Annotated in this window: 50 protein-coding genes and 2 tRNA genes; 22 read left to right on the top strand and 30 right to left on the bottom strand. The window is 71.4% G+C overall.

Going from position 1 to position 52,705, the window contains the following annotated elements; translation table 11 throughout:
* Window positions 1-43 precede the first annotated feature (43 nt).
* The 4 genes from ACF06X_RS32440 (at window position 44) to ACF06X_RS32455 (ending at window position 5,094) form a co-directional block, all read left to right on the top strand.
* Complete coding sequence (locus ACF06X_RS32440; RefSeq protein WP_392290892.1) at window positions 44-721, top strand: PadR family transcriptional regulator; 678 nt, start codon at window positions 44-46, stop codon at window positions 719-721.
* A 122-nt stretch (window positions 722-843) separates the two neighbouring features.
* Window positions 844-1,578: an ABC transporter ATP-binding protein gene (locus ACF06X_RS32445; protein WP_392290893.1), complete on the top strand. Its 735-nt coding sequence runs from the start codon at window positions 844-846 to the stop codon at window positions 1,576-1,578.
* A complete protein-coding gene (locus tag ACF06X_RS32450; protein WP_392290894.1) occupies window positions 1,575-4,436 on the top strand; it encodes an FtsX-like permease family protein in 2,862 nt (953 codons plus the stop codon). The genes ACF06X_RS32445 and ACF06X_RS32450 overlap by 4 nt, the downstream gene beginning before the upstream one ends.
* A 112-nt stretch (window positions 4,437-4,548) precedes the next feature.
* Window positions 4,549-5,094, top strand: coding sequence for a bacterial proteasome activator family protein (locus tag ACF06X_RS32455; protein WP_392290895.1), 546 nt, complete (start codon window positions 4,549-4,551; stop codon window positions 5,092-5,094).
* Between the two features lie 85 nt (window positions 5,095-5,179).
* On the opposite strand, the gene ACF06X_RS32460 is transcribed toward ACF06X_RS32455, so the two are convergent.
* The 7 genes from ACF06X_RS32460 to pdhA all read right to left on the bottom strand — a co-directional run bounded on the left by ACF06X_RS32460 (window position 5,180) and on the right by pdhA (window position 13,598).
* Window positions 5,180-6,166: an NAD(P)H-quinone oxidoreductase gene (locus tag ACF06X_RS32460; RefSeq protein WP_392290896.1), complete on the bottom strand. Its 987-nt coding sequence runs from the start codon at window positions 6,164-6,166 to the stop codon at window positions 5,180-5,182.
* Between the two features lie 10 nt (window positions 6,167-6,176).
* Window positions 6,177-7,268 carry a potassium channel family protein gene (locus ACF06X_RS32465; protein ID WP_392290897.1) on the bottom strand — a complete coding sequence of 364 codons (1,092 nt, stop codon included), beginning with the start codon at window positions 7,266-7,268 and terminating at the stop codon, window positions 6,177-6,179.
* A complete protein-coding gene (locus tag ACF06X_RS32470; RefSeq protein ID WP_392290898.1) occupies window positions 7,256-8,962 on the bottom strand; it encodes a molybdopterin-binding protein in 1,707 nt (568 codons plus the stop codon). Before ACF06X_RS32470 ends, ACF06X_RS32465 begins: the two co-directional genes overlap by 13 nt.
* Window positions 8,959-9,828 (bottom strand): NTP transferase domain-containing protein, encoded by an 870-nt coding sequence (locus ACF06X_RS32475; RefSeq protein ID WP_392290899.1) that lies wholly within the window; start codon window positions 9,826-9,828, stop codon window positions 8,959-8,961. The genes ACF06X_RS32470 and ACF06X_RS32475 overlap by 4 nt, the downstream gene beginning before the upstream one ends.
* Before the next feature lie 127 nt (window positions 9,829-9,955).
* A complete protein-coding gene (locus tag ACF06X_RS32480) occupies window positions 9,956-11,413 on the bottom strand; it encodes a dihydrolipoamide acetyltransferase family protein (protein ID WP_392290900.1) in 1,458 nt (485 codons plus the stop codon).
* A complete protein-coding gene (locus ACF06X_RS32485) occupies window positions 11,413-12,438 on the bottom strand; it encodes an alpha-ketoacid dehydrogenase subunit beta (protein WP_392290901.1) in 1,026 nt (341 codons plus the stop codon). Before ACF06X_RS32485 ends, ACF06X_RS32480 begins: the two co-directional genes overlap by 1 nt.
* On the bottom strand, window positions 12,438-13,598 hold the full coding sequence (pdhA, locus tag ACF06X_RS32490) for a pyruvate dehydrogenase (acetyl-transferring) E1 component subunit alpha (protein WP_392290902.1): 1,161 nt from the start codon (window positions 13,596-13,598) through the stop codon (window positions 12,438-12,440). The genes ACF06X_RS32485 and pdhA overlap by 1 nt, the downstream gene beginning before the upstream one ends.
* A gap of 179 nt (window positions 13,599-13,777) precedes the next feature.
* Here pdhA and ACF06X_RS32495 point away from each other — a divergent pair, with 179 nt between their 5' ends.
* Window positions 13,778-14,326 (top strand): Lrp/AsnC family transcriptional regulator, encoded by a 549-nt coding sequence (locus tag ACF06X_RS32495; protein ID WP_392290903.1) that lies wholly within the window; start codon window positions 13,778-13,780, stop codon window positions 14,324-14,326.
* A gap of 37 nt (window positions 14,327-14,363) precedes the next feature.
* Here ACF06X_RS32495 and ACF06X_RS32500 read toward each other — a convergent pair whose 3' ends face one another.
* Window positions 14,364-14,957, bottom strand: coding sequence for a TetR/AcrR family transcriptional regulator (locus tag ACF06X_RS32500; RefSeq protein WP_392290904.1), 594 nt, complete (start codon window positions 14,955-14,957; stop codon window positions 14,364-14,366).
* On the bottom strand, window positions 14,954-16,522 hold the full coding sequence (locus tag ACF06X_RS32505; protein ID WP_392290905.1) for a 3-hydroxyacyl-CoA dehydrogenase: 1,569 nt from the start codon (window positions 16,520-16,522) through the stop codon (window positions 14,954-14,956). Before ACF06X_RS32505 ends, ACF06X_RS32500 begins: the two co-directional genes overlap by 4 nt.
* A gap of 124 nt (window positions 16,523-16,646) precedes the next feature.
* On the opposite strand from ACF06X_RS32505, the gene paaN reads away from it, so the two are divergent.
* Window positions 16,647-18,341, top strand: coding sequence for a phenylacetic acid degradation protein PaaN (gene paaN, locus ACF06X_RS32510; RefSeq protein ID WP_392290906.1), 1,695 nt, complete (start codon window positions 16,647-16,649; stop codon window positions 18,339-18,341).
* Between the two features lie 98 nt (window positions 18,342-18,439).
* Here the strand turns inward: paaN and ACF06X_RS32515 are convergent, their stop codons facing one another.
* From ACF06X_RS32515 to ACF06X_RS32525, 3 genes are read right to left on the bottom strand one after another with little or no spacing between them, the layout of a single operon-like run.
* The gene (locus ACF06X_RS32515; protein WP_392290907.1) at window positions 18,440-19,129 is read right to left on the bottom strand and encodes a TrmH family RNA methyltransferase; all 690 of its coding nucleotides are present in this window, start codon (window positions 19,127-19,129) and stop codon (window positions 18,440-18,442) included.
* Window positions 19,126-20,406, bottom strand: a complete 1,281-nt coding sequence (locus ACF06X_RS32520; RefSeq protein ID WP_392290945.1) for an HTTM domain-containing protein — start codon at window positions 20,404-20,406, stop codon at window positions 19,126-19,128. Before ACF06X_RS32520 ends, ACF06X_RS32515 begins: the two co-directional genes overlap by 4 nt.
* A gap of 44 nt (window positions 20,407-20,450) precedes the next feature.
* A complete protein-coding gene (locus ACF06X_RS32525) occupies window positions 20,451-21,179 on the bottom strand; it encodes a DUF5819 family protein (protein WP_392290908.1) in 729 nt (242 codons plus the stop codon).
* A 112-nt stretch (window positions 21,180-21,291) separates the two neighbouring features.
* On the opposite strand from ACF06X_RS32525, the gene paaA reads away from it, so the two are divergent.
* The 6 genes from paaA to ACF06X_RS32555 all read left to right on the top strand — a co-directional run bounded on the left by paaA (window position 21,292) and on the right by ACF06X_RS32555 (window position 26,203).
* Window positions 21,292-22,380, top strand: coding sequence for a 1,2-phenylacetyl-CoA epoxidase subunit PaaA (gene paaA / locus ACF06X_RS32530; protein ID WP_392290909.1), 1,089 nt, complete (start codon window positions 21,292-21,294; stop codon window positions 22,378-22,380).
* The gene (gene paaB, locus ACF06X_RS32535; RefSeq protein ID WP_392290910.1) at window positions 22,377-22,664 is read left to right on the top strand and encodes a 1,2-phenylacetyl-CoA epoxidase subunit PaaB; all 288 of its coding nucleotides are present in this window, start codon (window positions 22,377-22,379) and stop codon (window positions 22,662-22,664) included. The genes paaA and paaB overlap by 4 nt, the downstream gene beginning before the upstream one ends.
* A complete protein-coding gene (gene paaC, locus ACF06X_RS32540) occupies window positions 22,661-23,386 on the top strand; it encodes a 1,2-phenylacetyl-CoA epoxidase subunit PaaC (RefSeq protein ID WP_392290911.1) in 726 nt (241 codons plus the stop codon). The genes paaB and paaC overlap by 4 nt, the downstream gene beginning before the upstream one ends.
* Complete coding sequence (gene paaD, locus ACF06X_RS32545; protein ID WP_392290912.1) at window positions 23,380-23,877, top strand: 1,2-phenylacetyl-CoA epoxidase subunit PaaD; 498 nt, start codon at window positions 23,380-23,382, stop codon at window positions 23,875-23,877. The genes paaC and paaD overlap by 7 nt, the downstream gene beginning before the upstream one ends.
* The gene (locus ACF06X_RS32550; protein ID WP_392290913.1) at window positions 23,878-24,939 is read left to right on the top strand and encodes a 2Fe-2S iron-sulfur cluster-binding protein; all 1,062 of its coding nucleotides are present in this window, start codon (window positions 23,878-23,880) and stop codon (window positions 24,937-24,939) included. It begins immediately after the preceding gene.
* A gap of 112 nt (window positions 24,940-25,051) precedes the next feature.
* The gene (locus ACF06X_RS32555) at window positions 25,052-26,203 is read left to right on the top strand and encodes an acyl-CoA dehydrogenase family protein (protein WP_392290914.1); all 1,152 of its coding nucleotides are present in this window, start codon (window positions 25,052-25,054) and stop codon (window positions 26,201-26,203) included.
* A gap of 10 nt (window positions 26,204-26,213) precedes the next feature.
* Here ACF06X_RS32555 and ACF06X_RS32560 read toward each other — a convergent pair whose 3' ends face one another.
* The 6 genes from ACF06X_RS32560 to ACF06X_RS32585 all read right to left on the bottom strand — a co-directional run bounded on the left by ACF06X_RS32560 (window position 26,214) and on the right by ACF06X_RS32585 (window position 31,940).
* The gene (locus ACF06X_RS32560) at window positions 26,214-26,558 is read right to left on the bottom strand and encodes a rhodanese-like domain-containing protein (RefSeq protein WP_392290915.1); all 345 of its coding nucleotides are present in this window, start codon (window positions 26,556-26,558) and stop codon (window positions 26,214-26,216) included.
* A gap of 42 nt (window positions 26,559-26,600) precedes the next feature.
* Window positions 26,601-27,503 carry a J domain-containing protein gene (locus ACF06X_RS32565; RefSeq protein ID WP_392290916.1) on the bottom strand — a complete coding sequence of 301 codons (903 nt, stop codon included), beginning with the start codon at window positions 27,501-27,503 and terminating at the stop codon, window positions 26,601-26,603.
* 118 nt (window positions 27,504-27,621) lie between these two features.
* Window positions 27,622-29,070: a DUF2252 domain-containing protein gene (locus ACF06X_RS32570; RefSeq protein ID WP_392290917.1), complete on the bottom strand. Its 1,449-nt coding sequence runs from the start codon at window positions 29,068-29,070 to the stop codon at window positions 27,622-27,624.
* A gap of 175 nt (window positions 29,071-29,245) precedes the next feature.
* Window positions 29,246-29,905: a response regulator gene (locus tag ACF06X_RS32575; RefSeq protein WP_392290918.1), complete on the bottom strand. Its 660-nt coding sequence runs from the start codon at window positions 29,903-29,905 to the stop codon at window positions 29,246-29,248.
* 38 nt (window positions 29,906-29,943) lie between these two features.
* Entirely contained in the window at window positions 29,944-31,623 is a 1,680-nt protein-coding gene (locus tag ACF06X_RS32580; protein ID WP_392290946.1) for a sensor histidine kinase, read from the bottom strand.
* 230 nt (window positions 31,624-31,853) lie between these two features.
* Window positions 31,854-31,940, bottom strand: a tRNA-Leu gene (locus ACF06X_RS32585).
* Between the two features lie 456 nt (window positions 31,941-32,396).
* On the opposite strand from ACF06X_RS32585, the gene ACF06X_RS32590 reads away from it, so the two are divergent.
* The 6 genes from ACF06X_RS32590 to pknB all read left to right on the top strand — a co-directional run bounded on the left by ACF06X_RS32590 (window position 32,397) and on the right by pknB (window position 40,526).
* The gene (locus tag ACF06X_RS32590; protein ID WP_392290919.1) at window positions 32,397-33,251 is read left to right on the top strand and encodes an FhaA domain-containing protein; all 855 of its coding nucleotides are present in this window, start codon (window positions 32,397-32,399) and stop codon (window positions 33,249-33,251) included.
* A 10-nt stretch (window positions 33,252-33,261) separates the two neighbouring features.
* Complete coding sequence (locus tag ACF06X_RS32595) at window positions 33,262-33,783, top strand: FHA domain-containing protein (protein ID WP_392290920.1); 522 nt, start codon at window positions 33,262-33,264, stop codon at window positions 33,781-33,783.
* A gap of 168 nt (window positions 33,784-33,951) precedes the next feature.
* Entirely contained in the window at window positions 33,952-35,451 is a 1,500-nt protein-coding gene (locus ACF06X_RS32600) for a Stp1/IreP family PP2C-type Ser/Thr phosphatase (RefSeq protein ID WP_392290921.1), read from the top strand.
* Window positions 35,452-35,477: 26 nt separating this feature from the next.
* The gene (locus ACF06X_RS32605) at window positions 35,478-36,899 is read left to right on the top strand and encodes an FtsW/RodA/SpoVE family cell cycle protein (protein ID WP_392290922.1); all 1,422 of its coding nucleotides are present in this window, start codon (window positions 35,478-35,480) and stop codon (window positions 36,897-36,899) included.
* Window positions 36,896-38,362, top strand: coding sequence for a peptidoglycan D,D-transpeptidase FtsI family protein (locus tag ACF06X_RS32610; RefSeq protein WP_392290923.1), 1,467 nt, complete (start codon window positions 36,896-36,898; stop codon window positions 38,360-38,362). The genes ACF06X_RS32605 and ACF06X_RS32610 overlap by 4 nt, the downstream gene beginning before the upstream one ends.
* Window positions 38,363-38,516: 154 nt before the next feature.
* A complete protein-coding gene (pknB, locus tag ACF06X_RS32615) occupies window positions 38,517-40,526 on the top strand; it encodes a Stk1 family PASTA domain-containing Ser/Thr kinase (protein WP_392290924.1) in 2,010 nt (669 codons plus the stop codon).
* Window positions 40,527-40,589: 63 nt separating this feature from the next.
* Here the strand turns inward: pknB and ACF06X_RS32620 are convergent, their stop codons facing one another.
* From ACF06X_RS32620 to ACF06X_RS32645, 6 genes are all read right to left on the bottom strand, one after another.
* Window positions 40,590-41,264 carry a class E sortase gene (locus tag ACF06X_RS32620; RefSeq protein ID WP_392290925.1) on the bottom strand — a complete coding sequence of 225 codons (675 nt, stop codon included), beginning with the start codon at window positions 41,262-41,264 and terminating at the stop codon, window positions 40,590-40,592.
* A gap of 29 nt (window positions 41,265-41,293) precedes the next feature.
* On the bottom strand, window positions 41,294-42,445 hold the full coding sequence (locus tag ACF06X_RS32625) for a class E sortase (RefSeq protein WP_392290926.1): 1,152 nt from the start codon (window positions 42,443-42,445) through the stop codon (window positions 41,294-41,296).
* Complete coding sequence (locus ACF06X_RS32630) at window positions 42,442-43,080, bottom strand: aminodeoxychorismate/anthranilate synthase component II (protein WP_392290927.1); 639 nt, start codon at window positions 43,078-43,080, stop codon at window positions 42,442-42,444. Before ACF06X_RS32630 ends, ACF06X_RS32625 begins: the two co-directional genes overlap by 4 nt.
* The gene (locus tag ACF06X_RS32635) at window positions 43,080-43,238 is read right to left on the bottom strand and encodes a hypothetical protein (RefSeq protein ID WP_392290928.1); all 159 of its coding nucleotides are present in this window, start codon (window positions 43,236-43,238) and stop codon (window positions 43,080-43,082) included. Before ACF06X_RS32635 ends, ACF06X_RS32630 begins: the two co-directional genes overlap by 1 nt.
* A gap of 65 nt (window positions 43,239-43,303) precedes the next feature.
* Window positions 43,304-44,020, bottom strand: a complete 717-nt coding sequence (locus ACF06X_RS32640) for a class E sortase (RefSeq protein WP_392290947.1) — start codon at window positions 44,018-44,020, stop codon at window positions 43,304-43,306.
* A 22-nt stretch (window positions 44,021-44,042) separates the two neighbouring features.
* A complete protein-coding gene (locus ACF06X_RS32645) occupies window positions 44,043-44,810 on the bottom strand; it encodes a DUF881 domain-containing protein (RefSeq protein WP_392290929.1) in 768 nt (255 codons plus the stop codon).
* Between the two features lie 140 nt (window positions 44,811-44,950).
* Between ACF06X_RS32645 and crgA the strand changes: the two genes are divergently transcribed.
* The gene (gene crgA, locus ACF06X_RS32650) at window positions 44,951-45,205 is read left to right on the top strand and encodes a cell division protein CrgA (RefSeq protein ID WP_362005428.1); all 255 of its coding nucleotides are present in this window, start codon (window positions 44,951-44,953) and stop codon (window positions 45,203-45,205) included.
* A gap of 235 nt (window positions 45,206-45,440) precedes the next feature.
* Here the strand turns inward: crgA and ACF06X_RS32655 are convergent, their stop codons facing one another.
* Together ACF06X_RS32655 and ACF06X_RS32660 are read right to left on the bottom strand one after the other, a co-directional pair.
* Window positions 45,441-46,307 (bottom strand): rhomboid family intramembrane serine protease, encoded by an 867-nt coding sequence (locus ACF06X_RS32655; protein WP_392290930.1) that lies wholly within the window; start codon window positions 46,305-46,307, stop codon window positions 45,441-45,443.
* A 111-nt stretch (window positions 46,308-46,418) separates the two neighbouring features.
* On the bottom strand, window positions 46,419-46,952 hold the full coding sequence (locus ACF06X_RS32660; protein WP_392290931.1) for a peptidylprolyl isomerase: 534 nt from the start codon (window positions 46,950-46,952) through the stop codon (window positions 46,419-46,421).
* Window positions 46,953-47,145: 193 nt separating this feature from the next.
* On the opposite strand from ACF06X_RS32660, the gene ACF06X_RS32665 reads away from it, so the two are divergent.
* Window positions 47,146-47,919 (top strand): DUF5324 family protein, encoded by a 774-nt coding sequence (locus tag ACF06X_RS32665; protein WP_392290932.1) that lies wholly within the window; start codon window positions 47,146-47,148, stop codon window positions 47,917-47,919.
* A gap of 56 nt (window positions 47,920-47,975) precedes the next feature.
* Here the strand turns inward: ACF06X_RS32665 and ACF06X_RS32670 are convergent, their stop codons facing one another.
* Window positions 47,976-48,347, bottom strand: coding sequence for a DUF6344 domain-containing protein (locus ACF06X_RS32670; protein ID WP_392290933.1), 372 nt, complete (start codon window positions 48,345-48,347; stop codon window positions 47,976-47,978).
* A gap of 236 nt (window positions 48,348-48,583) precedes the next feature.
* A tRNA-Ala gene (locus ACF06X_RS32675) sits at window positions 48,584-48,656 on the bottom strand.
* Window positions 48,657-48,785: 129 nt separating this feature from the next.
* Here ACF06X_RS32675 and ACF06X_RS32680 point away from each other — a divergent pair.
* Together ACF06X_RS32680 and ACF06X_RS32685 are read left to right on the top strand one after the other, a co-directional pair.
* Window positions 48,786-49,334 (top strand): helix-turn-helix domain-containing protein, encoded by a 549-nt coding sequence (locus tag ACF06X_RS32680; RefSeq protein WP_392290934.1) that lies wholly within the window; start codon window positions 48,786-48,788, stop codon window positions 49,332-49,334.
* A gap of 81 nt (window positions 49,335-49,415) precedes the next feature.
* Window positions 49,416-50,699: a serine/threonine-protein kinase gene (locus tag ACF06X_RS32685; RefSeq protein ID WP_392290935.1), complete on the top strand. Its 1,284-nt coding sequence runs from the start codon at window positions 49,416-49,418 to the stop codon at window positions 50,697-50,699.
* A 74-nt stretch (window positions 50,700-50,773) separates the two neighbouring features.
* Here the strand turns inward: ACF06X_RS32685 and ACF06X_RS32690 are convergent, their stop codons facing one another.
* Complete coding sequence (locus ACF06X_RS32690) at window positions 50,774-52,087, bottom strand: hypothetical protein (RefSeq protein WP_392290936.1); 1,314 nt, start codon at window positions 52,085-52,087, stop codon at window positions 50,774-50,776.
* 243 nt (window positions 52,088-52,330) lie between these two features.
* Window positions 52,331-52,465, bottom strand: a complete 135-nt coding sequence (locus ACF06X_RS32695) for a DLW-39 family protein (RefSeq protein ID WP_003958712.1) — start codon at window positions 52,463-52,465, stop codon at window positions 52,331-52,333.
* Window positions 52,466-52,705: the final 240 nt, after the last annotated feature.

Below are 52,705 nucleotides of genomic sequence, written 5' to 3' on the forward strand. Positions count from 1 at the left end.
AGGTCGCTTGTCGGCGTCGGCATACTCGGTATACATACTGAGTATGTCAATCCGCCACGGGCTTCTCGCCCTCCTCGAACGCGGGCCGCGTTACGGCTCGCAGCTCCGTACGGAGTTCGAGTCCCGCACCGGCTCCACCTGGCCCCTCAACGTCGGCCAGGTCTACACGACCCTCAACCGTCTCGAACGGGACGGCATGGTCGCGCAGGACGGCGAGGACGAGGCGGGCCACGCGCTCTACTCGATCACCGACAGCGGCCGGGACGAACTGAGGAACTGGTTCGAGAAGCCCGTCGACCGCACCAGCCCGGCCCGTGACGAGCTGGCCATCAAGCTCGCCATGGCCGTCGGGGCGCCCGGCGTCGACATCCGCGCCGTCATCCAGTCGCAGCGCCACCACACCGTGCGGGCGATGCAGGACTACACCCGGCTCAAGGCACAGGCGCTGGCCGCCCTGGAGAACGGCCCGTCCCGGGAACGCGACGACGTGGCCTGGCTCCTCGTCCTGGAGCAGCTGATCTTCCAGACCGAGGCCGAGGCCCGCTGGCTCGACCACTGCGAAGCCCGTCTGATCCGGCTCTCGTCGACGGCCGGCGAGAACCGGCCGGCCCCGACCGCGACCGCCGCGCCCGCCGCGCCCGCCGCGCCCGCCGCGACGGCCGCCACCGCCGAGACTGCCGAGACTGCCGTCCGGGCCGCGGGCCCGCCACCGCAGCGCTGACCCCGCGGCCGAGGCCCGCGCCTCGCCCCACCCATGTCCCGTACCACCTCACAACCGCTCCGTACGCAACGGACGTCCGGCACCCGGACGTCGGTCGGCGTACGCCTTAGGGGGACCTCTCCATGTCCACACAGCAGCCCGTGCTGCGACTGCAGAACCTGACCCGCGTCCACGGCTCCGGCGCCACCGAGGTGCACGCCCTGCGCGGCATAGACCTCGACGTGTTCCCCGGGGAACTCGTCGCCGTCATGGGCCCCTCCGGCTCCGGCAAGTCCACCCTGCTCACCATCGCGGGCGGCCTGGACACCCCCACCTCCGGCCGGGTGATCGTCGAGAACACCGACATCACCACCGCCGACCGCAAGGCGCTCGCCGCCCTGCGCCGCCGCAGCATCGGTTACGTCTTCCAGGACTACAACCTCATCCCCGCCCTGACCGCCGCCGAGAACGTCGCCCTCCCCCGGGAGCTGGACGGCACCTCCGCACGCAAGGCGCGCGGCGAGGCCCTCGCCGCCCTGCGGGAGATGGACCTCGGCCACCTCGCCGACCGCTTCCCGGACGAGATGTCGGGCGGCCAGCAGCAGCGGGTGGCCATCGCCCGCGCCCTCGTCGGCGACCGGCGCCTCGTCCTGGCCGACGAGCCCACCGGCGCCCTGGACTCCGAGACCGGCGAGTCCGTCCTCGCCCTGCTGCGCAGCCGTTGCGACGCGGGCGCGGCGGGCGTCCTGGTCACCCACGAGCCGCGGTTCGCCGCCTGGGCCGACCGTGTCGTCTTCCTCCGGGACGGTGCCGTCGTCGACCAGACCGTACGCAGCGACGCCGACTCGCTCCTGTCCGGCCAGGCGGCCGAACGGTGAACAACTGGTTCCATTCCTGGCGCGCCGCGATCCGCATCGCCCGCCGCGACGCCTGGCGCTACAAGGGCCGCAGCTTCCTGGTCCTCGCCATGATCGCCCTCCCCATCCTGGGCGTCAGCGCCGCCGACCTGACCCTGCGCAGCTCGGAGCTCTCCACCACGGAGAAGCTCGACCGGATGATCGGCGCCGCCGACGCCCGCTTCAACGACGCCGCCGTCGCCGGAGTCCCGATCCTCCAGGCGCCCGACGGCGAGATGCACACCCCGGCCAAGGACTACGAGGACAAGGCCTGGCCCAGCGGTCCGACCGATGTCACCAAGACCTTTCCGGCCGGCGCGGTCGTCCTGACCGACAGCTCGGGAAGCGCCAAGCTCACCACCGCCCATGGGCTGCTCCAGACGGAGGTACGTGAGCTCAAGGCCGCCGACCCGGTCGCCCGGGGCATCATGACGCTCCTGGACGGCCGCTTCCCGGAGAAGGCCGACGAGGTCGCCGCCACCTCCCACTTCCTGGAGACCAGCGGTCTGAAGGTGGGCTCGGCCCTCTCCGCGCGCGGCTCCACCGACACGTACCGGATCGTCGGCTCCTACGAGCTTCCCAACGATCTGAAGGCCGATCAGGTCAACGCGCTGCCGGGCGCCTTCCTCGCCCCGTACGCGAAGGCCGTCGAGAAGGCCGGGCTGACCCCGCCCGGCGTCTCCACCACCTATCTGGTGAAGACACCCGGTGGTTTCACGTGGAACATGGTCCAGAAGATCAACACCAAGGGTGTGGCGGTCACCTCGCGTGCCGTCCTCCTGAACCCGCCCGCCGACTCCGAGGTCCCGCTCTACCAGAAGGAGGGCTGGGGAAACTTCGAGTCCAGTCCGGGCGCCGAGGCGGCTGAACTGGCCGCTCTCGGCACCGTCGTCGGCCTCGCCATGCTGGAGATCTGTCTGCTGGCCGGGCCCGCGTTCGCCGTCGGCGCCCGCCGCTCGCGCCGCCAGCTGGGGCTCGTCGGCGCCAACGGTGGCGACCGGAGCCACATCCGCGCCATCGTGCTCAGCGGCGGACTCGTCATCGGCGTCGCCGCGGCCGTCACCGGCACGGTCCTCGCGCTCATCCTGACCTTCGCCCTCCAGCCGCTCCTCGAGGACGCCCTGGGGCAGCGGTTCGGCGACTTCGACGTCCGCCCCCTGGAGCTGCTCGGCATCGCGCTGATCGCCGTGCTGACCGGCCTGATGGCCGCGGTCGTCCCGGCCATCACGTCCTCCCGGCAGACCGTCCTGGCCTCGCTCACCGGCCGTCGCGGCGTCCGTCGCAGCAGCCGCGTGCTGCCGCTGATCGGCCTGGGCGCCCTGCTCCTGGGCGGCGCGATCGCGCTCTACGGGTCGCTGGTCTCCGACCAGTTCGTCATCGTCGCGGGTGGCAGCGCCCTCGCGGAGCTCGGTGTGGTCGCCATGACCCCCGCGCTCGTCGGCCTCTTCGGCCGCACCGGCCGCTGGCTGCCGCTCTCCCCGCGGCTCGCGCTGCGCGACGCGGTGCGCAACCGGGGCCGTACCGCACCCGCCGTCGCCGCGGTGCTCGCCGCCGTCGCCGGAACCGTCGCCGTCTCCACGTACGCGGCGAGCGACGACGCCCAGCAGGCGGCCGAGTACGAGGCACGGCTCCCGCACGGCGCGGTCTCCGCCCTCGTCGTCGAGGAGGGCGGCCGGGACGTTCCCGCGGTCCGTGACGCCGTCCAGCGCCTGCTGCCCGTCGACATCCGCGCGGACGTGAACCGCGTGTCGGTCGGCAAGCCCGGCTGCTCGCCCTACGGCGACGGCGCCGGCTGCGGCGGCTACGAGATCGTCATCCCCCCGGCCAACGAGTGCCCGCTGTGGTCACGCTCCTACGTCGGCGAGGACCCCTCGGAGAAGTTCTCCAAGGAGGAGCGGCGCAAGCTTGCCCAGGACTGGCGCTGCAAGGAGAACGGCGACCGTGGCGTCTACGGCGACGGCGGACTGCTCGTCGGTGACGCGAAGCTCCTGAAGGTCCTCGGAATCGAGGACGCGGGCGCGGAGAAGGCCCTGGCCGAGGGCAAGGTCCTCGCCTTCTCCAAGGCTCAGATCGACCGGAACGGCAAGGTCACCGTCAAGGTGATCGCCGACATGGACAAGGCACTGAAGGCCGAGGCGGAGGGCAAGCCGGCCCCGGGGACCACCCTCACCGTCCTCCCGTCCTACCAGGTGTCCGGCGACGAGGAGTCGTACGGCATACAGGCGCTGATCACCCCGGCCGCGGCCAAGGCCGCCGGTCTCTCCACGGTGCCGCTCGGCTCGTTCTACTCGACCGACCGGATGCCGACCGCCGAGCAGCGGCAGAGGCTGGACGGCGAGATCGCCAAACTCGGCAGTGACGTCGACCTCCACCTGGAGGAGGGGTTCGTCGGGGAGAGCAGCATCGTCCTCCTCGCCCTGACCGTCTTCGCCGGTCTGGTCACCATCGGCGCCGCCGGCATCGCCACCGGCCTCGCGCAGGCCGATGCCGAGGCCGACCTCAAGACGCTCTCCGCCGTCGGGGCGCCGCCGCGGGTGCGCCGCACGCTCAGCGGCTTCCAGTGCGGGGTGGTGGCCGCGATGGGTGTGGTCCTCGGGTCGGCGGCCGGTGTGCTGCCGGCGATCGGGCTGCGGCTCACCGAGGAACGCCAGCAGCTGCGCTTCTACGAGAAGAGCCTGGACGAGGGCTGGGGAGCATTGTCGTCCCCGCCGTACGTGCCGGTCGTCGTCCCCTGGGAGACGCTGGCGGCGCTCCTGGTGCTCGTACCGCTGGGTGCCGCGCTGCTTGCCGCCCTGGTGACCCGCTCGCGGGGCGCCGTGGCCCGCCGCGCCGCGATCTGACCGGTCGGCTTCTGACCGGATTCGTTGCCTTGTCGTGCCCCTGGAGGAGGGTGGATCACCCTCCTCCAGGGGCACACCGTGGGGTGACGCACGTGTGCGAGAGAATGGCGGCATGGAGATGCCGAGGAATGAACGGTCGCAGGAGAGCCCCCAGGTCCTCATCGTGGGACAGGACGGAATGGCGCTCGGCGGCACTCAGGGTGACGACGAATCCCGCGAGGTCCCGGTGACGGAAATGGTCGAGCAGCCTGCGAAGGTCATGCGCATCGGCAGCATGATCAAGCAGCTCCTGGAAGAAGTACGGGCGGCACCTCTCGACGAGGCGAGCCGGGTCAGGCTCAAGGACATCCACGCCAGCTCCGTGAAGGAGCTGGAGGACGGGCTCGCACCCGAGCTGGTCGAGGAACTGGAGCGTCTCTCCCTGCCGTTCACGGACGAGGCGATCCCCTCCGAGGCGGAACTGCGCATCGCCCAGGCACAGTTGGTCGGCTGGCTGGAGGGCCTCTTCCACGGCATCCAGACGGCGCTGTTCGCCCAGCAGATGGCGGCCCGCGCCCAGTTGGAGCAGATGCGCCGGGCGCTCCCGCCGGGAGCGCCCCACGATGATGACGACGACCAGGGCCGCGGACAGGCGGTCCGCTCGGGCCCGTACCTGTAGGTCCGTCGCCGTACGCCGGCTGTGCGTGAGGGGGCCCGGCACACCGTGTGTGCCGGGCCCTCGCGCGTACGGAGCAGGTGGCCGGTCAGTCCTGGGGAGCGAGCAGGAGGACCTTGCCGACGTGGTCGCCGGAGTCCAGCGCCCGGTGCGCCTCGGCGGCGTCCGGCATCGGCACCGTACGGTCGACGACCGGGCGGACCGTGCCCGCGCCGACCAGCGGCCAGACGTGCTCGCGTACGGCCGCGACGATGGCCGTCTTCTCGTGCAGCGGGCGGGCCCGCAGGGTGGTCGCCGTGATCGCGCCGCGCTTCGCGAACAGCGCGCCGATGTTCAACTCGCCCTTCACGCCGCCCTGTATGCCGATGATCGCCAGCCGCCCGTTGACCGCGAGGGCCTTCACGTTGCGGTCCAGGTACTTCGCGCCGACGATGTCGAGGATGACGTCCGCACCGGCGCCGTCCGTCGCCTTGCGCAGCTCCTCGACGAAGTCCTGTTCGCGGTAGTCGATCAGGATGTCCGCGCCGAGCTCGGCGCAGCGCGCGAGCTTCTCGGGGCTTCCGGCGGTGACCGCGACGCGGGCGCCGACCGCCTTGGCGAGCTGGATCGCCATCGTGCCGATGCCGCTCGCGCCGCCGTGCACCAGCAGCGTCTCACCCGGACGCAGATGGGCGATCATGAACACGTTCGACCAGACCGTGCTGGCGGCCTCGGGCAGCGCCGCGGCGGTGACGAGGTCCACGCCTTCCGGCACCGGAAGCAGCTGCCCGACGGGAACGGCGACCTTCTCCGCGTAACCGCCGCCCACCAGCAGCGCGCACACCTCGTCGCCGACGGACCAGCCCGACACCCCCGGGCCGAGCGCGGCGATCCGCCCCGAACACTCCAGACCGGGGTACGGGGAGGTGCCGGGCGGCGGATCGTAGAAGCCCTGCCGCTGGAGCAGGTCGGCGCGGTTGACGGCACTGGCCACCACCTCGACGAGGACCTCGCCCTCGGCGGGCACGGGATCGGGCACCTCGGCCCAGACGAGGGCCTCGGGTCCACCGGGTTCCGGAATCGTGATCGCATGCATGGCGGCGAGGCTACTCGGGTGGAGTCGTCAGCGGCGTGACGGGCGCCGCGCGCACGATCGTGATCACACGGTCCGTCAACTGCAGCGGACTCGCGGCCGGATCGTCGTAACTGAGCAGCCGGTGCCCGCGCAGGACGCTCACCACCAGGTCCTCGGTCTCCCGTACGTTCTTGCCCACCTCGGCCTTTATCACCGGCCGTTCCACCAGGTCGAGGCCCGAGCCCTGCTGGATCAGGTCCTCCATCACCGTGCCGGCGCTGGGGCTGAGCACGGAGAGACCCAGCAGCCGTCCGGCGGCGCTGGCGCTGGTGATGACGGCGTCCGCGCCGGACTGGCGCAGCAGCGGCGCGTTCTCCTCCTCGCGGACCGCTGCGACGATCTTCGCGCCCCGGTTGAGCTGGCGGGCGGTCAGGGTGACCAGGACGGCCGTGTCGTCGCGCTGGGTCGCGATGACGATCTGACGGGCCTTCTGCACCTCGGCGCGGAGCAGGACATCACTGCGCGTCGCGTCACCGATCACGCCGACGAACCCGTCGGCGTTCGCCGTCTCGATCACCTTGCTGGAGGGATCGACGATCACGATCTGCTCCTTGCGCAGCCCCGTCGCGCAGAGGGTCTGGATCGCGGAACGGCCCTTGGTGCCGAAGCCGACGATGACGGTGTGGTCGCGCAAGGTGGACCTCCAGCGGTTCAGCCGCCACTCCTCCCGGGTCCTTTCGGTGAGGACCTCGAGAGTGGTGCCGACCAGGATGATCAGGAACAGCACGCGCAACGGCGTGACCAGCAGGATGTTGACGAGCCGCGCCGAGTCGCTGTGCGGGACGATGTCGCCGTACCCCGTGGTGGAGAGGGTCACCGTCGCGTAGTAGGCGCAGTCGAGGAAGTCGAGGGTCTCATCGGCGTTGTCGTGGTAGCCCGAGCGGTCCAGGTAGACGATGACGGTCGTGAGGGCCAGGACCCCCAGGGCCATCAACAGCCGTTTGCCGACCTGCCACAGCGGCTGCTCGACCACCTGGCGGGGAAGCCGCACCCGGGACGGGGAGACCTTCTCGTCCGCGTGACGGGCCATGACGTCACGACTGGGAAGTTTCACGTGAAACATGCTCCTTGTGCCGCGCCCGGGGCCGGGGACGCCGGCCAGGGCAGATCGAGGATCTCCAGCACGTCACCGGGGCGCGCGCCGCCGGGTGGGACCACGGCCATGCCGTCGGCCGCGGCGATACCGCGGAGCATCGCCGGACCGTTGTAGTGCAGGGGGACGACCTGATCGCCCCGGTGGACGACGGGGACGAGCCGGGTGTCGTACGGATGACCGTGCACCTCGTCCCGTACGGGCACGCGGTACGGCGTGGCGGCCGGGGCTCCCGCCAGGGCGCGCAGCAGCGGCTCGGCGAGGGTGAGCAGCCCGGAGATCGCGGCGAGGGGGTTGCCGGGCAGCCCGACCAGGTGCCGGCCTCCTTCGAGGCGGGCGAGGAGCATCGGGTGGCCGGGGCGGACCTTCACCCCGTCGACCAGGAGTACGGCTCCCGTCCGGGCGAGCACGGGGTGGACGTGGTCGACGGGTCCGGCCGCCGTGCCACCGGTGGTGATCACCAGATCCGCCGGGGACCCGGTGACGGCGGCCTGGAGGGCGTCGGCGTCGTCACCGATCCGGCGGGTGGCGAGGACGTCGGCGCCGAGCGTGTTCAGCCAGGGGCCGAGCATGGGGCCGAGGGCGTCTCGGATCAGGCCGTCGTGGGGGAGTCCGGCCGTCAGGAGCTCGTCACCGAGGACCAGGATCTCCACCCGGGGGCGGGGGAGGGTGGGCAGTTCGTCGTAGCCGGCGGCCGCGGCGAGGCCGAGGACGGCCGGTGTCACCGGGGTTCCGGCGGGCAGCAGTTGGTCTCCGGATCGGCATTCCTGGCCCCGGGGGCGGATGTCCTGGCCGGGCACGACCGCGCGCCGGGCGTGGAGATGCCCGCTGTCGTCGGTGCGGGAGTGCTCGCTGCGGATGACCGCGGTGGTCTCGGGCGGTACGCGTGCGCCGGTGGCGATCCGGACGGCCGTGCCGTCCTCCAGCGCGGTGGCGGGTGCGTGCCCGGCGAGCACGGCTCCTTCGTCGCGGATCTCCCAGGGACCGGGGCCCGCGACCGCCCAGCCGTCCATGGCCGAGGTGTCGAAGGACGGGAGGTCGGTGAGCGCGCGGAGCGGCTCGGCGAGAACGTGACCGAGGGCCTGCCCGAGGGGGGTCGCGTGAGGGCGGGGACGATCGGGGGTGGGGGCGGGGTGGTCAGGGGTGGGAGCGGACTGGCCGGGGCCGGGGGCGGGCTGGCCGGCTGTGGGCCGGGCCCGGCCCGGGTGGGCGGCGCCGGTGCCCGCTCCGGCGCGGGTGGCGACGGCCCGGGCGTCGGGCCAGGGCGTGGCGCGGTGGTGTTCTCCCTCGACGCGGGGCGTCCCGGCGGAGGGCTCCTGCGAGCGGGGCGCCCCGGCGGGAGACTCCTGCGAGCGGGGCGCTCCGGCGGGGGACTCCTCGGTACGGGGCTCCTCGGCGGCGGGACCTTCGGCGCGGGCGGAGGCGGTCCCGGGTGGCGCGGGGCGCGGCGAGGCGCTCCGGTGCGCGGCGGCGCGCGGCGGCGCGACGAGGGCGAGCGCCTCCTCGACGCCGTCGCTCTCGGCCTGCGCTCCGACCTCGGCGCCGGTCCTGACGCCGTGGTCGGCGCCGAGGTTGGCGCCGTGGTTGGCGCCGGCGACCGGACCGGGTCCGGCGCCGAGGTCCTGGCCCGGGCCGGTCTCCGCGGCGCGCTCCTGAGGGGTCATCCGGCGTCGTCCCGCTTGCCCTGGTCCGTCTCGGCGGCCCAGCGGTTGGCGAGCGCGGCGGCCTTGCGGGCCGCCTCGCGGACCGCCTCCGGGCCTCCGTCGGCACCGGCCTTGGCCGCCGCGTAGCCGACCAGGAACGTGGTCAGCGGTGCGGCGGGGCGGGCGACCCCGTGGGCGGCGTCCCGGGCCAGATCGAGCAGCACGCCGGTGTCGACGTCGATCTCGATGCCCAGTTCGTCCTTGACTGCGGTGATCCATTCGTCCAGCACGTTCCCATGCTCCCTGATCCGGGTCCGGGCCGCGGCGATGTCCTCCCAGGTGTCGCAGTCGAAGGAGGCCAGGGGCACCGCGGTGACCCGGGTGACGCGGAGCTCCTGGGTGAGCAGACGCAGCGGCAGACCGGAAAGGGTGCCGTGCGCGGTGGTGATGAGAGCCAGCTCACGCCGGAGCGCCTCGGTGCGGTAGGCGGCGACCAGTGGCTGGTCCCGGCCGTCGGCGTCGACCAGGAGCGCGGCCTCGGCGTCGGGGTCCGCGCCCAGCGCGTCGAGGAGCTGTCGGACGGTCCCCTCGTCGAGGAACGGCAGATCGGCGGAGAGGGCGAGCACGGTGCCGGCCTCGACCTGGCGCAGCCCGGCGTCGAGCGCCGCCAGAGGCCCCTGCCCGGGCGGCTCCTCCCTGGCCCAGACCACGGGCCGTACGGTCGCCCGTCGCCCGCCGACGACCACGGTGCGCCCGGCCCCTCGGCAGGCGGCGAGCACCCGGTCGAGCAGGGCCCGGCCCCCGACCCGCACGGCGGGCTTGTCCACCCCGCCGAGCCGGCCGGCGGCGCCTCCGGCCAGCACGATGGCGTCATACGCGGTCGTCATCCCAGCAGTATGGTCCGCCTCCGCCCGCTCCGGGCCCGGGGACCGGCGACTGTCTCAAGGACGGAGACGGGCGCCGGGCGCCGGGCCCGCACGGCAGGCCGGGGCCGCCCTGCCCCCGGCCTCGCTGTCAGAGCGTGCGGAGCAGGACCGCGGGGTGCTCGACGCAGTCCGCGACGTAGCGGAGGAAGCCGCCCGCGGTGCCGCCGTCGCAGACCCGGTGGTCGAAGGTCAGCGACAGCTGGACGACCTGGCGGACGGCCAGTTCGCCCTGGTGGACCCACGGCTTGGGGATGATCCGGCCCACCCCGAGCATCGCGGCCTCCGGGTGGTTGATGATCGGCGTGGAGCCGTCGACCCCGAACACCCCGTAGTTGTTCAGCGTGAACGTCCCGCCCGTCAGGTCCGCCGGTGTGAGCGTCCCCTGCCGGGCCGACTCGGTCAGCCGCGCGAACTCCTCGGTCAGCGACTCCGCCGTCCGCGTCCCCGCGTCCCGGACCACCGGGACGACGAGACCACGCTCGGTCTGGGCCGCGAACCCGAGGTGCACGGACGGCAGCCGGACGATCTCCCGGGCCGCCGTGTCCACCGTGGAGTTGAGCTCCGGGTGGCGGGCGAGCGCATGGACGCAGATCCGGGCGAGCAGCGCGAGCAGCGAGATCTTCGGTCCGCCCGCCGCGTTCATCGCGGCCCGTGCCGCCATGAGCTCGGTCGCGTCGGCGTCGACCCAGCAGGTCGCGTCCGGGATCTCCGTACGGCTGCGCGACAGCTTGTCGGCCACGGCGCCACGGACTCCCCGCAGAGGAATCCGCTCACCGGCACCCGCGGCCACGGCCACCGGCGCGGGCGCCGACACGCGCCCGGGCGCCGACCCGTTCGCGGACGTCGGCACGGGCGTGGGCGTCGGCATGGGAGCAGGTGCCGACACAGGCGTGGGTGCGGCAGCCGTACCGGCGGCGGCCACGGCCCGTTCCACGTCGGCCCGCAGGATCAGCCCGTCCGGACCCGACCCCCGCACCTCCCGCAGATTCAGCCCCTTCTCACGGGCCAGTCTCCGCACGAGCGGCGAGATGACCGGCACGGGCCCCTGGTGGTCGGCAGTGTGCGGGGTGCCGCTCGGGGCGGTGACAACCGCCTGCGCCGATCCGCCCGCGGTGCCCGACGGCGTACCCGACAACGGCTGGTTGTCGCGGCGCACCCGGCGACGTCGCGCCGCCGGTCCGGCCGTGCCGTAGCCGACGAGCACATTGCCGGAGTACTCCGACGACTGGGCCGACTCCGCCGACCCTGCCGACTCCGCGGCCGAGCCGCCCGGTGCGGCCGTCCCCGACGTCTCCGCGCCGCCGCCCACCGCGACCGTCAGCAGCGGCGCCCCGACGGGAAGTTCGGTCCCCTCGTCGCCGAAGCGGGCGGTCACCACTCCCCCGTAGGGGCAGGGCACCTCCACCATCGCCTTGGCGGTCTCGACCTCGACGACCGGCTGGTCGATGGCGACGACGTCGCCGACGTTCACCAGCCACCGCACGATCTCCGCCTCGGTCAGCCCCTCGCCGAGGTCGGGCAGCTTGAACTCGAGCACCTGGGCCATCAGCTCCCCGCCTCCCACTGCAGCCGCGCCACCGCGTCGAGGATCCGGTCCACGCCCGGCAGATGGTGCCGCTCCAGCATCGGCGGCGGGTACGGGATGTCGAATCCGGCGACGCGCAGCACCGGCGCCTCAAGGTGGTGGAAGCAGCGCTCGGTCACCCTGGCGGCGATCTCCCCGCCCGGGCCGCCGAAGCCGGCCGACTCGTGCACGACGACCGCCCGCCCGGTGCGCCGCACCGACGCGCAGACCGTCTCGTCGTCGAACGGCACCAGCGACCGCAGATCGACCACCTCCAGGTCCCAGCCCTCCGCCCGGGCGGCCTCGGCCGCCTCCAGACAGACCGGCAGGGAGGGACCGTACGTGATCAGCGTGGCGCTGCTTCCGCTCCGCCGCACCACGGCCCTGCCGATCGGCTCCACCGGCGCGGGCGCCTCGGGCGACCAGTCGGCCTTCGACCAGTACAGCCGCTTGGGTTCCAGGAAGACGACCGGGTCGTCGGAGGCGATCGCCGCCCGCAGCAGCCCGTAGGCGTCCTCGACCGTGGCGGGGGTGACGACATGGAGCCCCGGCGTCGCCATGTAGTACGCCTCGGAGGAGTCGCTGTGGTGCTCGACGCCGCCGATCCCGCCGCCGTACGGCACGCGGACCACCAGCGGCATCGGCATCGCGCCGCGGGTGCGGTTCCGCATCCGGGACACATGGCTGATCAGCTGCTCGAACGCCGGGTAGGCGAACGCGTCGAACTGCATCTCGACGACCGGCCGCAGCCCGTACATCGCCATGCCGACGGCCGTGCCGAGGATGCCGGCCTCGGCCAGCGGCGTGTCCGTGCAGCGGTCCTCGCCGAACTCCTTGGCGAGGCCGTCCGTCACCCGGAAGACACCGCCGAGCGTGCCGACGTCCTCGCCCATCACATGGACGGTCGGATCCTCGGCCATCGCGTCGCGCATGGCCCGCTGCAGGGCCTGAGCCATGGTGGCGGGCTTGGCCGAGGCCTTGTCCGCCGTCTTCTGCGCGGTCGTCATCACGCCTCGCTCTCGGCGTCGAGCTCGGCGCGCAGCTGGGCCGCCTGCTCGCGCAGCTGGGTGGTCTGCTCGGCGTAGACGTGCGCGAACAGATCCATCGGATCGAGGACGGGGTCGGCGTTCATCCGCTCGCGCAGCGCCGCCGCCATCGTCTCCGCGGCCTCGGCCGCCGCCCGCTTCCCGTCCTCGTCGAGGATTCCGCGCTCGGTCATCTCCCGCTCCAGGAGGAGGATCGGGTCGTGTGCCCGCCAGGCCTCGACCTCGCTGTCGCCGCGGTAGCGCGTGGCGTCGTCGGCGTTGGTGTGGGCGTCGATGCGGTACGTGACGGCCTCGACCAGCGTCGGTCCGCCGCCCCGGCGCGCGCGTGCCACGGCCTCGGTCAGCACCTGGTGGACGGCGACGGCGTCGTTCCCGTCGACGAGCCGGCCTGGCATGCCGTATCCGACGGCCTTGTGGGCCAGGGAGGGGGCCGCGGTCTGCTTGGCGAGCGGTACGGAGATCGCGAAGCCGTTGTTCTGCACCAGGAAGACCACGGGGGCCTGCCAGACGGCGGCGAAGTTGAGCGCCTCGTGGAAGTCGCCCTCGCTGGTGCCGCCGTCGCCGACCATGGCGAGCGCGACCACGTCGTCGCCCTTGAGCCGGGCGGCGTGGGCCAGCCCCACCGCGTGCGGCAGCTGGGTGGCGAGCGGGGTGGACAGCGGCGCCACACGGTGCTCACGCGGGTCGTACCCGGTGTGCCAGTCCCCGCGCAGCAGCGTCAGGGCCTGGACGGGGTCGAGGCCACGGGCGACGGCGGCGAGCGTGTCGCGGTACGAGGGGAACAGCCAGTCCCGGTCCTCCAGGGCCAGCGCGGCCGCCACCTCGCTCGCCTCCTGGCCAGTGGTGGACGGGTACACGGCGAGGCGGCCCTGCTTGGTCAGGGCGGTGGCCTGCGCGTTGTACCGACGGCCGCGCACCAGCTCCGCGTAGAGCCGCCGCAGCAGCTCGGGGTCGGCGGAGGCCGCGGCGCCGGTACCGAGGACCCGGAACGGCTCGGCGTCGGGCAGCAGCGGACCCGGGTCGGTGCGGGGCTTCCACGCCGGAGGCGGGGTGGGCCGGTAGGCAGGGGCGGCAGCGGGCGGCTCTTGGACTGTCGAACTGCGCTGTTGCAACGAGTCCACCTCCTCGTGGGAGCGGGCATAAGACCCGAGGGCGGGTGGCGCGAGTGTGTGGCGCGCCTCACCTACCGATTGTTCGGTCGTGGAGGCATTTTGGCTACAGGCGCCCTCAGCCTGTGGACAATCGGTTCTCCACAGCCTGGGATAGGAGCATGTCGTCCATGGGAGAGAGGCGGGGGGACATGGCGGATGAACAAATGGCCGAGGGCCGGGAGCGGGGTCTGCCCCCGGTTCCGGGCCCGCCGCAGGGTCCCGCGCCCGGTGGTGCGCCCCAGCCGCCGGTGGTGCGCCCGCTGGATGCCATAGACCGCGACATCCTCCGCATCCTGCAGACGGACGGCCGCGCCTCGATACGCGCCGTCGCCGAGCGGGTCCACGTGTCGCGGGCGAACGCCTACGCGCGGATCAACCGGCTCATCGACGACGGGGTGATCCGGGGCTTCAGCGCGCGCGTCAACCACGAGCGCGCCGGGCAGGGCGCCTCGGCGTACATCACGCTGAAGATCGTGCAGAACTCCTGGCGCACCGTCCGCGAGCAGCTCCAGGCCCTCCCCGGAGCCGCGCACATCGCACTCGTCAGCGGCGACTTCGACGTCCTGCTCCTGGTCCACACCCCGGACAACCGGACGCTGCGCGAGCTGGTGCTCACCAAGCTCCAGTCGATCCCCGAGGTGCTCTCCACCCGCACGCTGCTGGTCTTCGAGGAGACGGACCTGGATCCGGACCACTGACCCGGCCGGCCCGCCGCACGGGCCCCGGGGCGGCTCGTCAGCGGGCGGTGCGCAGCCCGTCGAAGGCGAGGTGGACGACGGTGTCGGCGAGCTGCTCGCGGTCCGCGCTCGCGCCCGGGTGCGGCCGGTACCACTCCACCAGCGAGTTGATCATGCCGAAGAGCAGCCGGGTGGCCAGCTTGATGTCCACGTCGGCCCGCAGGTCCCCGTCGGCCACGGCCGCCTTCAGCAGCTCGGCGACCTTCTGGTCGAACTCCCGGCGGCGGTCCAGCGCCCACCGCTCGGTGCCGGTGTTGCCCCGGACCCTCAGCAGCAGCGTCACGTACGGCAGTTCCGCCGTCAGCACCTCGACGGTGCGCCGGGTCACGTACTCGACCCGCTCGATGGCCCGCCCCTGCCCGGCGCCCGGCTCGTCGAGGATCGCGAAGAGCCCGTCGAGGGCGCGACTGACGGCGCGGCGCAGCAGCTCCTCCTTGCCCGCGACGTGGTGGTAGATCGAGGACTTGGAGATCCCGGCCGCCTTGGAGAGGTGCTCCATGGAGGTGCCGTCGTAGCCGCGCTCGTTGAAGACCCGCACGGCGACGGAGAGCAGCGTCTCGGGGGTGTACGTGTCGCGCTTCGCGGTGGTCATCGGCCGCCCTCCCGCTCCCCGTCGGCGTACGAGTGGCGGAAGAGCGCCAGGGAGGGCGCGTACCGTCCGCTCGGGTCGCGCTGGTGCAGCTCCTCGAGGAGGCTGAAGGCCCAGTTCTTCCCGAGCCTCCGGCTCCATTCGAGGGGGCCGACCGGGTAGTTGACGCCCAGCCGCATCGCCGTGTCGATGTCCTCCTCGGTGGCCACGCCCTTGGCGACGGCGTCGTGCGCGAGGTCGATCAGCCGTGCCACGGTCCGGGCCACGATCATGCCGGGAACGTCGCCGATGACGCTGACCTTCTTGCCGAGCGCCTGGAAGAGCCCGGTCGCCTGGGCGAGCGTTTCGGGCTGCGTGTCGGGCCCGGCGGAGAGGGCGATCCTGGTCGCTTCGCGGTAGTCGAGCGCCAGGTCGAAGTAGACGACGTCGCGGAACTCGACGGATGTCTGTCCGTCGGCCGGCACGAGCTGGCCCCCGCTGGGCAGCACCAGCCGGCTGCCCTTGTCCTCGTCCTCCTCGCGCACCGTGATCCCGGCCTCGCGGATCATGCCGAGCAGCGGGGCGCCGACCGGTCCGAGGTCACCCTCGGCGATGACGTGGGCCGGCGGTTCGGCCGGACCGGCGGTGTGCGGTTCGGGCCGGTGGGCGCCTTCCTCGTACGTGTACCAGCCGCGGCCCGTCTTGCGGCCGAGCATCCCGGACTCGACGAGGCGCCGCTGGGCGAGCGAGGGCCGGAACTTGGGGTCCCGGAAGAAGGCCTCCCACACGGAGTGGGTGACGGCCTCGTTGACGTCGTGGCCGATCAGGTCGGTCAGCTCGAAGGCGCCCATGCGGAAGCCGCCCGACTCGCGCAGGACGGCGTCGATGGTGGCGGGGTCGGCGCCCCGGTCCTCATGGACCGCGAAGGCCTCCGCGTAGAAGGGCCTGGCTATGCGATTCACGATGAAGCCGGGGGTGTCCGCGCAGCGCACCGGCGTCTTGCCCCAGCTCTTCGCCGTCTCGTACGCGCGCGTGGCGGCGGACGGGTCGGTGGCGAAGCCGCTGACGACCTCGACGAGCGGGAGCAGCGGGGCCGGGTTGAAGAAGTGCAGTCCCACGAACCGGCCGGGCAGCCGCAGGGCGCCCGCGACGGCGGTGACGGAGAGGGAGGAGGTGTTGGTCGCGAGGAGGGTGTCGTCGCCGACGATCTTCTCGAGCTCGGCGAAGAGCCGCTGCTTGACGGTGAGTTCCTCGACGACCGCCTCGACGACGAGGGCGGCGTCGGCCAGCTCCGTCAGCTCGGCCGCGGCGTGCAGGCGGGCCACGGCGCCGTCGCGCTCCGACCTGTCCATCCGGCCCTTCTCGACCAGGCGGTCCAGGCGTGCGGCGAGGGCGGTCACGGCCGCCTCGGCCCGGCCGGGGGCGCTGTCGTAGAGGCGTACGGGATGTCCGGCGACCAGGGCGACCTGGGCGATTCCCTGGCCCATGGTCCCCGTGCCGACGACGGCGACGGTACGGCTCCGGTCGACGGGCTCGGCTCCGGTCCCCGGGGCGGTGTCCGGTACGGCGTCGCTCACATTGGCGGTCATACGACTGATCCTCCCCGATGGGTTGTCCACAGCTTCGACAGACCCCCTTGTCCCGACCGATCGTTCGGTTACTCTAACTCTGTCCGCCCATCCCTGCCCAGCTCGACGAGGAGTTGGTCCCGCAATGGCCGCCGCTCAGCTGACCACCGACGCCCTGGCCGAGAAGCACCGGTCCACACTCGACCAGGCTCTCGACACCATCCGCACCCGTGCCTACTGGTCGCCTCACCCCGAGCACCCCAAGGCCTACGGCGAGAACGGCTCGCTGGACGCCGCCGCGGGCCTCGACGCGTACAAGTCGCTGCTCGACCGGCGCTTCGAACTGGACCAGCCCGGCACGGACGGCTGGACCGGTGGCGAGATCTCGCCCTACGGCCCCGCCCTCGGCGTGGAGTACCCGCACGCCGACATCGACGTCCTGCTGCCCGCGATGCGTGCCGGCATGGCCGCCTGGCGCGACGCCGGCGCCGAGGCGCGCGCCCTGGTCTGCCTGGAGATCCTCGCCCGGATCTCCGCCCGTACGCACGAGTTCGCGCACGCGGTCATGCACACCAGCGGCCAGGCCTTCATGATGGCGTTCCAGGCCGGCGGCCCGCACGCCCAGGACCGCGGCCTGGAAGCGGTGGCGTACGCGTACGCCGAGCAGACCCGCACCCCCGGCAGCGCCGACTGGTCCAAGCCCCAGGGCAAGCGCGACCCGCTGGAGCTGGCCAAGTCCTTCACGCCGGTCGCCCGCGGCATCGCGCTGATGATCGGCTGCAACACCTTCCCGACGTGGAACGGCTACCCGGGCCTGTTCGCCTCCCTGGCCACCGGCAACCCCGTCCTGGTCAAGCCGCACCCGCGCGCGGTCCTCCCGCTGGCGCTCACGGTCCGCGTCGCCCGCGAGGTCCTCGCCGAGGCCGGCTTCGACCCCAACCTGGTCGCGCTCGCCGTCGAGCGGCCCGGCGAAGGCATCGCCAAGACCCTGGCCGTCCGCCCCGAGATCCGGATCATCGACTACACCGGATCGACGGAATTCGGCGACTGGCTGGAGACCCACGCCCGCCAGGCGCAGGTCTACACGGAGAAGGCCGGCGTCAACACGGTGGTCGTCGACTCCACCGACGACTACAAGGGAATGCTGTCCAACCTGGCGTTCTCCCTCTCGCTCTACAGCGGCCAGATGTGCACCACCCCGCAGAACCTGCTGATCCCCCGGGACGGCATCACGACGGACGCCGGACCCAAGTCGTACGACGAGGTGGTCACCGATCTCGCCGCCGCGGTCGGCGGTCTCCTCGGCGACGACGTCCGGGCGAACGCCCTGCTCGGCGCCCTCGTGAACCCCGATGTGAAGGCGCGCCTGGAGGCCGCGGCAGGCCTCGGCGAGGTGGCGCTCGCCTCCCGCGAGGTGGCCAACCCGGACTTCCCGGACGCCGTGGTCCGTACGCCCGTCATCGTCAAGCTGGACGGCTCCAAGCCGGACGACGAGGCCGCGTTCTTCTCCGAGTGCTTCGGCCCGGTCTCCTTCGCCGTCTCGGTCGACTCGACCGCCGACGCGCTGGAGCTGCTGCGCCGCACGGTCCGGGAGAAGGGCGCGATGACGGTCGGCGCGTACACGACCTCGCCCGACACCGAGCGCGCCGTCGAGGAGGTCTGCCTGGAGGAGTCGGCCCAGCTCTCGCTGAACCTGACGGGCGGGGTCTACGTCAACCAGACGGCCGCGTTCTCCGACTTCCACGGCTCCGGCGGCAACCCGGCCGCGAACGCGGCGCTGTGCGACAGCGCGTTCGTCGCCAACCGCTTCCGGGTGGTGGAGGTCCGCCGCCAGGCGTGAGCCATGGCGCTCGCGGGGACCCTGAGGGTCCCCGCGAGCACACCGCGGCCTCAGCCCCGGATCAGCCCACGCCCCGGGTTAGCCCCGGCCGCCCCGGGTCATCCCTGGCCGGGGCCCTGCGGGGCCCCGGCCCCGTCGACGATCTCGGCGTACCGCTGCACCCACGCGTGCATCGCGATCGCGGCCGCGGCGCCCGCGTTGATCGACCGGGTCGAACCGAACTGGGCGATCGAGCACACCATCGCCGCGTGCTCGCGCGCCTCCTCGGTGAGCCCCGGCCCCTCCTGCCCGAACAGCAGCACACAGCGCCGCGGCAGCACGGTCCGCTCCAGCGGCACCGCGCCCGGCAGATTGTCGATCCCGATGATCGGCAGGTCCTCGTCGGCCGCCCACGCCGTCAGCGACGCGGTGTCGGAGTGGTGGCGCACATGCTGGTAGCGGTCGGTGACCATCGCACCGCGCCGGTTCCAGCGCCGTCGCCCGACGATGTGGATCTCCTTGGCCAGGAAGGCGTTGGCGGTACGGACCACCGACCCGATGTTGAAGTCGTGGCCCCAGTTCTCCACCGCGACGTGGAAGTCGTGCCGCTGGGTGTCCAGGTCGGCGACGATCGCCTCCCGCGTCCAGTAGCGGTAGCGGTCGACGACATTGCGCCGGTCGCCGCCCGCCAGCAGCTCGGGGTCGTAGCGCTCACCGTCCGGCCAGGGCCGGGGATGCGGCCCCACCCCGACCTCGGGGGCGTACCCCTCGTCGTACTGGATCGGCTCGGACTCTTCTGCGGTGCTCACCCCACGAGGGTACGGGGGGTGTTCTCACCGCCCGTACGGCGCTGCTCCGGCACCGTCTCCCCGGACCGGCGGGGCAGCAGCCGGGACAGCAGCCGGTCCCGGCCGCGCCCGACGCGCGTGCCGAGCCAGACGAGGAACGCCGTCGGCAGGAACACCGCGTCCGCGGAGATCATGGCGAGCGAGAACAGCGGCAGCCCGAGGAGCACGGCGATCCCGGCGTGCTCCAGCATCATCGCGACCAGCAGGACGTTCTTCACCCTGCGGTTGAAGAGGGCGAAGGGGAAGGCGACCTGGACCAGCACGGTGCCGTAGGTCAGCACCATCACCATCACGCCGCTGGACGCGAGCAGCTCGGAGAGGGCCGGCCAGGGCGTGAAGTAGTCCAGGTGGAGCGGGTAGTACAGCGCCGTGCCGTCCTGCCAGCGCGAACCCTGGATCTTGTACCAGCCGGCCGTGGCGTAGATCAGACAGACCTCGGCCATGATCACGACGAGCGCGCCGTTGTGGGCGAGGTTGGCGAGGACGTCGAGGAGGGTGCGCGGCTCACCCGGCGCGAAGCGGCACACCAGCCACCACAGCGCCTGCGCCAGCCACAACACCCACAGCAGCACCACCAGCCACACAGAGCCGGTGACGTCGGCGAAGGCGGTGGCGGCGAGCAGGAAGCCCCCGAGCACCGTCCACAGCAGCGGACCGACGACGTCGCGGCGGGGCGCCGGGCCTGGCCGGTCTGCGCTCACCTTGTCGCGGGCGTCCTCGCGTGCCTGCCGGGCGGCCCGGCGGGCGTCCAGTGACCAGACCTGGCCGCAGCGGGTCAGGACCAGGTAGATCGCGAGGAGGTGAAGGACGTTGTCGCCGCCGTCGCCGACGAAGACGGAGCGATTCTGCAGCGAGAGGACCCCGACCATGAAGACCACCGACACGGCACGCGTACGCCAGCCTACGAGCAGCAGTGCGGCGGAGAGCACGGCGAGCGCGTAGACGGTCTCGAACCAGAGCCGGCCGTCCGACCACATCAGGACCGTGAACGCGTCGTTGTCGGCGATCAGCTGCCGGCCCATCTCCCACGACCACGGGCCGTCGGGGCCGTACAGCTCATGGCGGTGGGGCAGCTCACGCAGCAGGAAGAGCAGCCAGGTGAGCGAGACGCCGATCCGTACGATCGCGGTCTGGTACGGGCCGAGTGCCGAGGCGGTGACCCGCTGCACGGCCCGTCCGAGCCGCCGGTCGAGCGGGTCGCGCCCGCCCGCCCGCCGGTCGTGCTGAGCGCGCCGGATGGGCTGGACGTGCCGACCGGGGTCCGGGCTCGCCGACGGTGCGTTCACCGGGCCTCCTCCGTACGGTTGTCCCGCGCCGCGCCGGGCAGGTCGTCGGGGCCGATCCGCCACCAGGGCAGCTCCCGGTGGACGGCGGCCGTGTCCGTCCGCTCGGTGCTCCACGGCGGGCCGGGGACGGCCCGGACGGCCTGGCGGAGCTGGATCCGCTCCACCGTGCCGCCAAGACGCTGTCCGTCCAGACGCAGCATGACGATCCGGCGTACGTAGCTCTCGGAGAGCCGCCCGCGCAGGCCGTTGGGCCGATGGTCGTCAGTGTGGGAGTTCAGATAGAAGTCCCACGCCCGGCGGAGCTCGTTCTGCTCGGTGTGGCTGGGCACCAGGCTGCCGCGAATCGCCGCGGCGTCCTGGGCGGAGAGATCGATCCAGTCCGTGGTGCGCCGGGGGCCGTCGGCGGACGCGACCTCGGCGCGGACCTGGACGGCGACGTTCTGCTGGAGCGGATTGGGGGCGAAGAGCTTCCAGTTCTGCTCGAACTCCGGATAGACCCAGTCGTCGACGGCCTCGCCGTGCCGCTTGGTCAGCGTGTTGGAGGGCGCGACGTGCAGGAAGACCATCGCGAGGTGCGTGCAGGCGAGGACGGCGACGACGGCGAGCGCGACGGCCGCCACGACCTGGTACGGGAGCGAGAGCGAGGCGATCCCGGCACCGGAGGGGGCTTCCGGTTCGGGGGCCGGATGCTCCGCGATTCCGCCCGCGTCGTCGTACGCGTCCATCCTGCCCCGATCCCGTTCGGCCCACCCCGGTTATCCACAGGGTTGACACCATACGGGCCGTCGACCGACCATTGAAGTCATTCAACCGAACGATCGGTCGGTAGGGGGTCTGATGACCGCAGGGACGGCAGCGACAGACGTGACAGCAGTGACCGCGGACGCACCGGGCGTGCGAGCCGAGCAGGACACCGCCGCGGCGGCCGGCCAGGCCGCCCACGAGGCGGTGTTCGATGCCGCCGTCGCCGCCGACGAGCGCATCGAACCGCGCGACTGGATGCCGGACGCCTATCGGGCGTCCCTCGTCCGCCAGATCGCGCAGCACGCCCACTCCGAGATCATCGGCATGCAGCCGGAGGCGAACTGGATCACCCGCGCCCCCACACTGCGGCGCAAGGCGATCCTCATGGCCAAGGTCCAGGACGAGGCCGGCCACGGCCTGTATCTCTACAGCGCGGCGGAAACCCTCGGCACCAGCCGCGACGAACTCCTCGACAAGCTCCACTCCGGCCGCCAGAAGTACTCCTCGATCTTCAACTACCCCACCCTGACCTGGGCCGACGTCGGCGCCATCGGCTGGCTCGTGGACGGCGCCGCCATCACCAACCAGGTCCCCCTCTGCCGCTGCTCGTACGGCCCGTACGCCCGCGCCGTGATCCGGGTCTGCAAGGAGGAGTCCTTCCACCAGCGGCAGGGGTACGAAGCCCTCCTCGCTCTCTCCAAGGGCACCGAGGCACAGCACGCGATGGCCCAGGACGCGGTGAACCGCTGGTGGTGGCCCTCCCTGATGATGTTCGGCCCGCCGGACGACGAGTCGGCCCACTCCGCCCAGTCCATGGCCTGGAAGATCAAGCGCCACTCCAACGACGAACTGCGCCAGCGCTTCGTCGACATCGCCGTCCCCCAGGCCGAAGCCCTCGGACTCACCCTCCCCGACCCGGACCTGCGGTGGAACGAGGAGCGCGGACACTACGACTTCGGACCCATCGACTGGACCGAGTTCTGGGACGTCCTCAAGGGCAACGGCCCCTGCAACGAACAGCGGCTCAGCAAGCGCCGCCAGGCACACGAGGACGGCGCCTGGGTCAGGGAAGCCGCCGCCGCGTACGCCGACAAGCACGCACCGAAGCACCCAGAGCACCACGCACAGCAGCACACAGAGCAGCACACACAGCAGCAGGAGAACGGGGAGGCACGGGCATGACCACCGACGGATGGCCCCTGTGGGAGGTGTTCGTCCGCTCCCGCCGCGGACTGTCCCACACCCACGCGGGCAGCCTGCACGCCCCGGACGCCGAAATGGCCCTGCGCAACGCCCGGGACCTGTACACCCGCCGAGGCGAAGGCGTCTCCCTCTGGGTCGTCCCCTCCGCCGCGATCACCGCCTCCTCCCCCGACGAGAAGGACCCCTTCTTCGAACCGTCGGCGGACAAGCCCTACCGCCACCCCACGTTCTACGAGATCCCGGAGGGGGTGAAGCACCTGTGACCGCGCAGACCACCGCGATCGAGGCCGCCGCCCTCGCCCTCGGAGACGACGCCCTCGTGCTCTCCCACCGCCTGGGGGAGTGGGCGGGCAACGCCCCCGTCCTGGAGGAGGACGTCGCCCTCGCCAACATCGCGCTCGACCTCCTCGGCCAGGCACGCGTCCTGCTCTCCCTCGTCGGCGACGAGGACGAACTCGCCTACCTCCGAGAAGAACGCGCCTTCCGCAACACCCAGCTCGTCGAGCAGCCGAACGGCGACTTCGCCCACACCATCGCCCGCCAGCTCTACTTCTCCACCTACCAGAAGCTGCTCTACGGACAGCTGGCTTCCGGCGAAGGCCCGTTCAGCGGCCTCGCGGCCAAGGCCGTCAAGGAAGTCGCCTACCACCAGGACCACGCCGAGCACTGGACCCTGCGCCTCGGCGACGGCACCCCCGAGAGCCACACCCGCATGCAGCGGGCCTGCGACGCCCTCTGGCGCTACACCGGCGAACTGTTCCAGCCCGTCGACGGGCTCGACGTGGACGTCACCGCCATGGAGAACAGCTGGCAGGCATCGGTCACCGCAGTCCTCGAACAGGCCACCCTCACCGTGCCGGACGGGCCCCGCACCGGCGCCTGGACCGCCGGCGCCGGCCGACAGGGGATCCACACCGAGCCGTTCGGCCGCATGCTCGCCGAGATGCAGCACCTGCACCGCAGCCACCCGGGGGCGACATGGTGACCATGACAGCCCTGGAAGAGGAACTGAGCCGGATCGCCGGCGCCGTCCCCGACCCCGAGCTGCCCGTCCTCACCCTGGCGGAACTGGGCGTCCTGCGCGGCGTCCAGGTACTCGGCCCCGGCCGCGTCGAGGTCGAACTGACCCCGACCTACACCGGCTGCCCCGCGATCGAGGCCATGGCCTCGGACATCGAACGCGCCCTGCACGACCACGGCGTCCCCGAAGTCTCCGTCGTCACCGTCCTCGCCCCCGCCTGGTCCACCGACGACATCAGCGACGAAGGACGCCGCAAACTCGCCGAGTACGGCATCGCCCCGCCCCGCCCGCAGGGCCCGGCCGGCGGACCCGTCCCGCTCACCCTGGCGATCCGCTGCCCCCACTGCGGCTCCACCGACACCGAACTGCTGAGCCGGTTCTCCTCCACGGCCTGCAAGGCACTGCGCCGCTGCACGACCTGCCGCGAACCGTTCGACCACTTCAAGGAGTTGTAGATGTTCCACCCGCTCAAGGTGAGCGAGGTCGAGCAGCTCACGGACGACTCGGTGGCCGTCACCTTCGCGGTCCCGCCCGAGCTGCGCGAGACCTACCGCCACCTCCCCGGCCAGCACCTCGCCCTGCGACGCACCACGCCGAACGGCGAGGAGATCCGCCGCACGTACTCGATCTGCGCCCCCGCCTCCCCGGACGGCCAGGACCCCGTCCTGCGCGTCGGCATCCGCCTGGTCGACGGCGGCGAGTTCTCCACGTACGCCCTGAAGGAACTGGCCGTCGGCGACACCGTCGAGGTCATGGAGCCCACCGGCCGCTTCGTCCTCGCTCCCCGACCCGGGCACTTCGCCGCCGCCGTCGGCGGCAGCGGCATCACCCCGGTCCTCTCGATGGCGGCGACGCTCCTCGCCCAGGAACCCGAAGCGCGGTTCTGCCTCATCCGCAGCGACCGCACCGCCTCCTCCACGATGTTCCTCGACGACGTGGCCGACCTCAAAGACCGCTACCCCGACCGCTTCCAGCTCGTCACCGTGCTCTCCCGGGAGGAACAGCAGTCCGGCCTCCCCTCCGGACGCCTCGACGAAGAACGGCTCACCGGCCTGCTGCCCGCGCTCCTCCCCGTCGGCGCCATCGACGGCTGGTACCTGTGCGGCCCCTTCGGCCTCGTGCAGAGCGCCGAACGCGCCCTGCGCGGACTCGGCGTCGAACGCGGCCGGATCCACCAGGAGATCTTCCACGTCGACGACGGATCGGCCCCCGCCCCGCCGCCCACCACCGGCACACCCGTCCACGCCACCCTGACAGCCACCCTGCACGGCCGCTCCGGCAACTGGCCCGTGCAGGAAGGGGAGAGCCTGCTCGACACCGTGCTCCGGGCCCGCGCCGACGCCCCCTACGCCTGCAAGGGCGGCGTGTGCGGCACCTGCCGCGCCTTCCTGGTCGGCGGCGAGGTCCGGATGGACCGCAACTTCGCCCTGGAACCCGAGGAGACCGAAGCAGGCTACGTCCTGGCCTGCCAGTCCCACCCCGCCACGGCGGAAGTGGAGCTCGACTTCGACCGCTGACCCTCCCGCGCCCCGCGCGCCCATTCCCTTCCCCTAGAACCTGTTCTATCTTGACGATCCGTCAGGTTGCGGAACGTCAGGGCGGCACGGGCACCAACGGGAGGGCACAGCTGTGGACTTCACCTTCACCGAGGAACAGCAGGCGGCCGTCGAGGCGGCCCGAGCGGTCTTCTCCGACGTCCCACCCGACGGCGTACCGAGCCCCGCGCTCACCCCCGGCGCCGTCGCCGACGACTTCGACCGACCTCTCTGGTCCCGCCTCGCCGCCGCCGACCTCCTCGGCCTCGTCCTCGCCCCCGAACACGGCGGCGCAGGCCTCGACACCATCGCGCTCTGCCTCGTCCTGCGCGAATCCGCCCGTGTCCTCGCCCGCGTACCCCTCCTGGAAACCAGCGCGGTCGCCATGACCGTCCAGCGGTACGCCGACGAGCGCACCGCCGCCGCCCTGCTCCCCCGCGTCGGCCGCGGCGAACTCGTCCTCACCGCCGCCTCCAACGGCCGCAGCGGACACGACCCCGCCGAACTCGCCGTCACCGCCCACCGCGACGGCACTCACGGCACCGACGGCACCGACTGGGTCCTCGACGGGCTCCAGAGCGCCGTCCCCTGGGCCCACGGCGCCGACCGCATCGCCGTCCCCGCCCACACCCCCGAAGGACACACCGTCCTCGCCCTGGTCCCCCGCACCCACCCCGGCCTCACCCTGGCCGAGCAGTACTCCACCAGTGGGGAACTCCTCGCCGAACTCCACCTCGACGCCGTACGCCTCACCGAAGCCGACGTCATCACCGCCGACGGCGCCTGGGACTGGCTCCGCGACATCCTCACCACCGGAACCTGCGCACTCGCCCTCGGCCTCGGCGAGCAGGTCCTCACCATGACCAGCCAGTACACCGGCAAACGCGAACAGTTCGGCCACCCCGTGGCCACCTTCCAGGCCGTCGCCGTCCAGGCCGCCGACCGCTACATCGACCTGCGCGCCATGGAAGTCACGCTCTGGCAGGCGGCTTGGCGCATCAGCACCGGAGCCGGCGGACCACTACCCCCCGCCGCGGACATCGCCGTCGCCAAGATCTGGGCATCGGAAGGCGTACGCCGCGTGGTGCAGACCGCCCAGCACCTCCACGGCGGCTTCGGCGCCGACACCGACTACCCCCTGCACCGCTACCACGCCTGGGCCAAGCAGCTGGAACTCGCCCTCGGCCCTGCCGCGGCCCACGAAGAGGCGCTGGGCGACCTGCTGGCCGCCCACCCGCTCGCCTAGAAGGACCCGCTCAGAGGACGAAGGCCGGGCTGCCGTCGTCCGTCACCATCGGACGCCCGGCGCCGTCCCAGGCCAGCATGCCGCCGTCGACGTTCACCGCGTCGATCCCCTGCTGCACCAGGTACTGCGTGACCTGCGCCGAACGGCCACCGACCCGGCACATCACAAAGGCGCGACGGCCCTCGGCCACCGCCTCCGTCACCTCACCGAAGCGCGCCACGAAGTCGCTCATCGGCACATGCAGCGCGCCCTCGACATGACCGGCCGCCCACTCGTCGTCCTCCCGGACATCCAGCACCAGGGCATCGGCAGGCACGGAGGCCGCGTCCACCGAGGGCAGCGGGGCGAAATTCATGGGACAGGCCTTCTCTCGTCGTAACCGCTCTTCGAAAAAAACCTACTGCACCAGCGCGGACAGCTCCGCTTCCCGCTCGGAGACCTGTGCGAGGAGCTGCTCGGCGATCTCCTCCAGAAGCCTGTCCGGGTCGTCCGGCGCCATCCGCAGCATCGCGCCGATCGCGCTCTCCTCCAGCTCCCGCGCCACCACGGTCAGCAGCTCCTTGCGGTGCGAGAGCCACTCGAGCCGCGCGTACAGCTCCTCGCTCTCGCTGAGCGGCTCCTTCTCCGGCACCGGACCGGCCGCCCACTCCGCCGACAGCTCCCGCAGCAGCCCGGCGTCACCGCGCGCGTACGCCGCGTTCACCCGCGTGATGAACTCCTCACGCCGCTGCCGCTCGTCCTCGTCCCGCGCCAGGTCCGGGTGCGCCTGACGGGCCAGCTCGCGGTACAGCTTGCGGGCCTCCTCGCCCGGCCGGACCCGCTTGGGCGGCTGCACCGACTGCCCGGTCAGCATCGCGGCGGCCTCGGGCGAGAGGCCTTCGGAGTCGATCCAGTCGTGGAACAGCTCCTCGACACCGGGCATCGGCATGACGACCGCCCGCGCCTCCTCCGCCCGCCGCAGATCCTCCGGATCCCCGCTCCGGGCGGCCCGAGCCTCGGCGATCTGCGCGTCCAGCTCGTCGAGCCGCGCGTACATGGGGCCGAGCTTCTGGTGGTGCAGCCGGGAGAAGTTGTCCACCTCCACGCGGAAGGTCTCCAACGCGATCTCGAACTCGATCAGCGCCTGCTCGGCCACCCGCACGGCCTTCTCCAGCCGCGCCTCGGGCCGCTCCGCCCCGGGCTCCCCACCCAAGGCGGCACCCTCCGCGGCGTCACTGCGGCCCGCGCCCCGGTCCGTGTCCCGGTTCGCACCCTGATCCGCGCCCTGGTCCACGTCCACGTCCTCGCTCCGGCTCGTCACCCCACCAGCCTACGATCCCCCGGGGGGCCCTCCCCCCTCCCTCCCCCCGCCCCACCCCACCCCCCGTTTTCGCCGACGGGTCGTGGGGGCAGGCGGCAGCGTCAGCTGCCGTCGGCCGTCACACGCCCCGCTCGGCCGCTGTCCGGCCGTGTTTCACCGCCGTCACCAGGTCGGCGTGGTCCGCCGTGGTGCGGTCCGCGTACGCCACGGCGAAGGCGGCTATCGCCTCGTCCAGTTCCTCGTTCTTGCCGCAGTAGCCGGCTATGAGCCGCGGGTCCGCGCTGTGGGCGTGTGCGCGGGCCAGCAGGGCGCCGGTCATGCGCCCGTAGTCGTCGACCTGGTCGGGTGCGAGGGCGGCGGGATCGACGCTGCCCTTGCGGTTGCGGAACTGACGCACCTGGAAGGGGCGACCGTCCACCGTCGTCCAACCCAGAAGGATGTCGCTCACGACCTGCATCCGTTTCTGGCCCAGGACCACACGCCGCCCCTCGTGGTCCGGGGCGGGGACGGGGAAGCCCACGGCCGGCAGGTGGGGGAGCAGGGCCGAAGGCCGTGCCTCCTTCACCTGGAGGACCAGCGGCTCGCCCCGGTGGTCGAGCAGCAGGACGACGTAGGACCGCGTGCCGACGCTGCCGGTGCCGACGACGCGGAAGGCGACGTCGTGGACGGCGTACCGCGCGAGCAGCGGCAGCCGGTCCTCCGACACGGTCTTCAGGTAGGCGCCGAGGGAGGCGGTGACCGCCGCCGCTTCACCGTCCGGGACCCGGCGCAGGACCGGGGGTGCGTCCACGAACCGGCGGCCTCCGCCCTCGGTGTCGGTGACGGACTCGGTCGACCTGGCGGCGAACCGGGCGCTGGTGTTGTTCCGGGCCTTCTCCGAGACGCGTTCGAGGGTGCCGAGCAGGTCGCGGGCGTCGGTGTGGGAGACCAGCTCCTCGTCGGCGATGGCGTTCCAGGCGTCGAGGGCGGGGAGCCGGGCGAGCAGCCGCATGGTGCGCCGGTAGGCGCCCACGGCGTCGAAGGCGGCGGCCCGGCAGGTGTCCTCGCTCGCGCCGGTTTCGCGTCCGGCGAGGACGAGGGAGGTGGCCAGGCGTTTGAGGTCCCATTCCCAGGGCCCGACGACGGTCTCGTCGAAGTCGTTGAGGTCGATGACGAGCCGGCCGCGGGCGTCGCCGTAGAGGCCGAAGTTGGCCGCGTGGGCGTCGCCGCATATCTGGGCGGCGATGCCGGTGACCGGGGAGCCGACGAGGTCGTGGGCCATGAGTCCGGCGGAGCCGCGCAGGAACGCGAAGGGGCTCGCGGCCATTCTTCCGACGCGTAGAGGTGCCAGTTCCGGCACCCGGTCGCGGCTGGACTCCTCGACGGCCCGCACGGCGTCGGGCCGGTCGGCGGCGAGTGTCAGGGTGTCGTGCGTGGAACGGGGGACCTTTGCGCGCAGGGCCTTGCCGCGTTCCTTGGGGGAGTCCGTGGCCCCGGCGGGGGTTCGCATCGCGAACCCGGGCACGTGCGGAATGCGCACGTTTCCGGTACTCCGCTGTCCTGGTACCGCTGCCGCGATCTCGCCCATGGGACGTCCTCCCCCGACTTGTACGACGCTGTCCAACATCAACTGGGCCTGACCGTACAGCCGGGTTCGGTGGCCCGTCTGCCCCTGTGGACAACCCACGGTCTGGGGATAACTCCGCCACCCGTCCAGACGCGACGGCTACGGCTAGAGCTACGGTGCGCTATCCCTCCACGCTCTACAGCCCCGCGTCCCGCGCCAGCAGCGCCGCCTGCACCCGGTTCTCGCAGTCCAGCTTCGCCAGGATCCGGCTCACGTACGTCTTCACGGTGGCCTCGCTCATGTGCAGCCGCCGCCCCGCCTCCGCGTTGGACAGCCCCTCCCCGAGCAGGGCGAGAACCGCTCGCTCCCGTTCGCTGAGCGCCGCCACCCGCCGTCTGGCCTCCTCTGCACGTGCCACCTCCCGGCCCGAGGCCAGCTGCTCCACCACGTGCCGGGTGGCCGCGGGCGAGAGATAGGCGTCCCCCGCCGCCGCTGCCCGCACCGCCCGGATCAGCTCGGCCGGCGCCGTGTCCTTCAGCAGGAACCCGGCGCCCCCGTGCTCCAGGGCCCTCAGGACGTTCTCCCGCTCCCCGAAGGTGGTCAGCACGATCACCCGGGCCGCCGGCGCGGCCCTGCGCAGCTCCGGCAGCGCGGAGAGCCCGTCGAGGAGCGGCATCTGGATGTCGAGCAGCACGACGTCGGCGGCGTGCGTCCGCGCCTGCTCGACGGCCTCCCGGCCGTTCGCCGCCTCCGCCACCACCTCGATCTCCTGGTCGGAGGTGAGGATCATCCGGATGCCGGCCCTGATCAGCGGCTCGTCGTCGGCGATCACGACCCTGATGCGCTGCCCTGCCACTGCTTCTCCCCCACGGCTCCGGTACGGCGGGGTCAGCGCTACCGCTTGACCTCGTACGACTTCTTCTCGATCAGCTTGCCGTCCTTGAAGCAGAACCGGAAAACCGGCTCCGTCTCGAAGGACTCGCCTATCTCCGAGGACATCAGCACCAGGCACTTCGATCCGGCGGGCTCCGCGGGCCCCTTGCCGTGCAGCCCGGCGGTGGTGACCGTGTCGCCGGAGGGCAGCTTGTCGCGGACCTCCCGCTCGGCGGCGCCGACCTTCACCGCGTCGTACTGGGCGGGGTCGATCATCCCGTCCTTCAGCGAGCCGACCATGAAGTAGATGCCGAAGCCGGCCGCCACCATCAGCAGCACCAGGGCGGCGAACGCGATGCCGCATCCCAGCGCGACCCCGCCGCTCCTGCTTCTGCCGCCTCCGCGCAACGCCATCGCCAACTCCCGCTCCGTGAACGTCCAGTCGGCCGGTCCGACTGCGACCGCTCCACCGTGGCGCACCACGGGCGCCGTCGACTGCTGCCGGAAGTCGTCGGCCGCATCGACCAAAGGCGCTGCTTCGACGACCCCGTACGGCAGCACGCCGGCGACCCGGAAGCCGCCGTCGTCGGTCGGGCCGGTGTGCACCATGCCGCCCACCAGCCGGGCCCGCTCGTGGAGCCCGGTCAGTCCCTGGCCTCCGCTGACCACGTCCTGCGGCGCCGCGCCGGCGGCCTCGTTGACGATCTCGACGACGAAGGAGTCCGGTTCGTACCGCAGCTCCACGTCGATCAGCGCGCCCGGCGCGTGCTTGTAGGCGTTGGTGAGCGCCTCCTGGACGATCCGGTACGCCGCGTGGTCGGCGGCCGGCGGCAGCGGCCGGCCCTCACCGATCCGCCGCAGCTCGACCTGGGTCCCGGCCGCCCGGGCCGCCTCCACGAGCCCCTCGATACCGGCGGTCCCCCGTGCCGCCCGTCCCGATTCGTCGCCCGCGCGCACGGCCGTGTGCGGCGGCTCGGCCGGTGCCTCGACCCCGTCGCGCAGAATGCCGACGACCTCGCGCAGCTCGTGCATCGCGGTCACCGACGCGTTCCGCAGCACACCGACGGCCTCGCGCTGGCGGTCGGTCAGCTCCCGGTCCACCTCCAGGGCGCCGGTGTGGACGGAGATCAGCGCCAGTTGGTGTCCGAGGCTGTCGTGCATGTCCTGGGCGATGCGCTGCCGCTCCCGAAGTCGCGCCTGTCCGGCCACCATCGCCCGCTCCCGCAGCAACTGGGCGTTGCGCTCCTGCAGGGCGTGCAGCAGGGTCCGTCGCTGGGTCCAGTAACGGTTGGCGAGTCCGGGCGCCAGCGTCGTCGCCAGGTAGTAGAGCGTCGAGAGGAGGGTGAGGCTCAGCGCCCGGTGCAGGTCCCAGGCCTCGATCAGCGTCGTCGCGAGGTTCAGCACGTACGCGACGGTGAACACGGCCAGCGCACGGCCCGCGCCGGCGACGTAACGTCCCGCCGACCAGCCGACGAGGATCAACAGCACCAGGAAGCCGGGCACCAGCGGGGCGAGCGCTCCGGTGACGACGAGCACGGTGGCGGGCAGCCGTCGCCGCAGCAGTGACAACAGGGCGGCGGCCAGGGCGACCCCAGCGAGCTGCCATCCCTCGCCGCCCAGCAGTTCCTCGGTCCCGGCGGCCAGCAGTGCCATGACGGCGGCGAGCACCGTCTCGCCGGCGGCCCTGCGCCGGGACCACATCCCGGACACGGCGAACCACCGCCACCCGGCGCCGATCCCGGCTCTGATCTTCGAAGACGCGTCCACGCCCGCACGATAGGCAGCGCGCCGGGCCGCCCGCGGCCCTCTTTCGTCGCGCCCTCCCGCGACGAACGTCGCACGCCGCCCCCACGCCGTACCAATGTGACGTTCGCAACGCCGTGCGAAAAACGCGGAAGCCCCGTAGGTCGATGACCTACGGGGCTTCCGTCTGGTGCGCGAGGGGGGAGTTGAACCCCCACGCCCTTTCGGGCACTGGAACCTGAATCCAGCGCGTCTGCCTATTCCGCCACCCGCGCATTGGGTGTGCTCCGGGCGCTCTCACCTTTCGGTGCGACCGCCTGGCGACATCTGAAGATTAGCACGTCGCAGACGGGGGATTCACATCCGTTGTTTCGCCCCGTCGCCCAGCGAACAAGGAGAAGGACGGGAGGGCGAAGAGGACGGCGGAGGGGGGCGGAAGGTGGACGGGAGGACGGTGGACGAGAGGACGGCGGACGGAAGGACGGCGGACGGAAGGACGGCACCGGGCGAGGAGCCCGCGGACGAGCCGGACGGTCACAGCCCCGCCCCGCTCCCCCTGCTTGCTCCCCCGGTGCGGGACACTGTCCACAGGCCGCCTCTACGATCCGTGGGGAAGGTCTGTGAGAGGTGACACTCGTCCACAGGGCAGAGAAGGGGAACCAGCCGATTTCCCGACGCGTGGATACGATCAGTAAGCAGTACCAGGACGACAACGACGGAGGAGGTGCCCCATGGGAGTCCTGAAGCGTTTCGAGCAGCGGCTGGAAGGTCTGGTCAACGGCACCTTCGCCAAGGTCTTCAAGTCCGAGGTCCAGCCCGTCGAGATCGCCGGCGCTCTCCAGCGCGAGTGCGACAACAACGCGACGATCTGGAACCGCGAGCGGACCGTCGTCCCCAACGACTTCATCGTGGAGCTGAGCACCCCCGACTACGAGCGTCTGAGTCCGTACTCGGGACAGCTCGGCGACGAACTGTCCGGTCTGGTCCGGGACTACGCCAAGCAGCAGCGCTACACCTTCATGGGCCCCATCAAGGTCCACCTGGAGAAGGCCGACGACCTCGACACCGGCCTGTACCGGGTGCGCAGTCGCACGCTCGCGTCGAGTTCGTCACAGCAGCAGGCTCCGGTCGCCGGCCCCCAGCAGGGCCGTGCACCGGGTGGATACGGCTACCCTCCGGCCGGTGTGCCGCCGATGCCCGCGGCCCCGCCGCCGGGCGCGGCCGGCCCGCAGCGGCCCGGCCAGCCGCCCGTCGGCGGCCGTCCCGCGGCCGGCGGTCCCGGCCCCATGCCCGCCTCCGGCGCCCAGGTGCGCCGGTGGATCGAGATCAACGGCACCCGCCATCAGATCTCTCGCCCGACTCTGGTCCTTGGCCGCAGCACCGACGCGGACGTGAGGATCGACGATCCCGGCGTCTCCCGCCGGCACTGCGAGATCCGGACCGGAACGCCCTCGACGATCCAGGATCTCGGGTCCACCAACGGCATCGTGGTGGACGGGCAGCACACCACCCGCGCTACGCTCCGCGACGGCTCGCGGATCGTCGTGGGCAGCACCACCATCGTTTACCGGCAAGCCGAAGGGTGAAGCGGGGGCAATGTCAGAGCTGACCCTGACGGTCATGCGGCTGGGTTTCCTGGCCGTTCTGTGGCTGTTCGTGATCGTGGCCGTCCAGGTCATTCGCAGCGACCTGTTCGGCACGCGTGTCACGCAGCGCGGTTCGCGCCGCCAGGACGCCCGGCCGCAGCAGAACGCGCGGCAGGCGGCCTCGCCGCCGCAACAACGTGGCCAGCAGGGCGCGGGCGGGGGGCGGCAGCGCCGCGGCGCCCCGACCAAGCTGGTCGTGTCCGAGGGCACCCTCACCGGCACGACGGTCGCCCTCCAGGGGCAGACCATCACGCTGGGCCGGGCCCACGACTCGACGATCGTGCTGGACGACGACTACGCCTCCAGCAGGCATGCCAGGATCTACCCGGACCGGGACGGCCAGTGGATCGTCGAGGATCTCGGGTCCACCAACGGCACGTATCTCGACCGGACCCGTCTCACCACCGCCACACCGATTCCGCTGGGCGCGCCGATCCGCATCGGCAAGACCGTCATCGAGCTGCGGAAGTAGTACGACAATGAGCGAGCGGAGCGAGCGGGCCGAGGCGGTCCCCACGACGAGCCGTGCGACGGACCGACAGGTCCGGGCCGCCGACCGGCACGGGCTCCCGACCGGAGGGTGGGCAGTGTGGCTCGAGACCGGCTGTACCCCGAGGCGGCGTCGACAGGGGAGGTGCGCATGAGTCTCTCTCTGCGTTTCGCCGCCGGGTCGCACAAGGGCATGATCCGGGAGGGCAACGAGGACTCCGGCTACGCCGGCCCCCGTCTGCTCGCCATCGCCGACGGCATGGGCGGTCAGGCCGCCGGCGAGGTCGCCTCCTCGGAGGTGATCTCCACCCTCGTCACCCTCGACGACGACGTCCCCAGCTCGGACATCCTCACCTCCCTCGGTGCCGCGGTGCAGCGCGCCAACGACCAGCTGCGGATGATGGTCGAGGAGGACCCGCAGCTGGAGGGCATGGGCACCACGCTCACCGCTCTGCTGTGGACGGGCCAGCGCCTCGGCCTGGTGCACGTCGGCGACTCGCGCGCGTACCTGCTGCGCGACGGTGTCCTGACGCAGATCACGCAGGACCACACCTGGGTGCAGCGGCTCGTCGACGAGGGCCGGATCACCGAGGAAGAGGCCACCACCCACCCGCAGCGCTCGCTCCTCATGCGGGCGCTGGGAAGTGGCGACCACGTCGAGCCGGATCTGTCGATCCGCGAGGTCAGGGCCGGCGACCGGTATCTGATCTGCTCCGACGGGCTGTCCGGAGTCGTCTCCCACCAGACGATGGAGGACACCCTCGCCAGCTATCACGGCCCGCAGGAGACCGTGCAGGAGCTGATCCAGCTCGCCCTGCGCGGTGGCGGCCCCGACAACATCACGGTGATCGTGGCCGACGTCCTCGACGTCGACGGCGGCGACACCCTCGCCGGACAGCTCAGCGACACCCCGGTGATCGTCGGCGCGGTCGCCGAGAACCAGGTGCAGCAGGCCGACGGCGGGGCGATGCAGACCCCGGCCGGCCGGGCCTCCGGCCTCGGCCGCCCCGCGCCGCACCAGCAGCCCCCGGCGGGCGGCTTCGGCCCGCCCGGCAGCGGCGACGACCACGGCTACGGCTCCATGCCGCCGCAGGGCTCGTTCGGCGCGTACAACGACGAGGACTTCGACAAGTACGAGAAGTACGAGAAACCGCGCACCGGCTGGAAGTGGTTCAAGCGCGGCTTCTTCCTGCTCCTCGCGCTCGCGGTGCTCGGTGGCGGACTGTACGGCGGCTACCGCTGGACGCAGACCCAGTACTACGTCGGTTCCAACGACCAGCACGTGGCGCTGTACCGGGGCATCAGCCAGGACCTTGCCTGGGTCTCGCTCTCGGAGGTCGAGAAGGACCACCCCGAGATCGAACTCAAGTACCTCCCGCAGTACCAGCGCAAGCAGGTCGAGGACACGATCGCGGGCGGCAGCCTCGGCAAGGCGCAGACGAAGATCGCGGAGCTGTCCGCGCAGGCTTCGGCCTGCAAGAAGGCCGAGCAGCGCCGTGAGGCGGCCGACAAGGCCGCCGACCAGGCGAGCAAGCCGCCCGCCGACGGCGCGACCCCGCCCGATTCCAAGCCCACCACAGCCGCTCCCTCCCCGGGCCCCACCCTCACGGAGGACGAGCAGAAGCTGGCCTCGAACTGCGGCAAGCAGTAAGCACCCGTAGGGGGCCTGTCACCACCATGAGCGTTGTCACCAACACGACCACCATCGGCGCGATCGAAGCGCCGAGCCGCCGCAACACCGAGCTGGCGCTGCTCGCGTTCGCCGTCGTCATCCCGGTGTTCGCGTACCTCAACGTCGGCCTGGCGCTGGACGGCGAGGTGCCGTCCGGCATGCTCGGCTACGGGCTCGGCCTCGGCCTGCTCGCGGGCGTCGCGCATCTCGTGATGCGGAAGTTCGCCCCGTACGCCGACCCGCTTCTGCTGCCGCTGGCCACGCTGCTGAACGGCATGGGCCTGGTGCTGATCTGGCGGCTGGACCAGTCGCCGCGGCTGATCGCCACGTCCATGCGGCTGTACGACAGCTTCAGCCCCGACGCGCCCAACCAGATGATGTACTCGGCGATCGGCATCGCCATGTTCGTGGGCGTGCTGCTGCTCCTGAAGGACCACCGCGTCCTGCAGCGCTACACGTACATCTCGATGGTGGCGGCGCTCATCCTGCTGCTCCTCCCGCTTGTCCCGGGCCTCGGTGCCGCCGTCTACGGCGCCAAGATCTGGATCAACGTCGGCGGCTTCTCCATCCAGCCCGGCGAGTTCGCCAAGATCGTCCTCGCGGTCTTCTTCTCCGGCTATCTGATGGTGAAGCGGGACGCCCTGGCGCTGGCCAGCCGCCGTTTCATGGGCCTCTACCTGCCGCGCGGCCGCGACCTCGGCCCGATCCTCACGATCTGGGCCGTCAGCCTCCTCATCCTGATCTTCGAGAACGACCTCGGTACGTCGCTGCTGTTCTTCGGCATGTTCGTGATCATGCTGTACGTGGCGACGGAGCGGACCAGCTGGATCGTCATGGGTCTGCTGATGTCCGTCGCGGGCGCGGTCGGTGTCGCCTCCTTCGCGGGCCACGTCCAGGCACGTGTCGACGCCTGGGCCGACCCCTTCAGCTGCGCGGAGAAGGTCGCGGCCTGTGACCAGATGACCCAGGTACTGATGTCCTTCGGCTCCGGCGGCATCCTCGGCACCGGCCTCGGCCAGGGCAACTCGGACCTCATCGGCTTCGCCGCCAACTCCGACTTCATCTTCGCCACCGTCGGCGAGGAGCTCGGACTGACCGGCGTCATGGCCTTCCTGCTCCTCTACGGGCTGATCATCGAACGCGGTGTCCGCACCTCCCTCGCGGCCCGGGACCCGTTCGGCAAGCTGCTCGCCATGGGTCTCTCGGGCGCCTTCGCGCTGCAGGTCTTCGTCGTGGCCGGCGGTGTGATGGGCCTCATCCCGCTGACCGGTATGACGATGCCGTTCCTCGCTTACGGCGGATCCTCCGTGATCGCGAACTGGGCGCTGATCGGCATCCTGATCCGCATCAGTGACACCGCGCGCCGCCCCGCGCCCGCGCCCGCCCCGTCCCCCGACGCCGAGATGACCCAGGTGGTCCGTCCGTGAACAAGCCCCTGCGCCGGGTCGCGATCTTCTGCGGCCTGCTGGTCCTCGCCCTGCTCATCCGGGACAACTGGATCCAGTACGTCCGCGCCGACGAGCTGAGCACCCACCCGAAGAACAGGCGCGTCACGATCGAGCGGTACGCCAACGAGCGCGGCAACATCATCGTGGACGGCAAGCCGATCACCGGGTCGGTCGACTCCCAGGACCCGTACTACCGGTTCAAGCGGACCTACACCGACGGCCCCATGTGGGCGCCGGTGACCGGGTACGCCTCGCAGGCCTACGACGCCAACCAGATCGAGAAGATCGAGGACGGCATCCTCACCGGCAACGACGACCGGCTCTTCTTCGACCGGACGCTGTCGATGTTCACCGGCGACAAGAAGAAGGGCGGCAACGTCGTCACGACGCTGAGCGGCGCCGCCCAGAAGGCCGCGTTCAAGGGGCTCGGCAGCAAGACGGGCGCCGTCGTCGCCATCGAGCCCCACACGGGCAAGATCCTCGCGCTCGCCTCCACCCCGTCGTACGACCCCTCGACCTTCGCCGGCTACTCAGCCAAGGACGAGAAGGCCTGGGTCGCGCTGGAGAAGGACAAGAACAAGCCGAAGCAGAACCGCGCGCTGCGCGAGATCTACCCGCCCGGCTCCGTCTTCAAGGTCGTCACGGCCGCCGCGGCGCTGGAGAACGGCAAGGTCACGGACATCGACGCGGCGACGGACACCCCGGAGCCGTACAAGATCCCGCTTTCCACCATGCCGATGAAGAACCACGCCAGAGGCTGCGAGAACGCAAGCCTGAACAGGGCGCTGGAGGTCTCCTGCAACTCCGTCTTCGCCAAGCTCGGCGACGACGTCGGCCGCGACAAGATGGTCGAGATGGCCGAGAAGTTCGGCTTCAACGCGGAGCAGTTCACCCCGGTCCGCTCGGCGGCCTCCGTCTACGACAAGAAGATGGACCGCGGCGGCAACGCGCTCTCCTCGATCGGCCAGTTCAACACCGCCACCACCCCGCTCCAGATGGCCATGGTCACGGCCGCGATCGCCAATGACGGCAAGCTGATGAAGCCGTACATGATCGACAAGCTCGTGGCGCCGAACCTCGACGTGATCAAGCAGAACGAGCCGGAGGAGATGAGCCGCCCGGTCTCGCAGGAGACGGCGCAGAAGCTCCAGCAGATGATGGAGAACGTCGTCACCAACGGAACCGGCTCCAAGGCCGAGCTGAACATGGACGGCGTGAAGGTCGGCGGTAAGACCGGTACGGCGCAGCACGGCGAGAAGAACGCCAAGCGCCCGTACGCCTGGTTCATCTCGTATGCCAAGACGGCTCAGGGTTCCCCGGTGGCCGTCGCCGTGATCGTCGAGGACTCCGCGGGAACCAGCCGCGAGGACATCAGCGGTGGCGGTCTGGCGGCCCCGATCGCGAAGGCCGTGATGAAGGCGGTCCTGCAGAGCAGGTCCTGACCTTGCGGCCGGGCACCGGCCAGGTACCGGTCAGGTATCAGGTGCCGGTCGCGGGCGGAACGCCTTCCCGTGGCCGGTAGCGTATGCGCGAACAGCACACCGCCGGACCACCACATCGGTGCGGTCGGGACAGACGGAGAGGGCTGGATTAGCTATGGAAGAGCCGCGTCGCCTCGGCGGCCGGTACGAGCTGGGCTCGGTGCTCGGCCGTGGTGGCATGGCGGAGGTCTACCTCGCCCACGACACCCGGCTCGGCCGCACCGTCGCCGTGAAGACGCTGCGGGCCGACCTCGCCCGCGACCCGTCCTTCCAGGCCCGGTTCCGCCGTGAGGCCCAGTCGGCCGCCTCGCTCAACCACCCGGCGATCGTCGCTGTCTACGACACCGGCGAGGACATGGTGTACGACAGCGCGTCCGGCGGGGGCTCCGGGGTCTCCATCCCGTACATCGTGATGGAGTACGTCGACGGCTCGACCCTGCGTGAGCTGCTGCACTCGGGACGCAAGCTGCTGCCCGAGCGGACGCTCGAGATGACGGTGGGCATCCTCCAGGCACTGGAGTACTCGCACCGGGCCGGCATCGTGCACCGCGACATCAAGCCGGCGAACGTCATGCTGACGCGGACCGGTCAGGTCAAGGTCATGGACTTCGGCATCGCGCGCGCCATGGGCGACGCGGGCATGACCATGACGCAGACCGCGGCGGTCATCGGCACGGCCCAGTACCTCTCCCCGGAGCAGGCCAAGGGCGAGCAGGTCGACGCCCGCTCCGACCTGTACTCCACCGGCTGCCTGCTGTACGAGCTGCTGACCGTCCGGCCGCCCTTCGTGGGTGACTCGCCGGTCGCGGTCGCATACCAGCACGTACGGGAGGAACCGCAGCCGCCGAGCAACTTCGACCCCGAGATCACGCCCTCGATGGACGCCATCGTCCTGAAGGCGCTGGTCAAGGACCCCGACTACCGCTACCAGTCCGCGGACGAGATGCGCGCGGACATCGAGGCCTGCCTCGACGGGCAGCCGGTCGCGGCCGCGGCGGCGATGGGCGCCGCGGGGTACGGAGGCTACGGCGGCGGTTACGGCGGCTACCCGCCGGACGACCAGCCGACGACGGCGCTGCGCCAGGCCGACCCCGGCCAGACCTCCATGCTTCCGCCGATGAACCCGGACGACGGGGGCTACGGCTACGACGACCGCCCGGACCGCCGCCGCCAGCAGAAGAAGTCGAACACCTCGACGATCCTGCTGGTGCTGGCGGGCATCCTGGTCCTGGTCGGCGCGATCCTGATCGGCCAGTCGATCTTCGACGGCAAGAAGGGTCCGGAGCAGGTGATCGTGCCGTCCCTGGTCGGCAAGACACTGTCCGAGGCCGAGACTCTGGCGGCCAACGCCCAGGTCAAGGTCGTGCGCGCCGGTGCCGAGCGCTGCGACCAGCCCAAGGAAACCATCTGCAGCCAGACGCCGGCGGCGGACGGCACGACGAAGATGAACGTCGACGAGACGATCTCGGTCATCATCTCCGAGGGCGCCCCGCAGATCGAGGTCCCGACGGTCACCGAGATGTCCCAGGAGACCGCCGAGAAGCTCCTCAAGGACAAGGGCTTCAAGGTCGTCGTGAAGTCGGAGGAGTCGGACGAGGAGCCGGGCACGGTCCTGCGGCAGACCCCGGACGGTGGCTCCAAGGCGGAGCAGAACACCGAAGTGACGATCACGGTGGCGAAGAAGGAGAAGTCGCAGCTGCCCGACGTCACGGGCCGGCTCTACGACCAGGCCGTCCAGGACCTGAAGCTGCTGGGCTTCGAGAACGTCGCCCGCCAGGACGTGGACTCGGACCAGCCCGCCAACACGGTCATCGGCATGACCCCGCAGGGCAATTCGGACCAGCCCAAGGACGTCCAGATCACGCTGAAGGTCTCCAAGGGCCCGCAGCAGACCCAGACGGCGATCCCGGCCGGTCTCGCGGGCAAGAAGTTCGAGGAGGTCAAGCAGCAGCTCGAGGCCTTGGGCCTGAGTGTGCAGCAGCAGGGCTCGGACAAGAACGACGCCACGGTCCTCGGCACCAACCCGCCGGAGAACAGTCCGGTCACCAGCGGTCAGACGGTCATCGTCTACACGGCGGGCGGCAACGGAAACAACGGCGGCGAAGGCAACGGCTTCTTCGACTAGCCACACCAGCGCTCATACGAAAGCCCCGGCATCCTCCTGGATGCCGGGGCTTTCGTCTCCGCGTCAGCGCAGCTCCGCCGGGGGCGTGCGGTCGCGGTCGACCTTCTCCGTGCGTTCCAGTTCGCCCCAGACGATGTAGCGGTAGTCCGAGGTGTACATCGGGGTGCAGGTCGTCAGCGTGATGTAGCGGCCCGGCTTGGTCTTTCCCGACTCCTTCGGGACCGGCTGCAGGACGTTCACGTTGTACTTCGTCGTCTCCGGGAGCGTCTTGTAGACCTTGTAGACGAACCAGGTGTCCTTGGACTCGAAGACGATCGAATCGCCGTTCTTCAACTTGTGGATGTTGTGGAACTTCGCCCCGTGCCCGTCCCGGTGCGCGGCCAGGGTGAAGTTGCCCTGCTTGTCCTGCGGGAGGGCCGACTTGACCGGGTCGGTGTAGTAGCCCGCGACACCGTTGTTGAGGATGTCCGGGTCGGTGCCCTTCTTGACGAGTATCTCGTCGTCGCCCATCGCCGGGACGTGCAGGAATCCGATCCCGTCCTTGGTGTCCAGGGCACCGGGGCCGTCCGCCCACCTGTCGCGGACCTGGTCGGCGTCCTTGCCGGCGGCGCGGTCGGCGAGGACGTTGGTCCACCACAGGGAGTAGACGACGAAGAGTCCGAGGACCAGGCCCGCGGTGATGAGGAGTTCACCGAAGAGGCTGATGATGCCGGCGATCCTGTTGCGCGCACGTGCCACTACGTCGTCCTGTCTGGAGGTGTGGGGTCTCAGCCTACGAGCGCGTCCGGTTTCCCCTTGCTGCGCGGCCGTTCCTCGACCATCTTGCCCCACACGATCATGCGGTACGTACTGGTGAATTCGGGGGTGCACGTCGTCAGCGTGATGTAGCGCCCGGGGCCCGTGAAACCCGATCCCTTGGGCACCGGATCGATCACCGAGACGTTGGACGGCACGGTCTGGGGCAGGATGCTCGCCATTTCGTACGTGTAGTAGGCGTCCTGGGTCTCGACCACGATCGGATCGCCCGGTTCCAGCCGGTTGATGTAGCGGAACGGCTCGCCGTGGGTGTTGCGGTGGCCGGCGACGGCGAAGTTGCCCTGCTTGTCGGAGGGCATCGCCGTCTTGAGGGTGCCCTCGGCGTAGTGGCCCACCATGCCCCGGTCGAGGACCTTGGGCTTGCTGATGCCCTCGGCGACAGGGACCACCACGTCCAGCTTGGGGATGTACATGATGGCGAAGCCCTGGCCCGGCTCGAAGGCGCCCGGCGCCCGGCCTTTGGACCACGCGTCCTCGATCTGCTCCTTCGCCCGGTCGGTCTGCTGGCCGGCCCGTACGTTCGTCCACCACAGCTGGTACGTGACGAACAGCAGCATGACGACGCCGAAGGTGATGAACAGCTCGCCCACGACCCGGCTGGCGACGACGCCGACGCTCTCCTTGCGGGCCCGGGCCGCGCGGCGGGCCTCGACGCGCGAGAGCGGGGCGGCGGGGGCTCCCGCGGCCTCCTCCGGCCTCGCGGGCGGCGTGCCGCCCCGGCGGCCGCCACGGCCCCCCTTCGCGGCGCGGCGGCGCTCGGCCCTGCCGGGGCCCGGGAGCGGCGTCACGGCCGGTTCCACGGTCCGCAGGGCCATCGTCTCGTCGTGGGGCTGGTCGTAGGGCTCGCTGTACGACGCCTCGTAGAGCTCAGGAGAGGGCTGGGCTATCGGCTCGTAGGCCGCGGTCGCGGCCTCAGGAGCGGGTTCGTACACCGCCTCGTACGCCGTGTCGTACGCCGTCTCGTCGTACCGCGGCACCGGTGCCTGCGGTGCCAGCGGTACCTGCGGTGCCAGCGGTACCTGCGGTGCCTGCGGTGCCTGCGGTGCCTGCTGTTCCGGTTCCGGCGGGTTCGTCGCCCGGAACCACGGCGACCCCGCCGTCACGCGACAGCCTTGCCCACCACCGGCGCGAGCCCCGCCGACCGTCCGACCGCCCCCTTGTCGCCGCACTGCTCCAGCCAGTTGGCGAGCATCAGGTGGCCGTGCTCGGTCAGGACCGACTCCGGGTGGAACTGCACGCCCTCGACGGCCAGTTCACGGTGGCGCAGCCCCATGATGATGCCGTCCTCGGTGCGGGCCGTGACCTCCAGCTCCGCCGGGAGCGCCGCGGGTTCGGCGGCCAGCGAGTGGTAGCGGGTCGCGGTGAACGGCGACGGCAGGCCCGCGAAGACGCCCTTGCCCTCGTGGCGGACCAGGGAGGTCTTGCCGTGCAGCAGCTCGGGGGCGCGGTCGACGACACCGCCGTACGCGACGGCCATCGACTGCATGCCGAGGCAGACGCCGAAGACCGGGACCCCGGTGGCGGCGCAGTGGCGGACCATGTCGACGCAGACGCCGGCCTGTTCGGGAGCGCCGGGCCCGGGGGACAGCAGGACGCCGTCGAATCCGTCCTGCGCGTGGCTCAGCTCGACCTCGTCGTTGCGCAGCACCTCGCACTCGGCGCCGAGCTGGTAGAGGTACTGGACGAGGTTGAAGACGAAGCTGTCGTAGTTGTCGACGACGAGAATCCGCGCGCTCACTAGGCGTCCACCGTCACATCGTTGAACGGAAGCAGCGGCTCCGCCCAGGGGAACACGTACTGGAAGAGTCCGTAGACGACCGCGAGGACGAGCACGAGCGAGATGATCCCCCGCACCCACGCGTTGCCCGGCAGATGCCGCCAGATCCAGCCGTACATGAGGTCCGCTGCCCCTTCCCGTTCGTTACGGGACCCAGAGTACGGGGCGATGCCCCCGAGAGGGGTCAGCCGGCCAAAGACGGCGGCTTGCCCTGCGTCACAGGCTGGGTCGCGTCCAGGTGCGCCCAGACGATCAGGCGGTGGCTGCTGCCCCACTCCGGCTCGCAGGTGGTGAGGGTGAGATAGCGGCCGGGCCCGTCGAAGCCGGCGGCGTTCCTCTTCAGGGGGCGGGGTACGGGGTCGATCACGCCGGTGTCGGTGGGGACGGTCCGGTACGGCTTCCGGTCGATGCGGTACGTGTACCAGGTGGTGCCGTCGGTGAGGACCACCGCGTCACCCGGGCGCAGGCGGGGGAAGTCCTTGAACGGATCTCCGTACGTGCGGCGGTGGCCGGCCACCGCGAAGTTTCCGGTCTCCCCGAGGCGGGCGGTGGAGGCGTAGTGACCGAGGCCCTTCTTCAGGGTGGCGGTCGCGGTGCCCTCCAGGACGGGCCACTCCCAGTCCTCGCCGAGGCGGGGGATGTACATGACGGCGATGCCCTTGCCCGCCGTGTACGGGCGGGGAGCCGGGGTCTCCGGGGCTTGCGGGGTTCCCGGGGCTTGCGTGGCCTCCGGGAGGGGCTGGTCCACCCAGGCGCGCTGGAGGAGGTCGACCTGGACCGCCGTGGCGCCGTCCGCCTTGATCCCGGTCCAGAACATCACGTAGACGACGAAGAGGACGATCACCGTTCCGACGGTGACGCAGAGCTCGCTGAGGGTCCTCACGACCAGTCGTACGGACAGCCCCACCCGGCCCTCCCCGTGGCTAACCCACCGGCTTCGCGTAGTGGAGATCCACTGTGCCCGAGTAGCCGGGAAGAGTCACCGCCCCGTGCTCGTCGACTTTCCAGCCGAGACCGTACGCCTTCACGTACAGCTGGTAGTTCTGGATCGCCGGGGAGTCGGCGAGCGCCCGGGTCAGCTCTTCCCTGTCACCCACTGCGGTGATCTTGTACGGGGGTGAGTAGACGCGGCCCTGGAGGATCAGTGTGTTGCCCACGCAGCGCACGGCGCTGGTCGAGATGAGCCGCTGGTCCATGACCTTGATCCCCTTGGCTCCGCCCTTCCAGAGGGCGTTCACGACGGCCTGGAGGTCCTGCTGGTGGATGACGAGGTCGTTGGCCTGCGGTTCGGGGTAGCCGGGGGCGGCCTGGGCGTCCGGAGGGGCATCATTGAGGGTGACGGTGAGTCCGGGCCCGGAGGTCTCGGTGGTGCCGGCGGCCGCCTCCAGGGCGTGCAGCCGTTCGTCCTCGGCCCGGGTGGAGCCGTCGTCGCGGGCCGCGAGGGCGTCGACCTGCTCGCGCAGCGCGGCGGTGGACTCCTCCAGGGTCGCGTTCTTGTGGCTGCGCTCCTCGATCAGGTCGGAGAGCCGCAGCAGCGAGGCGTCCGTGCGGATGTTGGTGCCCTTGGCGGTGTTGAAGCTGGTGACGAAGATCAGCCCGGCGAGGGCGAAAACGGCAGCGGTCAGCACCCGGACGGGCCGCCATGGGGAAGGTCGGACCGGCCCGGGAGGAGAGTCGGCGGAATTGCTCAACGTACCCTGATCCCCTTCGGTGCCGCGGAACCACTACGCTAACGGACGCCCGGGGGACGCAGTGGTCCTCCCGCGTCACATCCCGGCGCCAGCCACAGTTCCCTGCGCGGTCACGCAGCGCATCGACAGGAGAGTCCCTCGTGCCGAAGTCACGTATCCGCAAGAAGGCCGACTTCACGCCTCCGCCCGCCAAGCAGGCCACCAACATCAAGCTGACCAACCGCAGCTGGGTGGCTCCGGTGATGCTGGCGCTGTTCCTGATCGGGCTGGTGTGGATCGTCGTCTTCTATGTCACCGACGGCAGCCTGCCGGTGAAGTCGCTCAACAACTGGAACATCGTGGTGGGCTTCGGCTTCATCGCGGCCGGGTTCGGCGTCTCCACGCAGTGGAAGTAGCCGTCTCTCAGCTCGGCCGTCAAGCCTTGCCCTGAACTTATCCACAGCGTTGTGCACAGCACTGGATAACTTACGAAGATCTGTGGATAACTCAGGGCGAGGTTGACGCCGGTCTTACTGGAGCGCCCCTGTTGAGGGGGCGCTCACGGGCCATCGCGAGCCCCCACCGACCGCCACTCGCTGTGGATAACTCTGGGGAAAGCTTTCTGGAGAGCTCTTCCACAGCCCCCGGCGCTCAGGTGAGCGCCGCGGAGCGGGCCAGGATCAAGCCGACGTCGATCAGGACCACCAGTCCACAGGCCGCGTACTGCACCAGCTCCCGCCGGGCGCGCGGCGCGTGCACCAGGCCGTAGGTCACCAGGGCGCCGCCGACGAGGCCGCCGATGTGCGCCTCCCAGGAGATGCCGGGGCGGGTGAAGGTCAGCAGCAGCGACAGCCCCACGAAGAGGGCGACCGGCCGCATGTCGTACCGGCGGCGGCGGGTGAGCACCGCCCAGCCGCCGATCAGGCCGAAGACGATGCCCGAGGCTCCGAGCGAGGGCTGGTTGGCGGCGGACAGCAGATAGGCGAGTGCGGAACCAGAGAGTCCGGAGAGCAGACACATCGCCGCGTAACGGACCCGGCCGAGCTCCGGCTCGACGATCCCGCCGATGATCCACAGACCCAGCATGTTGAAGACGAAGTGCGCGACCTCCTGATGGAGGAAGGCGGAGGTCAGCAGCCGGTACCACTCTCCGTCCGCGACGCCCACCACCTCGCCGAGCTCCGGGTTGTACGCGTAGCCGATCAGCGAGAGCTCGTCCACGAGCCGGTCCCCGGCCACCTGCACCGCGATGAACAGGGCGAGGTTGATCGCGATGAGGATCTTGGTGACAAGACGGCCGTCGCTCGCCACCCGGCCGCCGGCCAGCGTGCGGGGCTGGTTGGCGTCGGCCGCGTGGCCCGTGCCGGAGCCGTCGCGCACACAGTCGGGGCACTGGAAGCCGACGGACGCGGAGACCATGCACTGCGGACAGATCGGCTTCTCGCAGCGCGTGCAGCGGATGCCCGTCTCGACGTCCGGGTGGCGGTAGCAACGCGGCAGGCCGGACTGCGGCTCCATGAGGGTCCTCCCGAGGACATGGACGGCTTGGGGGTACGCACGGCACCGCCCCGCCCTCCAGACGGACGGGCGGGGCGAAAAGGTTCCCGGGGCGGAAGGCAGGCCCGAAGGTCAGCTCTGGACCTTCTCGATCAGGACGGACTCGATGACCACGTCCTGGAGCGGGCGCTCGGTGCGCGGGTGGGTCTCGGTGGTGGCGATCGCGTCGACGACCCTCTTGCTCGCCTCGCCGACCACCTCACCGAAGATGGTGTGCTTGCGGTTCAGCCAGGTCGTGGCACCGACCGTGACGAAGAACTGCGAGCCGTTCGTCCCCGGCCCGGCGTTGGCCATGGCCAGCAGGTAGGGGCGGTCGAAGAAGAGCTCGGGGTGGAACTCGTCGGCGAACTCGTACCCCGGCCCGCCCGTGCCGTTCCCCAGCGGGTCGCCGCCCTGGATCATGAAGTCCTTGATGACCCGGTGGAAGACCGTGCCGTCGTAGAGGCGGTCGGTGGAGACCTTGCCGGTGGCGGGGTGCGTCCACTCGCGCTCGCCCTGGGCGAGTTCGACGAAGTTCCTGACCGTCTTCGGCGCGTGGTTCGGCAGCAGCCGAATCCGGATGTCGCCCTGGCTGGTCTTCAGGGTGGCGTAAAGCTGCTCGGCCACGGTGTGCCTTCCCTCGGTTCCTCCGGGGCGCCCCGGCGTCCGGGTCCCCTGCGCGTCCGATCCTCGCACGCCGCGCACCGGCGCCGCATGCCCCGGATGCCCGCACCGCAGGACGGACCGCGTCACGGCAGGCATGATTTCGAAAAGGGTGGAAAGGCGAAAAACCGACACCACCACCGAGGAGGAGGATCCCGTGACCCGGATGGACGGCGTGCGCGCCGCGACCGATTCGGCCAAGGACAGCGTGATGCACGCAGCGGAAGTGGTGGCTCCCTATGCGAGCACGGCCAAGGACCAGGCCGTCACGTACGCGGGCTCGGCCAAGGACCACGCCGCGCTCTACGCGCACGAAGCACGCGTCCGGCTCGCGCCGAAGGTGACGAAGGCCGCTCGGCGGGCCCGTGTTCAAGCTCGTGCGCAGTACGACACCCGTGTCGCACCGCGTGTACCGCCGCGGGTCGACGAGGCCGCGCATCGCGCCGCGGTCGTGACCCGCAAGGCCGCCCGGCAGGCGGCCGACTACACCGTTCCGCGTGTCGGGCACGCGGTCGCCGCGACCGGTCCCGTCCTCGACGAGGCGGGGTCGCGCTCCACTGCCGCCTGGGCCGCGCTGCGCGGACAGGTGACACCGGACGAGATTCGGAAGATCGTGAGGAAGCACGAGCGTCGGGCCAGGGCCGGACGCGTCGCCAAGGGCCTGGCGGTCCTCGGTGTGCTGGCCGGCGGCGCCTTCGCCGCCTGGAAGTGGTGGGACAAGCAGGCCAACCCGGACTGGCTCGTCGAGCCTCCCGCCGCTACCGAGGTCGATGAGGCGTCGGAACCGTCGTCCCGTACGTCACCGTCACCGCTGTCGTCCGTCGACGGCAGTGGCTCTCTCGATGCCGAGGTGGAGGCCAAGCAGGCCGAAGCCGAGGCGGAAGCCCAAGCGGAGGCCGAGTCCGACGCGGAGCGCGACGACCGTCGCTGAGCGGCCGGCTGAAGCAGTAGGGCACGGCGTGCGGGGAGCGAAGCCACTCCCCGCGCCTACGCCTGCGCGGCGAGTGCCAGGCCGGACAGCTCGGCCTGGTCCGCGAGGTCGGTCCCGAGCGGGGCGGCGTCGGCCGGCAGGTGGCGGACGGACGGCGAAGAGTTGTGCGCTTCGGCGCGGATGCGCTGCTTGATCGTGGGCGGCAGGGCGCGGTCGCGCGCCATGGGCCACTGAGGCGCCGTTCGCTGCGCCGGTACTGCGGCGAGGGTGCGGGCGGCCTTGGGAGCGGACGAGGCCGGCTCCTCCGGCTGCTGGACGGCGGGGGCCTGCGCGGCGGCGGCGGTGCTCGCCAGGCCGACGGAGGCGAGCAGGGCGAAGAGTACGGAGATGAAGGCGGTCCAGAACTGCTTGACCTTGGCGGTGGCCATGGCCCCTCGCTTTCGTGATGTTCTCGGATGGTGCATTTCGGTTTGCGCGCTTTCCATACCTTTCTCATGATGTGTACGCGGACCCGGATTCCGAGGACCGACGCCGCCACCGCGCAGTTCTTCCGATGAACACCACCCGGTCGGCCCAGTGGGCCGCCGTGCACTCCGCCGTGAGCCACAGAAGCAACAAAAAAGCCCCTCCTCCCGCGGCGACGCGGGAGGAGGGGCTGATCTTGTGGAGCCTAGGGGAGTCGAACCCCTGACATCTGCCATGCAAAGACAGCGCTCTACCAACTGAGCTAAGGCCCCGGAACGAGAACAGAGTACCGGGTCACCCCCTCTATCCCGCAAAAGGATTGGGACTCCCGGTCAGCGACCACGCTCCGTAAGATGCTGACCGAGGTTCGCAGTGGCGAACCGCAGGGATGGGGAGAAGTAATGGATGCAGCGCAGCAGGAAGCCACGGCAAGAGCCCGAGAGCTCCAGCGCAGTTGGTACGGAGAGCCGCTGGGGGCGCTCTTCCGTCGTCTGATCGACGATCTCGGACTGAATCAGGCCAGGCTCGCTGCCGTGCTCGGACTGTCGGCACCCATGCTTTCCCAGCTGATGAGCGGCCAGCGGGCCAAGATCGGCAACCCCGCGGTCGTCCAGCGCGTCCAGGCCCTGCAGGAGCTCGCGAGCCTGGTCGCCGACGGCAGCGTCAGCGCCGCCGAGGCCACGGACCGGATGGACGAGATCAAGAAGTCCCAGGGCGGCTCCGTGCTGACCGGCACCAGCCAGACCACCAACAGCTCGGGCGCGCCGACCGTGCGCCGGGTGGTCCGCGAGATCCAGTCGCTGCTCCGCTCGGTCGCCGCCGCCGGTGACATCATCGACGCCGCGGACTCCCTCGCCCCGGCCCACCCGGAGCTGGCAGAGTTCCTCCGGGTGTACGGCGCCGGTCGCACCGGGGACGCCGTCGCCCACTACGAGTCGCACCAGAACTGACAACGGCGGAACTGATCCGGCAGGGCTCACACGTGGAGCTCACACGGTGGAGCCGGCACGGCGGGGAGCGGGCGCAGCGCGATGGGTGAGGTCTTCGCGGGTCGGTACGAACTGATCGACCCGATCGGACGCGGTGGCGTGGGGGCGGTCTGGCGCGCGTGGGACCACCGGCGGCGCCGCTATGTGGCGGCCAAGGTGCTCCAGCAGAGCGACGCCCACACGCTGCTCCGCTTCGTCCGGGAGCAGGCGCTCAGGATCGACCACCCGCACGTCCTCGCCCCGGCCAGCTGGGCCGCCGACGACGACAAGGTGCTGTTCACCATGGATCTGGTGGCCGGCGGTTCCCTGGCGCACCTCATCGGCGACTACGGCCCGCTGCCGCCGCGCTTCGTCTGCACGCTGCTGGATCAGTTGCTCTCCGGCCTGGCCGCGGTGCACGCCGAGGGGGTCGTGCACCGCGACATCAAGCCGGCGAACATCCTGCTCGACGTCACCGGGACCGGGCGGCCGCATCTGCGGCTGTCCGATTTCGGCATCTCGATGCGCAAGGGCGAACCCCGCCTGACCGAGACCAACTACGTGGTGGGGACGCCCGGTTATTTCGCGCCCGAGCAGATGATGGGCGCGGAGCCCGACTTCCCGGCCGACCTCTTCGCGGTCGGACTGGTCGCGCTCTATCTGCTCCAGGGGCAGAAGCCCGACTCCCGCGCCCTGATCGAGTTCTTCATGGCGCACGGGACGCCGGGCGCCCCGCAGGGCATTCCGGAGCCGCTGTGGCAGGTCCTCGCCGGTCTGCTGCAGCCCGACCCGCAGGCCCGCTTCAAGACGGCGACGGGCGTGCGCAAGGCCCTGACCGCGGCGGTCGAGATGCTGCCCGAGCCCGGCCCCGGCGAGGAGCCGGTCGAGGTCTTCGACCAGATCGGCCCGCTGCCGCCCGGCTTCGGCCCGAACGGCCCCGAGGCCCCCGCGCCGGCCGCCCCCGCTCCCGTACACGTACAGCAGCAGCCCGAGGAGCCGCAGCAACCCCAGCAGCCGCTGCCGACCCCGTCCGAGACGGGCAGCTTCCACTTGCCGCCACCCCCGCGGCAGCGGCAGCCCGTACCGCCTCCGCACCCGGCCGCCGTCACCCCCGTCGCCGCGCATACCGATCCCTCCCTCGCCTACGCCCCCACGGCCGCGGTGCCGTACGAACAAGCCTCCACTCGTTCATACACCGCTCACGCCCCGCAGGTTCCCGCCCAGGCCTCACCGGCGGCGCAGAGCCCGACACAGCGACCGGGACCGCCCCCGAAGGTGGCGATCCCGGTCCTGTTCGTCGCGCTGATCTGTTTCGCGGTCGGCATCTGGGCCCTCACCCAGACCTGAGGCCCCGGGCCCGAGACCCGCGGCCTGAGACATGCGGCCTGGGACCCGCGGCCCGGAAAACCGGCCCGGCCGCCCTACGAGACCGTCGCGCGCCGCCGCGCCACGACCGTCCACACACCGAGCCCGAGGACGAGCACGGTTCCGCTGCCGATGCCTGCCGCCGCGACCACGCGCATGCCGTCGCTCCGGGCCGCCTCCGCCCCGCTCTGCCCGCTGGCGGCCGCGTCCCGGTCGTCCTCGGTGACCTTGAACGGCCCGGCGTCCCCGTCGTACGCGGGTCCCGCCTTCGCCGTGCCCGTGACGTTCACCCGCAGCGTCAGCGGCACGGGCTTGTCGCCGTACGCCTTGGCGATCTCGGGGCTGAGCGTGGCCGACAGGTAGTACCAGCCGGCGAACCGCAGGGCGCTCGTGTAGCTGTTGGAGGAGTAACGGTTCTCGAAGGCCACCGGCCGGTGCGGGTCCATGGCGAGCGTCGCAGGACCCCCGTCGTAGCTGACCGTGTCCTGGTCGACGTGTCCGCGAGCGGGGTTGGCGAGCGACAGAACGAGCGCGTTGCCGACGTACGTGTCGCCGGAGGCGCTGCTGCCCAGCTCCGCGCTGGCGAAGATCTGCTGACCCCAGTCGACCGGCACCCGGTAGAAGAGGGTCTGGCCGGGCTTGATGTCGGAGCGCCACTCGCCCTGCCGCAGCGAGGTGGCGTCGTGGAAGCCCGCGCCGCCCTGCCGCTTCCGCGGGCCGCCGGCGGGCGGCTGGGGCGTCCCGGAGGGCCAGTCGTCGGGCAGCGCGGTGGGTCCGGTCGGCTTCACGCCCGGCTCGGCGAGGTGGCGGATCTCCAGCTCCCAGTCCTCGGGCGTGGAGATGGCCTTGGAGGTCCGCTCGACCAGCACGTAGTAGGCGCCCGCCTGCGTGCAGGTGGAGCTGTCGGGCTCGATCGTGCGGTGGGCGTACGCGGTGATCGGCCGGGTGAACCCGGCGGAGCCGAAGGACGTGTCCTGGTAGCCGCACTGCGTGCCGGAACCGTCCTGCAGGGTCACCTTGATGCCGTCGCCGTACTCGGCCGCGGCGCCCGGCTTCGGCACGGCGACCACCGAGACGTAGGCGTTCTGCTTGTCGTCGAGATCGACCCGGTAGTAGAGCTTGCCGTCCTTCTTGATGGAGCTGCGATAGGTCTGACCGGCCTTCAACTGCCGGGAGTCCAGGCTGGAGGCGGCGCCGTCGATCCGCTCGGCCGCGCTGTCGAAGGTGTACGGGCTCTCGCCGGCCGCCCAGGCCCGGCCCGGCAGCGCCGCGGCCCCGACCACCGTCGCGGAAGCCGTCGCCGCCACCGTCACGCACACCGCCGCGACCAGCCTCCCGGCCGTCCGGATCCCCCCGCGGTGCCTCTTCACGCGCTCCTCCTCGTCGTGTCCATGTCCGAGTCGTGTCCGAGTCGTGTCCGTGTCCGTGGTCGCCGCGCCCGAGCCCCGACGACCCGAGCGCCGGTCCATCCTGCCTCGTCAGCCACCCGCCCGGGCCGCACTTCGCTTGCGCAATTCAACAATTTACGAACGCGAACTCAAGGGGGGAGGGAACAGAGCGAGGCCCCGGCCGCTCATTCGCGGCCGGGGCCTCGCCCCTACGCAGTCTGCGTCTCAGACACCCGAACCTGCGGGCACGGAGTCGGTCGCCTCCGTCCACAGATCCTGCTCGGCGCGATCCGCCTGGATCTGGCGGTACACGAGGAGCCCGCCGATGGCGGCCAGTGCGACCAGGAGAAGCTTCTTCACCGCGCGACCTCGTCTTTCGTTGACGTAGGAGACTTCTGACGCCCACTCTACACACCGACCGATACCGATCGGTGACCTACTCCCGAGGCTTCCGCGCCAAAAGCGATCGGCCCGGACGGAGAATCCGTCCGGGCCGATCGTCGCTGTGGGGCTAACAGGATTTGAACCTGTGGCCTCATCCTTATCAGGTCGATCATGGGGACTCTGGGACCTCGCCCAACGCGCTCCGCGCCCCAGCTG

This window comes from Streptomyces sp. NPDC015346, assembly GCF_043078785.1.
GTDB lineage: Bacteria > Actinomycetota > Actinomycetes > Streptomycetales > Streptomycetaceae > Streptomyces.

Bases quoted from the DNA above. Each gene is read 5' to 3' on its own strand.
- paaN (WP_392290906.1), top strand. From the start codon at position 16,647: ATGGCCGCCGCTCAGCTGACCACCGACGCCCTGGCCGAGAAGCACCGG.
- ACF06X_RS32495 (WP_392290903.1), top strand. From the start codon at position 13,778: ATGGCGGATGAACAAATGGCCGAGGGCCGGGAGCGGGGTCTGCCCCCG.
- ACF06X_RS32635 (WP_392290928.1), bottom strand. From the start codon at position 43,238: ATGTACGGCTGGATCTGGCGGCATCTGCCGGGCAACGCGTGGGTGCGG.
- ACF06X_RS32605 (WP_392290922.1), top strand. From the start codon at position 35,478: ATGAGCGTTGTCACCAACACGACCACCATCGGCGCGATCGAAGCGCCG.
- ACF06X_RS32440 (WP_392290892.1), top strand. From the start codon at position 44: ATGTCAATCCGCCACGGGCTTCTCGCCCTCCTCGAACGCGGGCCGCGT.
- ACF06X_RS32465 (WP_392290897.1), bottom strand. From the start codon at position 7,268: ATGTTTCACGTGAAACTTCCCAGTCGTGACGTCATGGCCCGTCACGCG.
- ACF06X_RS32580 (WP_392290946.1), bottom strand. From the start codon at position 31,623: ATGTGGTCCCGGCGCAGGGCCGCCGGCGAGACGGTGCTCGCCGCCGTC.
- ACF06X_RS32525 (WP_392290908.1), bottom strand. From the start codon at position 21,179: ATGGACGCGTACGACGACGCGGGCGGAATCGCGGAGCATCCGGCCCCC.
- ACF06X_RS32600 (WP_392290921.1), top strand. From the start codon at position 33,952: ATGAGTCTCTCTCTGCGTTTCGCCGCCGGGTCGCACAAGGGCATGATC.
- ACF06X_RS32685 (WP_392290935.1), top strand. From the start codon at position 49,416: ATGGGTGAGGTCTTCGCGGGTCGGTACGAACTGATCGACCCGATCGGA.
- pknB (WP_392290924.1), top strand. From the start codon at position 38,517: ATGGAAGAGCCGCGTCGCCTCGGCGGCCGGTACGAGCTGGGCTCGGTG.
- ACF06X_RS32460 (WP_392290896.1), bottom strand. From the start codon at position 6,166: ATGCATGCGATCACGATTCCGGAACCCGGTGGACCCGAGGCCCTCGTC.
- ACF06X_RS32480 (WP_392290900.1), bottom strand. From the start codon at position 11,413: ATGGCCCAGGTGCTCGAGTTCAAGCTGCCCGACCTCGGCGAGGGGCTG.
- ACF06X_RS32505 (WP_392290905.1), bottom strand. From the start codon at position 16,522: ATGACCGCCAATGTGAGCGACGCCGTACCGGACACCGCCCCGGGGACC.
- ACF06X_RS32570 (WP_392290917.1), bottom strand. From the start codon at position 29,070: ATGGGCGAGATCGCGGCAGCGGTACCAGGACAGCGGAGTACCGGAAAC.
- ACF06X_RS32500 (WP_392290904.1), bottom strand. From the start codon at position 14,957: ATGACCACCGCGAAGCGCGACACGTACACCCCCGAGACGCTGCTCTCC.
- ACF06X_RS32475 (WP_392290899.1), bottom strand. From the start codon at position 9,828: ATGACGACCGCGTATGACGCCATCGTGCTGGCCGGAGGCGCCGCCGGC.
- paaD (WP_392290912.1), top strand. From the start codon at position 23,380: ATGGTGACCATGACAGCCCTGGAAGAGGAACTGAGCCGGATCGCCGGC.
- ACF06X_RS32670 (WP_392290933.1), bottom strand. From the start codon at position 48,347: ATGGCCACCGCCAAGGTCAAGCAGTTCTGGACCGCCTTCATCTCCGTA.
- ACF06X_RS32445 (WP_392290893.1), top strand. From the start codon at position 844: ATGTCCACACAGCAGCCCGTGCTGCGACTGCAGAACCTGACCCGCGTC.
- ACF06X_RS32680 (WP_392290934.1), top strand. From the start codon at position 48,786: ATGGATGCAGCGCAGCAGGAAGCCACGGCAAGAGCCCGAGAGCTCCAG.
- ACF06X_RS32655 (WP_392290930.1), bottom strand. From the start codon at position 46,307: ATGGAGCCGCAGTCCGGCCTGCCGCGTTGCTACCGCCACCCGGACGTC.
- ACF06X_RS32590 (WP_392290919.1), top strand. From the start codon at position 32,397: ATGGGAGTCCTGAAGCGTTTCGAGCAGCGGCTGGAAGGTCTGGTCAAC.
- ACF06X_RS32485 (WP_392290901.1), bottom strand. From the start codon at position 12,438: ATGACGACCGCGCAGAAGACGGCGGACAAGGCCTCGGCCAAGCCCGCC.
- ACF06X_RS32470 (WP_392290898.1), bottom strand. From the start codon at position 8,962: ATGACCCCTCAGGAGCGCGCCGCGGAGACCGGCCCGGGCCAGGACCTC.
- ACF06X_RS32560 (WP_392290915.1), bottom strand. From the start codon at position 26,558: ATGAATTTCGCCCCGCTGCCCTCGGTGGACGCGGCCTCCGTGCCTGCC.
- paaA (WP_392290909.1), top strand. From the start codon at position 21,292: ATGACCGCAGGGACGGCAGCGACAGACGTGACAGCAGTGACCGCGGAC.
- paaB (WP_392290910.1), top strand. From the start codon at position 22,377: ATGACCACCGACGGATGGCCCCTGTGGGAGGTGTTCGTCCGCTCCCGC.
- ACF06X_RS32455 (WP_392290895.1), top strand. From the start codon at position 4,549: ATGGAGATGCCGAGGAATGAACGGTCGCAGGAGAGCCCCCAGGTCCTC.
- ACF06X_RS32550 (WP_392290913.1), top strand. From the start codon at position 23,878: ATGTTCCACCCGCTCAAGGTGAGCGAGGTCGAGCAGCTCACGGACGAC.
- ACF06X_RS32595 (WP_392290920.1), top strand. From the start codon at position 33,262: ATGTCAGAGCTGACCCTGACGGTCATGCGGCTGGGTTTCCTGGCCGTT.